Consider the following 57671-nt stretch of genomic DNA (forward strand, 5'->3'; position numbering starts at 1 on the left):
GGGGGCGGGTCCGCTATGCCCGGCACGTCGGTAGACATTGACGGCCAGCCGTGTCCCGTCCCGGACAGGCACGTAGAGCGACGTGCGCTCGATCGCACGCGGCGCAGGAACGGGCGCCTGTGCGACCGCTGCCACGGCGAAACCAGCCGCGACGCCCGCGAACGCGGATGCGAATCCTCTCCTCACGACGGCTCCTTCCCGTGGCCTGCCGGCCATCTTGGACAGGAGGATGATGCATTTACATCTGGTTTTCAACTATTTTTATATAGATCATCTGATTTGCTCGCCGACGCTTCGCCGTCGGTCCACGACCTCACTGGGCGGCAAGTTCTCGCGTCAGAAATGGATCTGCCCGACAGACATAGGACGTGGCCAAACGCCGATCGCCCGCGCGATAGACCGCGGACTTTGGCGCGGCGCACAAGGTGCGGGTCAGCGTCGGCTGGTCGACGCCATAGCGGGTGCCGATGATCCGTTCGGGCGCGTGCCCCCCTTCGACCCACCGGATGAGCGACCAGAGCATGTCGCGCGACGGGTCGGCGGGATAGCTTTCCTGCCCGGACGCACCGAAACTGTCGACGCCGGGGCCGCCACGGCAATGGTACATTCCCGGGACCATGAACAGCCGTACGGCATTGCTCAAGCGCATCAGTCCGCCATTGGCCCGCGCGAGCCGCCCATAATAATCGAGCGTCGGCCGGGCGATCACCGAGGGATCGGCCCACCCCTGATAGATGATCGCCTTGCCCCCGCGCGCGATGAACGGCGCTATCCGTGTACTGTCTGCCCGCAGGTCGGGCATGACGCGGTTGATCGCGGCGAGATCTGCGGAACGCCGGAACCCGTCCTCGTTCCAGTGCGGGTCGTTATAGACTGCGTCCGCCCACATCGCGCGCAACAGGGGCGACGGCGGACCCGGCCGGGTCCTGACGCCGGGCAGCAGTCCCTTGTCCATCGGCCGGCCCGCCTCGTCGGGCATCGGCGCAATGATGCGTTCGAGCATGGCAAGCTTGGGGGCCGAAAGGCATCCGTCCGTTTGTCCGGGCTTGCACAGCAGCACGGCCGGCTTGAAGCGACATGCGAGCGGGTTTTCGACGATTCCATCGGCAACGCCGTCCGCGCGGTCGCAGGCTTGGGTCGCGCGGCGTTCGTAAAGCGCCCAGTCGGCGTCGCTGAGTGCACCGTCCGGCGCCTGTTTCTGAAGCAGCGCGCTCCACATCATCCGCACCGAGACGAGCGGCATATAGGGTCCGGGCGCGCCGGCGATCACACCGTCATAGTCGCCCGGATAGTTCTGCATTTCCTTGAGCGCCTGTCGGCCACCGCCCGAGCATCCGGTGAAATAGCTGCGCCTGGCAGGCTGTCCGTAGAAGCGCGCGACGATCGCCTTCGCCGCTTGCGCGGTCAGATGAACCGCCCGATGTTCGTAATCCACCCGCGCCTGCGGATCCGCCATCCAGCGGGCCTGCGTCACCTTGTGACCGGTATCCGTCGTGACGGTGGCAAAGCCCTCCGCAACGCGGCGGCTCATGTCGACATAATTGTAGATGCCGGCATCGCCACCCACGCCCGCGCCGAGCAGACGGCCGTTCCAATCTCCGGGCAACCAAAGTTCGAACCCGATCCGGCCCGCGATCGAGGCTTCGACCCGACACAGCGGTTTGGATACCGGCACAGGTGCGTAAGCGCGCTGTTCGACGGGCGGAACCCAGCCGTTCGTGGCGGCAACCGCCGTCGCGCGCACGATCGTCGCCCCGCCCACCTGAGCGCCAGCGAGGCTCGCGCACGCGGCGGCGGCCGCCGCCAGCAGCATCAGAATTTCACCTGCGCAGTAATCGCAAACACCCGCGGGATCGGGTTCGATGCCTGCGGATCATAGCCGAAGTTCGTGTCGACGAAGGGCGGATCTTCGTTGAACAGGTTGCGGACATCGGCCCCGAGCGTGACGTTGCGGGTCAGCTCGAAGCCGACCGACAGATCGAACGTGTCGTAGTTCGAGATGCGCTGCCGCGGCGTGACGGTCGTATTGAAATAGCCGGCGAGATGATTCCAGGTCAGCCGGCTGCGCAGGCCACCGCGCTGCAGACCGATATCCGCCTGGCTGCGAAACTTCTGCGTGAAGCCGAACGTGTCGACGACGCTTTGCAGGCCGGCGCCCGGCACCGCTTCGAACAGATAATCGAGGATGTAGCTGCCCTGGATGCCGGCATCCATCTGCACATCGCCCAGCGACCAGTTGTAGTTCAGCGCAAAGTCGAGCCCGCGCAGCAACGACGTCCCCAGATTCTGGCGACGTCCATCGGCAATGAAGGTGACCTGGCTCTGATCGATGACCGCGTTGAGCGGCAGCCCGGAATTGACGAGGCTCGCGACCGTGGCAGCCGTGGGGTTGAACTGTACGAACTGCCGATAGATCGGATTGGTAAGCAATCCCGGCGTGCCGCGCAGTGCCTGGATCTGGTCGGTATAGTCGATGCGGAAATAGCTGACCGATGCGAGCAGGCCCGGAATCTCCGGCGGCGCGGCTTCGACGGTGAAGGACCAGGTTTTCGCCTTTTCGGGCTGGAGATTGGGATTGCCACCGGCGATGCCGATGCCGATCTGATTGCCGTTGGGCCCGGGCAGCGTGTCGAAATAGAGACCCGCACCGCCGCCGACGGTCGAGACTTCGGTGAACGTCGGCGCGCGGAACGACGTCCCATAGGTGCCCTTGAGCGACAGGCCACGGAACGGCTTGTAGGTGATGCCGATCTTGGGGTTGGTCGTGTTGCCGAAATCGCTGTAGTTCTCGTAGCGGAGCGCCGCACTGAGCGACAGCTGCTCCAGGCCCGGCGACGCGTTCGACGCGCCGACGATCGGCACGAAGAGCTCGCCGAACACAGCATCCACATTGCGCTCGCCAGCACTGCCCACCGCGACGGGGGCGGCGGCGGTTCCGGTCTGCAGATCGGTAAACGTATATTCGACGCGATGCTCGCCGCCGACCGCCAGACGGACGTTGCCACCAGGAATCGCGAAGAGCGTCCCGTCAGCCTGCGCATTATATACGTCGAGCCGCGTGCGCCCGGTGATGACGAACAGATTGTCGATCAGGCGCGCATAGGTCGCCGGATTGTTGCGTCCGCCAAAGACGTTGAGCGCGGTCGTCGGGTTGGTATCGCGCAGCGCTGCGGCAAGCGCGGCGGCATTGACCCCGTTCTGCCGACGATTGTCGACCTCTTCGCTTTCGCCGTGCGAATAATAGGCCGTGGCGCGGAAGTCGCCGAACAAGTCGACTTCCACCCCGCCGACGGCGTTCCACGTCTCGTTCCAGAAGCGCCGCTGGATCTGTCCGAATTCGGGATAGAGCGAATAGGCGACGGTTACGCAGCGCGTACCCGCCGGAACGCCCGCGCTGGCCGGACACAGGCCCGGCGTCACCCCCGGCGGCGCGACATAGAAGGGATTGGTACTCGGCACCGATGTGTTGATGTTGGCGACCAGCGGCAGCGTGCCTTCCCGGCGCGACCAGAACCCATCGGCGAAGACGCGGATGCGGTCGCCGATCTCCTGGCTGATCGCCCCGGTTACGCTGAAGCGTTCCTGATCGGGGATGACTTCCAGATCCCTGTCGTAGAAGCAGCGGTTGGCGGTACCCGCGACCAGGCTGCCGGCGTTCGCGGTGGTCACGCCGCCCGCAGGGATCGCATAGGTCACCCCATTCGCGGTGATCGTGCCGGGATTGCAGGTGAGAACGCGCAGATCACGCCCGCCGCGCGGACGATTATCGTTCTGATAGAAATCGAGATCGGTACCGAGCAGCGCGGAATTGTACGTCCATTCGCCCGCCAGCGTTGCATAGCCGCCCTTCCAGCGTTTGCCGACGATCGCCGCCGCCTGTCGCTCGTCGTAATTCCCGTCGGTGAAGCCATAGCGGGCGCGCGCCTCGACCCCGTCGAAATCGCGGCGCAGGATCAGGTTGACGACGCCTGCGACCGCATCGGAGCCATAGATCGCCGACGCGCCATCGGCGATCACCTCGACGCGGCTGAGGGCGATCGACGGCAGTACGGAAGGATCGGTGAACTGCCCCTGCGTACCCTGCGGCGGAAAACGACGGCCGTCGTACAGCAGCAGCGTGGCGTTTGTGGACAATCCGCGCAGGTTGATCCCTGCGCCACGCGTCGCGTTTGCCGCCCCGTTCTGGGCCGAGCCCCCGGCCCGGTTCGCGCCGAGCGACACGACCTGCGGCACGCGACGCAACAGATCGTTGGTGGACGTCACCGGTGTCTCGGCGATCTTCGTCTGATCGATCGCGATGACGCTCGACCCGACCGGCGCGATCCCGCGGATGCGCGAACCGGTGATGATGACGTCTTCCGGACTTACCGTTTCCTGCGCCGTGTCCCCGGCCGTGGCGGGGGTCGCAGGCTGATCCTGCACGACGGGCTGCGCAGTCTGCGCGCTGGCCGCGGTCGCGGTCGCAAGTGCGAGGGCGCCGGTCGCCGCACTCAGCAGCAGGCGGGTCGATGGTGCGATCATCCTCAGGTTCCTCTCCGTGGGCCCGCCCCGCTGATGCTTGCGGGTTCGAGCGGTGCGTTGGTGATCAATTGGTTTCGGCACGGGCCGCGGTTGCCGGCTTGGTCGCCAGCCGTGGGGCGACCGACAGCAATATGATCGCAGCGATCAGGATGCCGGCGCCGATCAGTTCGGCCGGTCGCGGGAACTTCAGCCCCCACACCCACGCCAGGATCAGGGCGGCGCCGACACCGGCGACCAGGCTCGCGGCGCGTTCCAGCGGCACGCAATAGGCGTTCTCGCGCGGATCGAGCAGGATGATGATCGCGAAGACCGAGACGATCGTCAGCGTCAGCCCGATGACGAACAGCGGCCAGATGACCGGATCGGTCCACACCGACAGGAAACCCCAGCTGAGTTCGCTCGACTGGCCGCCGATACCGCTCGCCGAGACGATCGCGAGGAACAGCACCGACAGTGGCAGCGCCAGCACCTTTTCCTCGACGAAATAGCGGCGCACGGACGCAGGATCGCCACTCTTCGACACCTTGGTCATCACGACCAGGCGCAGGAAATAGCCCGCGGTGTAGAGGACGACCGTCAGGATCGCGATCGGCGGAAGCTTCAGCCCGCCGCGATCGCCGAGCGTCAGGAGCAGCGCGCCCGCGACCATGACCAGTGCCGTCCAGCTCCACCACCGCACCCGCCGCCCGAAGGCGAGGTCGATCAGCGGCGCAATGATCAGGATGTCGCCGCGCATCAGCAGCTGGATGAAGGGGATGCTGACATTCGGGATGGTGAACGACAGCGGCACGGTGAACAGCACCAGCGCGGTCCCGAAGCCGGACAGCAAGGTATAACGGGTCGGTACCGGGACGCGCGTGCCTGCGATCGTCACGCCGTGCGCGTCGCGGTGCCAGCCGGACCACCAGATGAAGATGTAGGTGAGGACGGTGCTGATGATCAGCGACGCCGGCAGCGTCTCCAGCCCGGTCAGCGGACGGCCGAGCCCCGGATGCGGCGTCGACGACAGCAGCTTGAGCAGGATCGCGTTGGGCAGGTACGCGAGGAAATAGAGGAGGACATAGCCCTCGAGCGGGAAGCTGCGGCCACGCATCATGCCGCCTCCGCCAGTTCGACCATGTCGTCGGCTGCGACGTAGCGCGCGTTGAGCCCCGCTTCGCGGGTTACCGCGGTCATATAGTCGATCACCTCGGCGTGCGGCGGCGTGCCCGGCGTGCAGAACCGCGGCACCGCGTCGCGATCGATGAAGAGCGGCAGAAAGCCTGCCCGCACGATCCGACCGCCCGCAATCTCCAGCCGCGCGACGATCGACAGCCGCGACGCCGGCGGGAAATTGTACAGGCTGTCGAAATCGGGCTCCCAATCCTCCGCCAGAACCCGGATCTCGTTGAAGCTCTTCGACGCCGCGTGCGCGGCATCCATGCGAAGATCGGTGGCGAAGTTGCAGAGCGAGTGGAACACCGGCTTTCCGTCGATCAGCTCGCAGCCCTTCAGAATATGTGCGTGCCCGCCGAGGATCGCGTCCGCCCCCGCCGCGATCGTCGCACGCGCGACGCTGCGCTGATAGTCGGCGAGCGTCGCGCGGACGAAGTGGATGCCCCAGTGATGCGACACGATGACGACGTCGTGGGACGACTTGGCGGCACGGACATCCGCCTCCAATGCCGCGAGATCTTCGCCATGCGGCCAGCTGTGGATGCGGGCGGGCGTGCCCGGCTGGTCGTGCTCGATCTGCTCGTAATGGGTGAAGGCCCGCATCGGGGCGCACCCCGGACGTCGCTCGGTCGCCCAATAATCCTGGGGGAGGATCGAGGAATAGGCCAGGATGGCGACACGTGTGCCATCGCCGAGCGTGATGCTGACGGGGGCGCGCGCCTCCGCGATCGTCGCACCCGCCCCGACGACGCGCATCCCCGTACGCTCGATATTCGCCCGCGTTTCGAAGAACGCGTCGTTCCCCCAGTCGAGCACATGGTTGCCCGCCATCGAGATCACGTCGAAGCCCGCATCCGCCAGCGCATCCGCCCCATCGGGCCGCGCGAGCACCGCGTGGCGGGCCTGCGGCGCACGGACGCCGGAGGTGGCGAAGCTCGTCTCCAACTGGCCGAAGACGATGTCGGCCGACCGCAGCACGTCGCGGGTTGCGACAAAGCTTTCGGCGTACTCGTCCCGATCCATCGCCAGATCGCCGGTCGCGAGCAGGACATGCGTCATGCCGCGGCCTCGAAGCGGATCGGCACCGACAGGGCGCCGATCTCCGGAAAGCGGGTGGGCTGGGGCGCGCCGGCAAGCACAAAGCCGGGGGCGGCCGCGAGCAACTCCTCCAAAGCGACGATGAGCTCGAGCCGGGCAAGCGCTGCCCCGACGCACATATGGGGCCCGCGACCGAAGGCGACCGAATCCTTCATGTTCGGCCGATCGATCCGGAACCGGTCGGCATCCGCGAACACCTCTTCGTCGCGGTTGGCGCTAGCATAGACGAGCGCGATCGGTTCACCGGCGGGGATGGTGCGCCCGCGGATCGTCACGTCCTCGACCGCGGTGCGCGCAAACCCGCGATAAGGCGTGTAGAGGCGCAGGAACTCGTCCACCGCCGCCGGCACCAGCGCCGGATCGCTGCGCAATTGCGACTGGAGCGCCTGGTCGCGACCGAGATGGACCGCGATCGACCCGATCATCACGCTGGGCGCGATGATGCCGACGACCAGCACCTGCCGGATCGTGCCGACGATCATCTCCTCGGGCAGCGGCTCGCCCTCGACGCGGGTCGCGAGCAGCGCGCTCGTCGCGTCCTCGTCGATCGACATCGGGTTCGCCTTGCGATCGGCGACGATCGCGCGCGCCATGTCGTAGAGCCAGAGGCTCGATTCCTTCGTGGCAGCGATATCGTTCGACTGGACAGCGATATTATAGCGTTTGCCGACCGCGGTCAGCTCGCGAACCTGATCCGGCGTCAGGTTCATCCAGTGCGCGAAGGTCGCGATCGGCATGTGCGCGGAAAAATCCGCGACGACGTCGCCACCGCCTGCCGCCACCATATTGCCGAGCAGATCGCGACAGATGTCGCGAATCACCGGCCGCAACCGTTCGACACGACGCTCGCTCAGCAGCGGTGCCAGGGCCCGTCGATAGGGCGTGTGTTCGGGCGGATCGAGATGCAACGGCGGGCGGCGCCCGGTGAAGGCAACTTTCGGCACGACGTTCTGCTGCGACGTGATGAAGGTACGCCAATCGGCCGCTGCCGCGGCGACATCGTCATGCTTCATCAGTGCCCAGAAGCCGCCCCAGGCGTCGCTGTGCGCGACCGGACAGCTCGTCCGAAGCCGGGCATAATCGTCGTGCGGACTGTCGAAGCTTTCCGGGACGAGCGGATCGAAGTCATGACTCATAACAATCTACGTATCGGTTTATGAAAGCGCTTGCAACGATGATCTTTGCATGGGCCGCGATCTTGCGACTATCATCGATCATGACCTTGCCGCGCGTGCCCCGCCTCGACGACGTCGCGACCCTCGCCGGCGTATCCGCGGCGACGGTATCGCGCTTTCTCAACACCCCTCATATGGTGAAGTCGGCGACCGCGGAGCGGATCCGCGCGGCGATCGAAGCGACGGGCTATGTTCCGAACATGACCGCAGGCGCGCTTGCGACCAACCGTTCGCGGCTAATCGCGGCGCTCGTCCCCGACATCGCGCAATCGATCTTCAACGACACGGTCGAGGCGATGATCGACGAACTGTCCGCCGACGGGAACAGCGTCGTGCTGGCACTGACCGGCGCCGACAATCGACGGCTCGATCGAGAGATCAACGTCGCCCTGGCGCGCCGCGTCGACGCGATCATCCTCACCGGCATCGTCAGCGACCCCGATGTCCGCGCACGATTGCGGGCGCAGTCGGTCACCGTCATCGAGACATGGGGCCTGCCCGACGACCCGATCGACGTGTCGGTCGGCTTCTCGCACCGCCAGGCCGGCGAGGAACTGGCCAGGTTCCTGCGGGGGCGCGGTTATCGCCGGCCCCATCTCGTCGTGCCGCGCTCCACCCGATCGGAGCGGCGGGCAAGCGGCTTCATCGACCGCTGGATGCGCGAGGGCGGCCCCGAACCGACCCGGCTGGACGTCAATGTTCCCAGCCACTTCGGACAGGGCCGGCTGAGCTACCGCGCCTTGGCCGACCTGCCTGTCCAGCCCGATGTGGTCGTCTGCGGCTCCGACTGGATCGCGCAAGGGCTGATCGTCGAGGCGCAGGCCGCAGGAATACGCGTGCCGGATCAGATTGCGGTTACGGGCTTCGGCAACCTGCGCCTCGCCGGCGACATGCGCCCGACGATCACGTCGGTCGACGTGGATGGTGGCCGAATCGCCCGCGAGGTCATCCGCGTCCTGCGCGCCCGCGCCGCGGGCGAGACCGTCGACACCCGCATCGACGTCGGCTTTCGGATCATCGCGCGGGAGAGCGCATGAAAGGCCTTGCATAGCGATGGCGATTGCGTAGCTTTATCCCATAACAGTCTTGGGAGAGCGCCGTTGCGATCGTTGATCTTTGCCCTGTTGGCCGGTGTGGCAAGCCTCGCCGCAGCTCAGCAACCGCCCCGCACCCCCTCCCCCGCCGATACCGCACGCGAAGCGGCCATCCGCGCCGCGGCCGACAAATTGCCCGACGCAGCCGGAACCGGGCCGTACAAGGCGATCAAGGAAGTCGACCCGACGCTGCGCAACCACGTCGTCTATCGTCCGGCCATCGTGCCGCGCGATCGCAAACTGGGCGTGATCCTGTGGGGCAACGGCGGCTGCCGCGAGGACGGGGCAAGCGCACGCCAGCATCTGGGCGAGTTGGCCAGCCACGGCTATCTCGTCATCGCGCCCGGCGCGATCCTGAGCGGCCCCGGCGCCCCGCCCCCGGTCCAGGAACCACCCGGCCTGTATGTCCGCACCACCACCGCCGACGTGCTGGCCGGGCTCGATTGGGCTTTGAGGGAGAACACGCGTCGCGGCAGCCGCTATTTCGGGCGGATCGATCCCGCCCAGATCGGGGTCGCCGGACATAGCTGCGGCGGTCTGCAGGCGATTCAGGCCGCGGCCGATCCGCGCGTGAGGGCGGTGATCGTCCATAATAGCGGCGTTTTCGCCGACGGCAGCAATCCGATCCGCGGACTGACCGTCGACAAGTCGCTGCTGGCGAAATTCCACACGCCCGTGCTCTATATTCTCGGTGGGCCGAGCGACGTCGCCTATCCCAACGGGACCGACGATTTCCGCCGGATTTCGCATGTTCCGGCGATGCTGCTGAACCGCGACGTCGGCCACGGCGGCACCTTCCGCGAGCCGAACGGCGGTCCGGTCGCCCAGGTTTCCGCCCGGTGGTTCGACTGGCAGCTGCGCGGCGACCGGACCGCGGCCAAGACCTTCGTCGGTCCGAACTGCGGCGTTTGCATTGACCCGACATGGACGGTCGAGCGCAAGCGCATCGGCTAACGCGCGGCACCGGAGCGGCGTGCGAACGCTCTAGCGACAGCGCCCGCCCCGAACGCACGGCCGCAGCATCGGTGGTGGCCTATGGTCGATAAAGCCCGCCGGCCGCGCGGGCCAACGTCCTTGCGTCAGCCGCGCGTCGAGGTAGCGCAGGCTGGCAAGCACGGTTTGCGGCGTGAAGGTGCAATGCCCGGCGCTCCGCACCCACAGGCTGCGAACATCGCCGCGCGCCGTGTCGACATAGCCCTGTTGCAGCGACGGCGATGTCAGGCCGTCGCCGATTGCCTGCACCGCGACCAGCGGCACCGTGGGACGCCCATTCGGCGTGTAATGGGCCATCATGTAGCGGACCGCCTCCGGCGCTGCGGTGATGCGCGGGGCCGCCTGCAACCGTGCCAGATCGGCATCGAGATCGAGACCTGCGGCACGATACAGCGAAGCCACCATCGCCCGGCGCCCGGACAGCGCGAGCTGCCGACGGTAATCGACGCCGACATTCCAGGAAAAGACGCCGCCCGCCCGCGCCTCCTGATCGACACGCGGCAGGAAGACGCCACGCACTAAGCTTCGCGCGATCTCGTCGGCTTGCGCGATATGGTCGGTTTCCCGGGGCTCGGCCCGGTCCGGGCTCGTCCACCCCGGGATGCCAGCCAGCACGCCCGCCAACGCGATACGCGCCCGGCCCTCGGGTGTCCCCGAAACGGCGGCCAGCGCGCTCGCGGCGCGCTTTCCGTTCGCCATGTCATCATCGACATCGACGAGTCGGATACCGGCGTCAGGCGCGACCAGCGTACGGAACGCGCTTGCCCCATCGAGCGCCATGTTCATCATGCCCAAGGCGCCACCGATCGACGCGCACAGGGCGACGCCGCCGTCGATCGCCGCGGGCCGCTGCTCGGCAAGGGCCGTCGTCACCAGCCCGCCCATCGAATAACCCCAGGCGATCACCCGCCGTGGCTTGCCATAGCGCGCCGTGAAGGCCGCGATCGTCGCGCGCTGCGCAGGTACGGCCTCCGCCAGCGCCCAGCCACCACTGCCGTAATCGGATCCGGCGACGGCGTAGCCCTCTGCCAGCAGCGCGGCCTTCAAGGCCGGGGGCGCGCTCTCCGGTCGGCCGGCAACGGGCGAATAGCCGCGGCTCCAGAGCAGCAATGTCCCGTTCCAATTGGCGGGGCGCTCGCCCTCCCACTGCATCCCGCCGGGAGTGATGACCGGCGTGGACGTGGCCTGTCGCGCCCCGACCGGCGCGATCGCCGCGATCATGGCCACAGACATCAGAAGCCCCAATTGTCGCTTCATCGCAGACCGTTCGCTTTCCGCTTGCTTTCCCACGCCTAGAAATGAAAGCGTTTGCAGAATATGGAGATCGACGCAACCGCCCAACCCGTAACCCGTCGCATCGCAGCGCATTTTGCCGCGACCGGTTTCGACGATTTGCCTTCGGCGACCCGACACGCGACCCGCCGCGCGTTGCTCGACGCCATGGGGGTCATGCTTGCGGCGACGACTCTCGCACCCGATGCGCGGCCATTCAGGGACCAGGCCATCGCCGAGGGCGGCGCGCCGGACGCCCGGCTGTTGGGGCACGACGTGCGGGTGCCGATGCCGGCCGCGGCGTTTGCGAACGGCGCGCTCGCGCATGCACTCGATTTCGGCGACACGTTCGACGCCGGGCCCGCGCACCCCGGTGCGGCGCTGGTGCCCGCGCTGCTGGCCATCGCGGACGCCAATCCTGCGATCGATGGCCGGGCGTTCATGACCGCGATGGCGCTCGGCAGCGACCTCGCCTGTCGCATCTCTCTCGCCCCCGCCCGCCCCTTCGAGGATGGCGGCTGGTATCCGCCGCCGTTCTCCGGGATGATCGGCGCCGCGGCGGCATGCGCCAAGCTGCTCGGTCTCGACGCGGACGGCATCGTCCAGGCGATCGGCCTTGCCCTGTGCCAAGCGAGCTTTCCGGCCGAGATAAAGTTCGATGCAGATACACGTCTGCGCGGCGTGCGGGAGGGGTTCGCAGCCCGTGCGGCCGTCAGCGGCGCGTTGCTCGCGCAGCGCGGCGTCCGCGCTTTCTCAGCACCGCTAGAAGGACGCGGCGGCTTTTTCGCACTTCACGGCGGCGGTCTTCGCGCCGACGTGCTGCTGGCCGAACTGGGCGCCCGCTTCCTGGGCGACGACGTCAGCTTCAAGCCCTGGCCGGCCTGTCGCGGAACGCACGCCTATATCGAGGCGGCGCTTGCCCTTCGACCCCGGATTTCGCTCGCCGACATCGTGCAAGTGGAGGTCGAAATCGGCCCGGTTCAGGAGATGCTGATCGAGCCACGCGCCAAGAAAGTCGCGCCACCGAGCGCGATCGACGCCAAATTCTCCATTCCCTTCACCGTCGCTGCGGCGCTGGTCCACGGAACGGTGACGCTCGACACCTTTGCTCCGGCGGCCCTTGCCGATCGCGACCTGCGTGCCATCGCCGACACGGTGTCCCCGGTTCGAAACCCGGACTGGGGGCGCGCACAGGCGGCAAGCGGCAGCGTCACGATCCTGACGAAAGACGGTCAGCGGCTGCACGTCGCCATCCCGCAGGCCGCGGGCCATCTCGACCGGCCGATGTCGGACGACGATCTGCGCGCCAAATTCGTCGATTGCGCGATGCGGGGCGCGACACCCATGACCCGGACACAGGCCACGCGCCTCGCGGACGCGATCCTAGCGGGCGACCCGAGGGGAAATCTCCTGACGTGGTAAAGCTCGCCTGCCCACGCTCAGGGCGGGATTATCGTGGAAAAGCCGTCGGGATACGAGGGCGTCATGCAACACACCGGTCGGCGCGTCGGCGTGTGATCGAATAGGGCCGCTCGGCCGGCGCGTTCGTCCGGTTTCCCTCGGCCGCCGCGGCAGGCAACTGAGCCTCTCACTGTCCCCGCACATTGCCGCCCAGACAGCTTCCGATGCCAATCCCGGTCGCGCGGCGCCCCGGGGCCGGGATCGGATCAGGTCGCGGCGTTGGCGAGCACCGCGTCGAGCAGCCCCGGAAAGCGCCGATCGAAGTCGTCGCGGCGCAGCGTATTGATCATCTCGCGCCCGGACTGCGTGGTCTCGATCAGGCCCGCAGATCGCAGCAGCTTCAGGTGATTGGACAGCGTGCTCTTCGGAATGCTCTCGCACGGCGCCGCATCGGTGCAGCTCAGCCGCTCCGTCGCGGCGAGCCGCGCAACCATGCCCAGCCGATTGGGGTCGGCCAACGCGTGCAGCGCCAGATCGAGCGGCACGTCCTCCAGCCGGGGATGGGTGAAGCGAGGCATGACATCGATATAGGAGGCTCTACGGAATTTAATAGTTCGGGAATATTGAACTGTTGAACCGATGCCCCATCTTCCCGACTGCCGACAGCGCACGACGCCGTGATCGCGGGCGAGAATTTGGAGACCAGACATGTCACTTCAGGGTAAGAAAGCGCTCGTGACCGGCGGATCGCGGGGGATTGGCTCGGCGATCGCCAAGCGGCTGGCGGCGGATGGCGCGACGGTCGCAATCACCTATGCCGGCAATACCGCGGCGGCCGACGCGACGGTCGCAGCGATCCAGGACGCGGGCGGCACCGCCTTCGCGGTCCAGGCCGACGCTGCCGATCCGCTATCGCAGCGGGCCGGGATAGAACAGGCTGCGGCGGCGCTCGGCGGGATCGACATCCTGGTCCACAACGCCGGCGTGGCGGAATTCTCGACCGTCGCTGAGGATAGCGACGAGACCTACGACCGTCAGTTCGGCGTCAATGTGAAGGGCCTGCACGTCGGCACGCGTGCGGCGCTGCCGCACCTGAACGATGGCGGCCGGATCATCCTGATCGGCAGCATCTCCGGCGAGAAGGCGTTCCCCGCGACCTCGGTCTACAGTGCGACGAAGGCGGCGGTGGCAGCCCTGGCCCGCGGCTGGGCGAAGGACCTCGCGCCGCGCAACATCCTGGTCAACACGGTACAGCCCGGGCCGATCGACACCGACATGAACCCCGCCGACAGCGACTTCGCACAGCAGATGATCGGCGCGATTCCGCTCGGCCGCTACGGGCGGGTCGAGGAAATCGCGGGTGCCGTAGCGTTCCTCGCCGGACCGGACGCCAGCTACATCACCGGCACGACTCTCAACATCGATGGCGGTGCGGCAGCCTGACGCAAAGCGCGGTCACACACCCCAGCGGATGGGTGACCGCGCGCCCTCCTCGACCCTATCGAACATTTTCCAGAATGACGGCAAGTCGCGGGTGGACGCCCGGCGCCTGCCACGCGGCGCCGTATTCGGGACAAAGCGATTCCTGGCGGTGCGATAGACCGTGGGTCCCAGCGTGCGGCGACCGGCGCCAGTCGGGTCGGCATCCAGGCAGCACTCGAAGCCGATGCCGATAAGCGCGAAACCGGCTCGCTCACGTCACGGGTGGTGCAGTGAAGTACATTACGCACCGGCTGGGCAACGACTCGACGGTCATGGCGAAGGGCCCTTATGCTCCTATTATCAGATCAACGGCGTGCTGTCGGGCAGCGTGCCGCTGGGCGGCAGCGGGTTCCAAGATCGGGGCTGCGGTCGCGCTGCGGACCCGCAACGGATTCGGCGAAATCTGACCACGGGTCTAGAAAACTATACCAAGGACATCTGCGCGGCGCGCTATACGCTGCAGGTTGAACCGTCATCGCGACGTTGGCGGAGCGGCACTTACTACCGAATCGGTACCTCCCGGAGTGGACCGGAGCCCCCCGGCAGGGCAGGATGGCTGTACGAGGTGCTTATGAGTATGATGATTGCCGCCGCCTTGCTGGCACAGGCAGGGCAGACGCCGTCAACCCAAACCCCGACGCCCCCGCGCGGCGACGTGGTCGTGCAGGGCAAGCGCCTGGACGCCGAGGCGCTGAAGCAAACGATCGTGACAGGCTTCAGCGCGCCCGGCTATCGCCCCGACATCACGCACCGCGAATATGAAATGGCCGAACGCGCGGCGAAATGCGCGACCCGGGGCCGGATCTTCGGCCCGGCGTTGGTTCGCGAGGTCGTCGATGGCGTGTTCAACTCGTCGGAGCATGATCGCTGGCAGGACCGCCTCTTCCGTCAGACCGCCAGCTGCGGCATGGGTGCGGCGGTAAAATACGAAGGTGGCGCGCTCGCCAGCGGTTCGCCAGTCGGCTTCCTGTCGATCAGCCGCGTCACGCCGATCAGCGAGGCATCGACCAGCGACCGCGGCGTGCTGCTCCGCGGGGCGGTAACGGCGGAGGCGCTGCGCCGCTATGTGCCAGACCTGCAATTGACCCGCGAGGTGTTGCAGCACCCGGTGGTCGTCCACCGCTTTGTCGATCGTGAGGAAAAGCGTGCGAAGCTGCGCATCGCCAGCGACATGCGCTATTTCAAGGTGGCGACTTGCCTGGTCCAGCGCCAGCCGGAAACCGCGATCCGCATCGTCTACGAACGCCCCCTGCCAGACGGCCTGCAAATGACCATCGCGCAGATGATCGAGAACGACCGCCAATGCGTCGGTGGGGCGAAGACGGTTGCGTTCGATCCCACGCAATTCCGCCTGTATCTGGGTGACGCGCTCTACCGGTGGGCGGTGGCCGCGAAGGGCGTGGAGTCGTTGGTCCCGCAAGGGGATTGATAGGCCGGGTTGTAGGACGCACTCCCGCTTTTCGGCCGCGCCGCTCAACCAGGGCCGCTACGCGGCCTGGCTGCCTGACGTGGCGAATCCATGTTTGCGTGAGCAATTGCTGGCCGCACGCGACCTACTTCGGCAAATCGACCCTATCCCCCTCCGCGATCCCCAGTTCCGCCGCGCGGCCGCCGAGGATTTCGAGCACTGCACTGACCGGCTCGCCACTGGGGATCGGGGTCTTGTCGAACGGCACGGTATTCTCGGCAATGCGCGCGATCGTGCCGTCAGGGCGAATGAACAGGATGTCGAGCGGGGTCGGCGTATTTTCCATCCAGAAGCTCGCCTCGCGCGGCGGGCCGCCTTCGGGGGGATAGGGGGCGAACAACATGCCGCCGTCCTTCTGGATGTCGGTACGGTACATCAGCCCGCGCTGCTGTTCGGCCGCGGTGCGGGCGAGCTCGACCTGAAACGCGTGCGCGCCGTTCGCCGAGCGGACCGTCACGGTCTTGGTTGCGACGCCGTTCGCCGCCGCGGAGCCGCCCGACGAACACGCGGTCATCGCAGGCGTCAGGGCCAGCGCCGCCAGCGCGACGGCAAATCGACGAAGCAGCATCGTCAGTCGTTCCTTTCCACGGCCACCGCCAGCGGCCCCTTCTCACCCTCGACGATGCGCGCCTGCATACGGTCGTCGGGCTCGACCTCCTCAATGCCCGCACGGCGCAACGTTTCCATATGGACGAAGACGTCGCCGGGCTTCGCGTCGCGAATCAGGAAGCCATAGCCCTTCAGCCGATTGAACCATTTGACCGAGACGGGTTCGAACGGCCCTGCGTCGGCAATCGCCTTCAGCCGGTCGATCCGGTCACCGCCACTGCGCCCGCGCACCGGTTCGACCGCCTCGCTCAGGTCGATCGACAGGATGGCCGACGCCTGCAGGCCGCGGTCCCGGCGCACCGTTTCGCACACGACGCGCGCGCCTTCGGGCAGGCTGCGGCGGCCGTGGTCCTGCAGAACGGAAAAATGGACCAAAATGTCGCCGATCGCCGGGTCGTCGGCGACGACGAAGCCGAAGCCACGGGTCACGTCGAACCATTTGACGATGCCGGCGTGGACATCGGTGTCAGGGGACGCGACGCCCGGCGCGCGCGCAGGTGCGGCGCCACCATCCCCTTCGCTGAACCCGGACTGCCCCAAGGCGATACGCATCCTGTTCTACTTCCCCCGTTGCCGACTATTACAGAGCAACGCCGGCACGAAAAGGGTCAAACTCAGGTTAGATGCCCGTCGTCTGCATCGAAATCGGCCACATCGCCGGGATCATATGCCAGGATGCGGCGAATCCGTGCCGGATCATGTCCGGCGCGCAGCATCGCGGCAAATGCCTTGTCGCGCGCGCGCGGATCGTTGCCTGGCTCCGGTGCGAAGGGGCCCAGCCTGCGGCGGCGCGCGAAGGTCAGCGCGCTGGCGTCGGCCTGGGCATCGACGTCGTCACGCACCGCGGCGGCATCCACCGGCTCGATTCCCGCCGCGCGCAAGGCCAGGTCGATCCGCCGTGCGCCGAGCCCGCGCCGGCCGAGCGAACGCACGCGCGCCTCGGCAAAGGCGCGGTCATCGACATAGCGAAAGTCTGCCATCCGCTCGGCGATCGCCGCCGGATCGGGCGGTGCGTCACCGGCCCAGCCGCGCTCGCGCACCTTGCGTGTCAGATAGTCGCGCAACTTCGCTCTTGTCGTCGCGTACCGCTCGACATAGCGCAACGCGAGCCGGTCGAGCGCGTCGCCATCCAGTGGCGGCGGGGGGGATTTGCGGCGCATGGCCATGTTTGTGCCACAGTGACACCGGATTTTGAACGCCGGGCTGGCGCACCGCGCAGCTAGCAGGGATTTCAGCGACCGCGAATCCGCGGCGCAACAGATTTAGGGACGCGAGACTCTTGATGGATTCGGGTGACACGGCGATGACGGTTTCGGCGACGACGATCGCTCCCGCCCCCACGCCCACCGAAGACGGGCGGCCGCGCCGCTTCGCCGACTTTGCAACGCTGGGCGAGGCGCTGGACTATGCCGCTGCCGGGGAGCGCGGACTGAACTTCCACGACGCACGTGGCACGCTGACCCGCCCCTACCCCTTCGCCGAACTGCGCGCCGATGCACTGGCACAGGCGCGCCGCCTGATCGCGATGGGTATCCGCCCCGAGGACCGGATCGCGCTGATCGCGGAGACGGGGCCGGACTTTGCGGCGCTCTTTTTCGGTGCCGTCTATGCCGGCGCCTGGCCGGTGCCATTGCCGTTGCCGACCAGCTTCGGCGGCGCCCAGTCGTACATCGACCAGTTGCGCGTCCAGCTCGACAGCTGCGACCCCAAGCTGCTGATCTTCCCCGACGAACTGACCCAGATGGCAGGCGAAGCCGCACGGATCGCCGGGATCGACGGCCTGTCGTTCAGCGAGATCGCCGCGAAGGACGCGCCGGAGGCGACGTTGCCGACGCTCGACGGCGAGAGCATCGCCTATCTGCAATATTCGAGCGGATCGACCCGCTTCCCCCACGGCGTCGCGATCACCCATCATGCGCTGCTCAACAATCTGGCCGCCCACGGCCATGGCATGAAGCTGGAGCCGGCGGACCGCTGCGTGTCGTGGCTGCCCTGGTATCATGACATGGGGCTGGTCGGTTGCTTCCTGTCGCCGGTCGCCAACCAGGTATCGACCGATTATCTGAAGACCGAGGATTTCGCGCGCCGTCCGCTCGCGTGGCTCGACCTCATCAGCCGCAATACCGGCACGACGCTCAGCTATTCGCCGACCTTCGGCTACGACATCTGCGCACGTCGCATGTCGAGCCAGACCAAGGCGAGCGACCGTTTCGACCTGTCGCGCTGGCGGGTCGCGGGCAATGGCGCCGACATGATCCGCCCCGACGTGATGCAGAGCTTCGTCGACGCGTTCGGCGACGCAGGGTTCAAGGCGTCGGCCTTCCTGCCGAGCTATGGTCTTGCCGAAGCGACGCTGGCCGTGTCGATCATGCCGCCGGGTGAAGGCATCGTCGTCGAGCTGGTCGAGGAAACCCAGCTGTCGGGCGTGGCTGCAGGCGAGGATCGCCCCCAGCGGTTCCGCGCCATCGTCAATTGCGGCAAGCCGGTGCGCGACATGGAGGTCGAGGTTCGCGAGGAGGACGGCAGCCTGCTGCCCGAGCGCGCGGTCGGCAAGATCTGGTGTCGCGGTCCCAGTGTGATGGTCGGCTATTTCCGCGACCCCGAAGCGACCGACGCCTGCATGAAGGACGGTTGGCTCGACACGGGCGACATGGGGTACATGTCCGACGGCTACATCTACATCGTCGGTCGTGCCAAGGACATGATCATCGTTAACGGCCGCAACCACTGGCCGCAGGACATCGAGTGGGCCGTCGAGCAGCTGCCCGGCTTCAAGCAGGGGGACATTGCCGCCTTCGCGATCACCACGCCCGGCGGCGAGGAAACCCCGGCGGTCCTCGTCCAGTGCCGCACCAGCGATGGCGACGAGCGCAAACGGCTGCACGACGCGATCAAGGAACGCGTCCGCGCAGTGACCGGCATGAACTGCGTCGTCGAACTCGTGCCCCCGCGTACGCTGCCGCGCACCAGCTCGGGCAAGCTCAGCCGCGCCAAGGCGCGCAACCTGTATCTGACCGGCGAGATCAAGCCGTACGCGATCGCGGCGTAACAGACGCCTGACTTTGCGTCAGCAGAGTCAGGACTCGCTAGGCCCGGCCAGCGGGGCGGCGAAAGCCGGCCCGTCTGACGGATATGGCGTCAACGCGCGAAATACAGAGATGAACGGCGTTGCCCTCGTCACCGCGATCCTTCGCGCGGACGCGCTTCGCTGGCGCCTGCTTGAGATCGTCCGCGACCTGAACCTTCCCGACGGATGGATCGGCGCCGGCTTCATACGCAACGCCGTGTGGGATCATCTTCATGGTCGGGCACCTTCCCCACCGTCCGGCGACGTCGATGTCATCTGGTACGACCCGCATCGTAACGATGCGGCGCGAGATGCTCGTTACGAGGCCGCCTTGCGAACGGTCGATCCGAGCATTGCCTGGTCGGTCAAAAACCAGGCCAGGATGCATAGCCGCAATGGTGACAGACCCTATAAGTCGGCGACCGATGCGATGCGGTTCTGGCCGGAAACGGCAACGGCGATCGCCGTTCGTCGATCGGAAAACGACGACGTTATAGTCGCGGCGCCGTTCGGTTTCGACGACCTGTTGCAGCTCGTTCTGCAGCCCACTCCACGCTTTCGCGGCGAAAAGCGCGCCGTGTTCGAAGATCGGCTGCACTCGAAGGCCTGGGTCACGACGTGGCCGCTGTTACGGGCCGCAGATGCAACTGGATCCGACAACCCTCCATCGATGGAAACCCGGTCTTCAGATATGCCGTGCCAAAGCGGATAGCTTCGAGCCCAACGAGACGCGATGCAGATCACGCCACCCCGCCTCCCGACGCAAACGCCGCCGCCAGCCAAGCCTGATGCTAGCGTCCGCGCGACAGCGATGGCGCTTGCCGCTGCGTTGACCAGGACCGCCGGTGGGGACGAAGCGGAAATTTCCGCGGCCGCGCGAGCCGCCAGCGATCGACTGACAGCCGACCAAAACCCGGACGGGCAGAAGCGAGCGGGTGCGAGCGATGGGTCCTCGGCCCCGCCCCTGCCGCTGCAGATGTCGGGCGCCGAAGCGTCCGCCTCGACCGTCGTCCGCCCGTCCGACGGCCGGCCGCGCTGGGAACATCTGCCCTATGCGCCGCACCCACTGGCACCGCCGACGCCCCCGCCGCCCGCGATCGGCTGGTCCGCGCTGCCTGAACTCACGAAGATTTCGCTGGTGACCGCTGCATTTGCCGGCGCGATCCTGCTCGGTGCCTGGATCGGCTGATCATTCGCCCGTCATTACGATCAAATCGAAGCCTTTCACGCCCGCGACTAAACGATCCATCAACCCTCACCGCATAAAGTCCCCCGCGTGACGCGTACTTCGACCTCTCAATTCGCCGCGCCGCGCATCGACGCACGGGCGCTTCTCGGCCTCTATGATCCGGCCGACGCGACCGATTGGGCGCCGATCCGCGCCGCGCAGGTCAATGCGGGGTCACAACTCGCGCTGCTCATGCTTGCGGCGAACGTGATCGGCGCAGCGCTGGTCACGCTGGCATTCGCGCCGCATGTCCCGGCGTGGTGGCTGATCGCCTGGGACGCGCTGGTCGCGGCGGCATCGGTCGGGGTGACCTTTCGGCGTTTGAGTGCCCGAAACAGGACCGACAGTAGCGCAACGCTGTCCGATGTGCGGGGAACCTTCGTCGATGGTATCGCGCTCGGCACCGTCTGGGCCGTGGCGCCGCTGCTGTTCGGTTCGCACGCCGACGGGCTCGCGCTCCTCGCGCTCTATGGGGTCATCGTGGTGCTGATGGCATCGGCCTCGATCGCGATGGCTGCGCTCCCCCTCGCGACGCTCTTGTTCCTGGGTATTTTGGGCAGCGCGACGACCGCAAATTTCGTCCTGCACGACATGTCGAGCGTGGCCGGGACGACGGCGGTCTTCACCGCCCTGCTGGTCGTCGGCTGTTTTGCCCGGGGCCGGGCGCTGGTGGTGATGCGCGCGAATGAGATCGCGCTCGCCGAACGCGACGAGACGGTCAGCCTGCTGCTGCGCGAGACGGCGGAGGAGAGCAACGCCGACTGGCTCTGGGAAATCGACGCCCAGCGCCGCGTCGTGCGCGCCTCGCCGCGGTTCGCCCGCTCGATCGGCGTCGATCCGGCGACCATCAACGGCCGCAGCTTTCTGGAGGTGCTGGCCGGCCCGACCTGGGAAAACGGCAATTTCGCCGCCGGCCTGCGCGAGCTGGCCGACAAGCTGAAGGCGCGCGAGCCGTTCCGCGATCTGTTGCTGCCGGTCTATGTCGACGGGCACGAACGCTGGTGGGAAATGTCGGCCAGCCCGCGGATGCACGAGGACCGCGGCTTCATCGGCTTCCGCGGCGTCGGCTCCGACGTGACCGAGCAGCGCGCCTCGGCCGACAAGATCAACCGTATGGCACGGTATGACACGTTGACCGGGCTGCCCAACCGCCTGCTGATCAACGAGACTTTGGGCCAGGCGATGCAGGAGGCCGAGAAATGGGGCTCGCGCTGCGGCTTCATGATGATCGATCTCGATCGGTTCAAGGCGGTGAACGATACGCTGGGCCACCCGATCGGCGATCGCCTGCTCGGCCGGGTTTCGGACCGCTTGCGGACCCTCGTCACCACCAATGAGATCATCGGCCGGCTGGGCGGCGACGAGTTCGCGGTCGTCGTCCGCGATGCGACCGACACGGCTGCCGTCGAGCGTCTTGCCCACACCATCATCACGACGCTGTCGCAGCCTTACGAGGTCGATCAGCACACGCTCTTCATCGGTGCCTCGGTCGGTGTCGCGATCGGCCCGCGCGACGGGCGCACGCCGGAAATGCTGATCCGCTCGGCCGATCTTGCGCTCTATCGCTCGAAGGACGCCGGCGGTGGGGTATTCCACGCCTATGAGCCGCAGTTGCACCTGCAGGCCGAAGAGCGCCGCGTGCTCGAAATGGCGTTGCGCAGTGCGCTCGAGAAGAACGAGCTTCATCTGATGTACCAGCCGGTCGTCGATGCGCGGAGCGGATCGCTGACCGGGTTCGAGGCACTGCTGCGCTGGACGCATGCCGAACTGGGGCCGATCAGCCCGGCAAAATTCGTGCCGCTGGCCGAAGATGCGCGACTGATCGCGCCGATCGGCGAATGGGTCCTGCGCACCGCCTGCCACGAGGCTGCGCGATGGAACAGCTATGCCCGCGTCGCGGTCAACGTGTCGGCCGAACAGCTGCACAATCCCGGCTTCGTTGCGGTCGTCGCCAATGCGCTGGCGACGTCCGGACTGTCCGCCGACCGGCTCGAGCTCGAAGTGACCGAAAGCGTGTTCATGCGCGAAGGCACCGGCGCGACCCAGACGCTCGAGCGACTGCTCGACCTCGGCATCCGCCTCAGCCTCGACGATTTCGGTACCGGCTATTCCTCGCTCGGCTATCTCAGCCGAACCCGCTTCTCGACGATCAAGATCGATCGCAGCTTCGTCCAGGGCGCGTCGAAGGGGGTTAAGGAAGCCATCGCGATCATTCGCGCGGTCGTGGCGCTCGCCCAGTCGCTCGGCATGACGACGACAGCCGAGGGAGTCGAAACAGAAGAAGAACATTTCTTGACACAGGAGCTCGGATGCTCTAAGGTTCAAGGCTATTACTTCGGTCGACCGCTCCCTGTTGAAGAGGCGCGGGCGCTGACCGATCAGTGCAGCGAGCGAGTTCGCGCTGCATGATGATGCGATTTCGCATTGCGGCGCGCGCCCGGCGTCGCTAGACGGCGCCGGATACAGGGGCGTAGCTCAGCTGGTTAGAGCGTCGGTCTCCAAAACCGAAGGCCCTCGGTTCGAATCCGAGCGCCCCTGCCATTCGCCGCGATATCGATGGGCGTCTGGAAAAACCGGATCGCTTTGATCTGGCAATTAGACTGCGGTCTGATAGACTGTCGGCGGATAGAAGGAACTTGATAATGATTCGCAAGCTACTCATCGGCGCCACGGCGCTCAGCATGGTTGCCACGCCGGTTCTGGCGCAGTCGACCGTCAACCCGGCGGCCAAGCTGTCGCTCGCAAAGGCCGTTCCGGCAGACGCGCGCGTGTCGGCGAAGGCCGGCAAGTCGAAGGCGCTGGCCGGCACCGGCCTGATCATCGCACTGGTCGCGGGCGCCGCCGTCGTCGCCGGCATCATCGCCGTCGCTTCGGATTCGGACAGCAACTGATCCGACGCCTCTGGCGAACGAATTGGGGCCGGTCGGAAACGTCCGGCCCTTTTTCGTGTCTCTCTGCCGCGCGGGCTCGCTTGCGCGGTAGCCGGCACCAGGCGTGATCCGGCGACACGCATCGGGCAGGTGCATCCGTTGTGCGAGTGCTTGCGTCGCCGTGGCAGGCCGCACCGGGCGTTACCCGCGACACGCATCGGGCGAGCGCATCCGTTGCGCGAGTGCTTGCGTTGCGCGGACAAGGGCGGTATCGCCCCTATCAATCCGACAGTCTGGATAATCCGCACCGAGCCCCTTCACGGGACCGGGCAGAGAGCCCATGTCCGCCGGACAAGATGATTTCGAAGCGAGGCCGAACCGGTGGCGAAGACGACTCCCCTGGAATTCATGCGTCAGGTCGAAGCAGAGCGGAAGAAGATCGCTTGGCCGACGCCTAAGGAAACCTGGATGACGGGCGTCATGGTCATGATCATGACGACGATCCTCGCGCTGTTCTTCCTCGGCGTCGACAGCGTGTTCCGCACGATCGTCGACTTCCTGCTCAGCCTGGCGAAGTAAGGGGCATTCAGTACATGGCGCGCTGGTACATCATCCACGCCTATTCGGGTTTCGAGAACAAGGTTCGCGACCAGATCCTGGCCGACGCCGAGCGCATGGGCCTGGCCCAGCTGGTCGAGGCAGTCGAAGTGCCGACCGAGCAGGTGACCGAAGTCCGCCGCGGCAAGAAGGTCCAGTCGGAACGCAAGTTCTTCCCCGGCTACGTCCTCGCCAAGCTGGCGATGAACGACGACGTCTATCACCTCGTCAAGAACACGCCGAAGGTGACCGGCTTCCTGGGCAGCTCGGGCAAGCCGCAGCCGATCAGCGAGGCCGAGGCCGCGCGCATCCTGAACACCAAGGAAGAAGCCGCCGCCGCGCCCAAGCAGCAGGTCAAGGTCGACTACGAGATCGGCGATTCGGTCAAGGTGCTCGACGGCCCGTTCGCGACCTTCAACGGTCTGGTCGAGGAACTCGACTTCGACAAGGGCAAGGTCAAGGTCGCCGTGTCGATCTTCGGCCGCGCGACGCCGGTCGAACTGGAATTCGAGCAGGTCGAGCGCTCGAAGTAAGCAACGCTTGTGGCCGCATGCGGATGAACGCGCGCTAATCCACGAGGCGGTCGAGCGTCGGTCGGCGGGGGCAAAGCCCTCGACCGACGACGCGGGCTTCGCCCACAGCGCCGCGCTGACGATAATGGCGCACCACGGACCGATCCCGTGCTCCGGCACCAGGCCGACGCACGGGCGGCGTTGACAGACGAGGCTAGTCCGTGGCCTTTACCCGCCGTCGTACCGGCCAGGCCCAGGCACCGCGCGACACCCCGCGCAGTACCGCCTCCGCCGGCCCCATCTCGTACCGCGCGAGCCACCAGCGACAGAATATCGCGGTCGCGACCCAGATCGCCGCCGCCACCCCCCATAGGCCGGGAAGCGCGAAGCGACCGACCAGTCCCCCCGCATAGAAGATCAGCGAGCCGAGGATTGCCTGGAGCGCATAGACGCTAAGCGTCATCCGCCCCAGCGAACGCAGCGTTTCGACTTGCCCGAACCAGCCGGCACGCAGCATGGCGACGATCGCGCCGACATGACCGAGCGTCACCAGAAGTCGCGCAGGCTGGAACAGGGCATCGGACAGCGCCCACAGCGCGGGTGAAACAGCCGAAGATCCGATATCGAGCCCGCTCGTCGCCCCGCACCATACCGCCACTGCGCGCAACGGCAGGCCCAGACCATATCCGATGGCCATCAGACGCCACCAGGTCGGTGGCGGGGCGGTGCCGGTCAGGACGCCCAGGCGGAACACTATGATGCCGATCATCATGAAGGCGACGCTTTCCGCGACCTCCAGCCAACCGGTTCCGCTGATATTCTCGTCGAGCCAGAACCGTTCGCTCCAGCGCAGAAGCGACAGCCAATGGGTGCGCTGCTCAATCGCCGCTGCCCGGGCCTGTTCCGTCGGTCGAACGCGATCGCTGGCGATCCGTGCGGCCTGTGCGGCTTGCGTCTCCACGCGACCGGCGGCGAGGTCGGCGCGTCCCGCCTGCGCCTGCGCGACCACGCCCCAGGTGCGATAGCCTGCATTGACCGACAGCCCGGTCAGCAGCACGCCGGCAACGAGCGCGAGCACCATCGATCGCGCTCGACGAAAGGCGAGCAGCGCGAACCCGCTGATGCCGTAGGTCCACAGGATTTCGCCCGGCCACAGGAACACGAGCCATTCGACGATGCCAAACGCCATCAGCGCGAGACACCGCCGCGCCCACACGTCGATCACCCCCGCCCCCGCGGCGGATTCGTCCGCACCGCGCAGCATCAGCACCATGCTGGCGCCGAACAGGATGGTGAAGAGGCCGCGCATCGTGCCGTCGACAAGCAGGGTTTGCAGACCCCAGCCGATCCACTGCGCATCAAGCGCCGGGGGAAAACGATCGACCGGATACGCGGTCACACCGCCCATCTTGCAGATCGTCATCAGCAGGATGCCGCAGATGGCGACGCCCCGCAGCACGTCGAGCGCGGCAATTCGACTATCCTGGGGACGCATATACTCTCCGCGAAGTCGGTCGAATGCTCGGATCGGGCCGGACCAACTGCCGACGCGATTGTCCGAAAATCGAGCAACTTACTCGGGATATCGTCTACGCTAGCGAGAGTTAATCGACTGTGTCGCTAACAATTTCCCGTTTCCCGCACCGCAGGAAACGTGGCTTGCCATAGACGAAAAATACGTGTCGATTTGGTGGTAATTAACCCGGGGCAACGCACCCCGCGTAAATTTGGGTTTACTGGCATCATGGCCCATGACGTGCTCATCCACAAACTCCGCAGCCTGATCGAGCTGACGGCCGATGATGAGCGCGCAGTGCGGTCGCTGAGTGCGCAGCGCACGCAGGTATCGCGACACCGCGATATTCTGCCACGGCTGCGCGAACCTGATTTCGTCTATGTGATCGTATCGGGGTGGGCGGCACGATATGGCCTTCGCGCGGACGGTTCGCGTCGCATCACCGGCTTCATGTTGCGGGGCGATTTCTGCGGAATCCACGCCGTTGCGGGGGCGGCGATGGACCATGCCATCGTCGCGATCACCGATTGCGAGATGGCGGCAATTCCGATCGCCGAGATGGAGGCGCTGGTCGCGCGCGTGCCGCTGATCGGCAAGGCGCTGTGGCGCGCGAAGCTGATCGACGAGGCGATCCTGCGGCAGTGGCTGTTGTCGTCGGGGGACGCCCTGCAAGCGATCGCGCGAATGCTCTGCGAGCTCCACGCACGCGCGCGCGCCGCGGAACTCTACCACGACGGCGCGTGCGAGGTGCCGATTACCCAGGAACAGCTGGGCGATGCCGTGGGCCTGACCGGCGTCCACACCAATCGCACGCTGCAGAAACTGCGGTCCTTCGGCTATATCGAATTCGCAAACGGCCATCTCCGGATCCTGCAGCCACAGGAACTGACGACGCTGGCACAATGGAACGACCGCTATCTCGCGCCGTGGCAGTCAAAAGATGCGCGGCGGCTGGAACGAGAGGCGGCCAACGCCTTCTGAGCCTGATCGCCCCTTGTCAGTCTTCGTGCCGATCCCAACCGCCGGATTTGGCGGCGCGTAGCCGATCGTCGATCGCTCGGACATCGGGAACGGTCGTCCCGGACCGCGATGTGCTGCTGCTCCAGTCGGTCAACTGGGCGAGATCGGGCAGCCACGGCGGCGGCGGTTCGAAGCGCGAGGGCGGGCCCTGGAACGCCTCATAGGCGGCGCGAGCCACTTTTGCCTGATCGTCCTGTCGACGGCGTTCGGCGAGATAGTCGGCAGCGCGGCGATGACTCCACGCCTCGCTCGTCTCGCCCCGACGGCGCTTCATATAGGGCGCCTCCTCCCACAATTGCGTCGTGCGATAATGCATCTTCAACAGGCTGAGCGCCTGGTCCGCGGTCATTGGCGGGATCGGCGGCGGCGCATTTGACCGCCAGGCATCGTACTCCGCACTGTCCGGACAGCTTTCGGCAAGCAGCGCCATTTCCAGGCGTTCGTAGCCGAGTTCGAGCGCAAGCCGCATTTCACGCTTGAAGGCGGGGCAGGTCTTTGCCCGGTGATAGAAGGCGGAATGGGAAAATCCGGCCGCCGCCGCAGCAAGGCGAACGTTCGCGCAGGCGCTGAGCGCAAAGAGGAACGCCTGTTCGCCGGCGCGGGTCAGTCGCCCGGGGCGCTGCCGGCGCATCTGAAGTTGCCCCTTCGTGGTGCGCATCAGGCGGACCGGCCGGTCAGCCGTGGCCAAGGCGTCCATTGTCTGGGCCAGGCGGGCATGAGCAACGGCGAGTGCTGCATCCCACCGGGCGGCAAAGCCCGGATCGCGAGCCCGACGCTTCGTCATGGTGCCGCGGTGGATGTCCAGCCTGCGATAGGTTTCGCGAACATTGCCGGTCTGTTCGAGGTCGGCGAGGAAGGCGCGGTTCTGGAGCGCCTGATTGCGGGTGATCCATTTGGCCATGCGCAACATGTGATAGGAAATTTCCTACATTGCAAGCGCGCGCGAAGATAGCGACGCTATTTTCGAGACGTTCGCAGCACGGCCGGCGGGGCTAAGCCTCGATCGACGCCGCGGGCTTTGCCCACGGCGCTGCCAAAGTTTGCATCGCCGCCTACAGCCTTCGCGGCGCGGCAAACGGTGCTTCGACAGGTTCGGCACGAATGCGTGGGAAAGCTTTTATCAGCGGCGTGGCGGAGCCACGCCGTCGGCCGGTCGCTGCGCACCGCCGACCGAGCTCGCGCTTTTGGCGAACGTCGCGCGGGAATTGGCGCTGGCGCGTTAGTCTTCCGCTGCAATCCTTACTCTGAGACCATCCAGCGCTTCGCTGAACGGCAATTGGCACGACAGGCGCGACGTGTCGTCGCGCTCGCTCGCCGCGCCGAGCAGATCGTCCTCGTCCTCGCTCATCGGCGGCAGTTTGTCGGCAAAATCCGGGTCGACATGGACGTGGCACGTGGCACACGAACAGCAACCGCCGCACAGCGCCAGGAGCTCGTCGAACCCATTGTCACGAATGACTTCCATGACGGACAGGCCGGCCTGCCCCTCGACCGCGCGTTCGGTGCCGTCGCGGGTGGTGACGATCAATGTTGGCATCGTGTCGCGGTCCTTTTGCGTTACCCCCGCGCCATGCCGCGACCGCGCGGCCATTTCAAGGATTGCGACCCGATGGGCCTGAGTGAAGACCAGTTGAAGACGTCGCTCGATGCGCTGGCCGCGATCGAACCCGGCTTTGCCGCAGCGCTGAAGCGGGTGGGCTATCCACCGGTGCGCTCCAGCGATCGCGGCTATGCGACGCTGCTGCGCACGATCATCGGCCAGCAGGTGTCGGTCGCGGCGGCGCAGTCGGTATGGACCAAGCTGTCGGCGGCGCTTGGCGACCTGACCGACCCGACGACGATCGCAGGCGTGCCGGACGAGACCTTCCGCAGCGTCGGCTTTTCCCGGCAGAAGACGGGCTATGCCAAGAGCCTGGCCGAAGAGGTGACGAGCGGACGGCTGGATCTCGCCAACCTGCCCGCGGACGATGAGGAAGCGATCGCGCAATTGGTGCGGGTGAAGGGCATCGGGCGGTGGTCGGCCGAAATCTACCTGCTGTTCGCGGAGGGGCGGCCGGACATCTGGCCGGCGGGCGATCTGGCGGTGCAGATCGAGGTCGGGCGGATCCTGGGGCTCGACGCGCGGCCGTCCGAAAAGCTGACGCGCGACCTGGCGGAAAGCTGGCGGCCGCATCGCGGGGCGGCGGCGATCATGACGTGGCATCATTACCGGGCGGATATGCAGGTGATATAGGAGGGGGCGGCTTCGGATTGCGCTAGCAAACCGCCGACACGCCACGGCGGCCGGCGGTGCGGCGCAAGCCGCTTCGTCCGACGGCGTGGCGTCCCGAGAGGGAGTTTTTGCAGTCCGTTCCGGAAAGCGCGGGTCGCCACGCCGTCAGACGGGCCCGCTACGCGCCCCCGCTGCCCGACGGGACGAGTCCGCGGCTTGCTGGCGCAAGCCCCGGCCGTCCGCTATACGTTCTCGCCATGTCCTCCGACCTCTTCGCAGCCAAGTCCGCACCGCCAACCGACTACGACGCTTCCTCGATCGAGGTCCTCGAAGGCCTGGAGCCCGTGCGCCGTCGCCCAGGCATGTACATCGGCGGCACCGACGAGCGGGCGCTGCATCATCTGGCGGCCGAAGTGCTCGACAACGCGATGGACGAGGCGGTGGCGGGCCACGCCACGCGGATCGAAGTGACGCTGGGCGAGGGCAACCGCCTGACGATCAGCGACAACGGCCGCGGCATTCCGGTCGATCCGCATCCGAAGTTCCCGGACAAGTCGGCGCTGGAGGTGATCCTGTCGACGCTCCACTCCGGCGGCAAGTTCACCGGCAAGGCCTATGCCACGTCGGGCGGCCTGCACGGGGTCGGCATCAGCGTGGTCAATGCGCTGTCGAAGGATACGGTCGTCGAGGTCGCGCGCAACCGCGAGCTGTTCCGCCAGCGCTTCGCCAAGGGGCAGACGCTGGGGCCGCTCGAACATCTCGGCGGCACGCCCAATCGCCGGGGCACGACCGTCGCCTTCACGCCGGACGAGGAGATTTTTGGCGACCTGATGTTCAAGCCCGCGCGGCTGTACAAACTGGTGCGCTCGAAAGCGTATCTGTTCGCGGGCGTCGAGATCCGCTGGAAGTGCGCGCCCGAGGCCATCAGCGACGATACGCCGGCGGAGGCGACCTTCCAGTTTCCGGGGGGGCTCGCCGATCACCTGAAGGAGCAGCTGGGTACGCGCGAATGCGCGACCGCAGGGTTCTTTTCGGGATCGCAGGACTTTCCCGACGCGCAGGGTCGCGTAGAGTGGGCGGTCGCCTGGCCGCTCTGGTCGGACGGATCGTATAGCTGGTACTGCAACACCATCCCGACCCCCGACGGCGGCACCCACGAACAGGGTCTGCGCCAGGCGCTGACCCGCGGCATGCGCGCGTTCGGCGAGCTGGTCGGCAACAAGAAGGCCAAGGACCTGACCGCCGACGATGTCATGGTCGGCAGCGAGCTGATGCTCAGCGTCTTCATCCGCGAGCCACAGTTCCAGAGCCAGACCAAGGACCGGCTGACCTCGCCCGAAGCAACCGGCCTGGTCGAACGCGCCATGCGCGACCATTTCGACCATTTCCTCAGCGACAATATGGAGCGCGGCAAGGCGCTGCTCGGCTATGTGCTCGAGCGGATGGACGATCGCCTGCGCCGCAAGCAGGAACGCGAGGTCAAGCGCAAGACCGCGACATCGGGGCGGAAACTCCGCCTACCCGGCAAGCTGACCGACTGCGCCGCCGACAGCCCGGAGGGCACCGAGCTGTTCATCGTCGAGGGCGACTCCGCCGGCGGCTCGGCGAAGCAGGCGCGCGACCGCAAGACGCAGGCGATCCTGCCGATCCGCGGCAAGATCCTGAACGTGGCGAGCGCCACCAGCGCCAAGATCCTCGCGAACCAGGAAATCGCGGACCTAATTCAGGCCTTGGGCTGCGGCACGCGCAAGGACTGCCTGCCCGATAACCTGCGCTACGAACGCATCGTCATCATGACCGACGCCGACGTCGACGGCGCGCATATCGCGACTCTGCTGATGACCTTCTTCTTTCAGGAGATGCCCGAACTGGTGCGGCGCGGGCATCTCTACCTTGCGCAACCCCCGCTCTACCGCCTGACGGCCGGCGCCAAGTCGCTCTACGCCCGCGACGATGCCCATCGCGCGCAGATCGAAGCCAAGGAGTTCCGCGGCAAGAAGGTCGACGTCGCGCGCTTCAAGGGGCTGGGCGAGATGAACCCGGCGCAGCTGCGCGAAACGACGATGGACCCCAAGACCCGCAGCCTTATCCGCATCACCCTGCCCCAGGAATATGAGGAGCGCGCGGGCGTGAAGGATCTGGTCGACCGACTGATGGGCAATAATCCGGCCCACCGCTTCGCCTTCATCCAGGAAAATGCGGCACGGCTGGAGGAAGACGCGATCGACGCATGATGGGCATCATCGGATCGACCGGCATCCGGATATAAGGTCAGTCTGGACCTATCCGCTTGTGAACCTTCGAGCTTAGCGTACATTGATTTTCATCGGAAAGTGGGAGTCGATCGATGAACGTCTTCGTGATGCTTGCGGCCTTGAGCGTCTCCGCCGCGCAGGACATGCCGGATCAGGACACGAAGACCGTCGTCGTGACGGCCAAGCGGCTCGACGCGACGAAGAAGGCACTGGATGCCTGCATCGCACGAAACTGCCCGCCCGATGAGGAAGTGGCCGCCGCGCTTGCGCATGCCGAGAACCAGTTCGTCGAGGGCGACTACAAAGAGGCACGGCACACGCTGCATGGCACGATCGGTCGGGTCGACCGGCGGGCGAAGGAATATCCGGTCGCCGTCGCCAACATCTGGCGTGCCGATGCGCGCATTTCGGCGCATCTGGGGGAAGACCGCTGGATGAAAAGCGGTCAGCTGCAGGCGGTCGATGCGCTGAAGGCCGGCTTGGACCATGCCGACGATCGCGTGCTCCTCCAACGCCTGCAGATCGGCGACGCCTTCATGAAGCAAGGCAGGATCGACATGGGCCTCGCCCGGTACCGGCTTGTCGTCGATCAGGCCGACAAGCTGAAGCGCCCGGGCGTAAAGGGCACGGCAATGCTGCGCATTCTGCTAGTCGAAGCAGGGCTGGCCGGTTTGCCCGCGAACTCTCTACATCCAGCGACTCGTTATGGCGCGAGCGATGCGAACTTTCGTGAGGCCAAGAAGTCGGCTGCAGCGCTGCTGGCGACGACCGAACCCGAACTGTCCGGCTTTCGTGACGCGGCGCGGTTGATCGATGCTCGCCTGGATGCGCAGAAGGGCGACATGCGTGGGATCGACGCGATCGCGGCAGCTTACGCGAAGAACAAGCCTTCGCAGGCGGTGCTGCTTTATGCGCCGCTAATGAAAGATTTCGGGACCTTTTTCGACCCGTCTCGTGTCGGATCGCAGCCGGACGCATTCTTCGACGATCAGTGGATCGACGCTACCTTCCTGATCGCTGCCGATGGCCGAGTGAAGGATGTTGAAGTGCTGCGCGAGAGCGGCAAACTCAACCCCGTATGGGTCAAGCCGGTCTTGGAAACGATCGCACGCCGACGCTACGCCCCTTTGAACGTCCCTTCGGACATGAACGGGATGCGGCGGGTTGAACGGTATACGTTGACGTCCCCCTGGAGTGGCGCCGCATTGGGAAGCAACATTCGCCAGCGCAGCGGAGTGCCGCGCCTTGAGGTCCTGGATCTCACGGCCGATCCCAAGACCAGTGCCTCGACGGATACGTCGCCCAGGACTGGCGCGGCGGGGACCGAGCCCTCAGTTCCCGCTGATTAAGTCGCCGAACCCGCCCAGCACGCTCCCCTCGCCCCGGTTCTGCCCGCCGCGCGATCCGGCGGCGGCCAGCATGCGCCCGGCCAGGCGGCTGAAGGGGAGCGACTGGACCCAGACCTTGCCCGGCCCACGCAGGCGCGCGAAGAACGCGCCTTCGCCGCCAACGATCATGCTCTTCACACCGCCGACGCGGACCAGGTCAAAGTCAACGCTGGGGGTATAGGCCGCGAGACAGCCGGTATCGACGTGAAGTTCCTCGCCCGCGCGCAATTCGCGCTCGATGATCGCACCGCCGAACTGGACGAACACCCAGCCGTCGCCCGACAGCCGCTGCATGATGAAGCCTTCGCCGCCGAACAGGCCGGTCATGATGCGCTGCTGGAAATGCACGCCCATCGTCACGCCCTTGGCCGCGCACAGAAAGCTGTCCTTCTGGCAGATCAATGTGCCGCCGACCGTGTCGAGCTTCAGCGGCACGATCGCGCCGGGCGTGGGCGAGGCGAAGGCGACGCGCGCCTTGCCGCTGCCGTGATGGGTGAAGACCGTGGTGAACAGCGACTCACCGGTCACCAGCCGCTTGCCGGCGCCCAGCAGCTTCCCCATGAATCCACTGCCCTCGCCGCCCGAACCGTCGCCAAAGACGGTCGTCATCTCGACGGGCGCATCTTTCCAGACGAGCGACCCGGCCTCCGCCACGGCACTTTCGCCCGGATCGAGCTCGATCTCGACGAACTGAAGCTCCTGGCCCTTGATCTCGAAATCGATGTCGTCGGCAAGGCCTGCGCGCTTGTGGTGCGACCAGGGGCTGGGGGCGGTCATGAGGGCGGTGTCCTGTCAAATAGTGTATCAGGGAGATAGGACACGGCTAACTTCCGCGCAACCGGCACTACCCTATCCACCGTCATTCCTGCGAAGGCGAAAATACATAGACGTTGAAGCTGCTGGGTCTCATCTGGGCCAGCCAGAAGTGATTCCCGCCTTCGCGGGAATGACGATCGAGAGCTTAGTCTTGATCAGCGCTGGTTTCGCATGTGCCGCACCTGCATCGCGATGCGGCGGATCGTGCCGATCACCATCAGCCCCAGCGCCAGCGCAATGAACAGGACGGGCACAACGCGCGGGATGCCGGGCAGGACGGTGCCGCGGACGACGGCAATTACCACGCCCAGCGCGGCAAGGACCAGGCCCAGACGATGGGGGCCGAGGACCGCGTGGGCGAGCGCGACCTCATAGTCCTGCGACCGCGGGTCGGGTAGTTCGCTCATCGCGGCCATTCCGCGCGCAACAGGCCCCAGATGAAGCTGTCGCGGACGCCGATGTGCGTTTCCCATTCCGCGCGCAGCCGCCCTTCGCAGGTGAAGCCCAGCCGCGTGAGAAGCGCGTTGGACGCAGCGTTATCGGGATCGGTGTCGGCCATGATGCGGCGGTGGCCTTCGTCGAACAGGACCTCGATCAGCCGCGCGACGGCTTCGCGCGCATAGCCGGCGCCCCAGTGGCGGCGGACGAGCAGATAGCCGATTTCCGCAACCCCGGGCCGCCTCTCTCCGGCGGCGAGCGTCCCGATCGGCGTACCCGTCGCGCGATCGACCATCGCCCAGCCGCGCCAGTCGGATTTGGTGACCCGCGGCGCCAGATACGCGCGGGTTTCCTCGAGGGTAGTGTGCGGCGCGCTGGACCACCAGCGCATCAGATCGGCGTCGCCATAGCCCTCGAACAGCCAGTCCGCGTCATCGATCGCCAGCGGGCGCATGTCGAGCCGCGCGCTCGCGAACCGCGCGTTGCGGAACGGCGCCTCGGTCATGCGGCAAGCGCGTCGACCAGCGCTTTCACCTTCTTCTGTCGCCATTGCGGCAGCGGCGCGACGAGCCAATAGCCGTTGGCCGAGGCACGCGGTTCGCCGACCACCACGACGCGGCCGCTCGCGATATCGCCGCGCGCAAGCAATTCGGGCACGCAGGCCCGGCCAAGCCCGGCGGCAGCGGCGTCGATCGCGAGGCCGGCGTCACCGACGCGAACGAGCGCGGCGGCATCCTCCCCTTGGCAACCGGGCCAGGCGATGGCGGTATCGGCACCACCACCGGGTGCGGCCACGACGACCATGCCGTCGCTTTCCAGTGCCTCGCCTTCATGCTCACCCGGGCCGGTGCCCCAGCGGACGGCGAGGTCGAGGTTCGCCTGGGTGAAGTCGATCTCCTCATCCGCGACGATCGCGAAGCGCAAATCGGGGTCGGCGCCGGCGAGCGTGGCGAGCCGCGGCATCAGCCATTTGGCGGTCAGGTCGCGCGGGGCGGCGATGGTCAGCACCTTCGACGACTGGCCGGCCTGCATCGCGCGAACCGATTCCTCGAACTGAAGGAAGCCCGAGCGCAGCGCGGCGAGGCCGGCTTCGCCTTCGGGGGTCAGCTCCAGGCCTTTGGTCGTGCGGCGGAACAGGACGGTGCCGAGCGTTTCCTCCAGTGCGCGAATCTGCTGGCCGACCGCGGCGGGCGTCACGGCGAGCTCGTCGGCGGCGCGGGTGAACGACAAATGCCGCGCGGCGGCGTCGAGGACGCGCAGACCGTTGAGGGGAAGGTGGGTGCGTTTCATCTCAGTCAGCCTCACCCTTCCCACCCGGCTGCGCCGGGCGGGCCCCGACCCTCTCCCATTGGGAGAGGGAGGGAGGCGCGTAGCGCCGGAAGGGGGAGGGTGAGGTCATCACGCTCACGCCCCCACCGCCGGCGCGGCCAGCGCGAATTTCGGGATCGCCACGTCGAACGTCCGCCCCTCGTCATCGACCATCCGGTAACTGCCCTGCATCGCGCCCGTCGGCGTCGACAGCGGGCAGCCCGAGACATAATCATAGCTCGCCCCCGGCGCGATGACGGGTTGCTCGCCGACGACGCCCTCACCCTCCACCGAATGGCGCGCACCGCGGCCGTCGGTGATGATCCAATGGCGGGTCAGCAGCTGAATGGTGCGGTCGGAGCCGTTTTCGATACGGATATGATAGGCCCAGAACCAGCGGCCGCGGCCCGGCTCCGACTGGTCGGCGAGGTAGCTGACCGAGACGCGGACGCCCACGCCGTCGGTATCGGCGGCATGGGTGAACAGCGCGTCCATCATGCCGCCCTCGCTCACAGCCCGGCCGCCTTGAGCGCCTGGTCGAGGTCGTCGATCAGGTCGTCGGGATCTTCGAGGCCAACGTTCAGGCGAAGCATGCCTTCGGTCACGCCCATTTCGATGCGCTTGTCCTCGGCGACGCCCGAATGGGTGGTCGAGGCCGGATGCGTCATCAGCGAACGCGAATCGCCGATGTTGTTCGAGATATCGATCAACTGGAGCGCGTCGAGCAGCGCATGGGCCTGGGCGCGCCCGCCATCCAGTTTGATCGCGAAGATGCAGCCGGCCATCGCCATCTGGGACATGGCGAGATCATGCTGGGGGTGGCTCGGCAGCCCGGGGAAGAGGACCTGCGGTACGCGCCCTTCCAAGAACGCCGCGACCTTGAGCGCGGATTCGCTCTGACGACGGATGCGCAGGTCGAGCGTCTCCAGCCCCTTCAGCACCACCCAGGCATTGAAGGCGCTGAGCGTCGGGCCGGTGTTGCGGGTGAAGGGCAACAGCGTGTTGGTGATAAAATCCTCGGTCCCGCAGACCGCGCCTGCCAGCACGCGGCCCTGCCCGTCCATCATCTTGGTCGCGGAATAGGCGGTAACGTCGGCACCGAACGCCATCGGGCGCTGGAGCGCGGGCGTCGCAAACGCATTGTCGACGACCGTGGTGATGCCGCGATCACGCGCCAGGCCGCAGACGGCCGCCAAATCGACGACGTCCATCGTCGGGTTGGCCGGCGTTTCGAAGAACCAGACCTTGGTGTTGGGCTTGCTCGCGTCGACGAAGGCCTGTGTGTCGCGGGCGTCGACGATCGTCGTTTCGATCCCGAACTTCGGCAGCAGCGTATCGGTCAGCCAGCGGCACGATCCGAACGCCGCGCGCCCGCCGACCAGATGATCGCCCGCCGACAGCTGGCAGAGCAGCGCCGCGGTCATCGCCGCCATGCCGCTGGCCATCGTCCGGCACGCCTCGGCCCCCTCCAGCAGGGCGATGCGGTGTTCGAGCATTTCGACCGTCGGGTTCTGCAACCGCGAATAGGTCATACCCGCCTGCTCGCCGGCAAAGCGCGCCGCGGCGTCGCCCGCACAATCGTAAGCATAGCCCGACGTGAGGAACAGCGCCTCGCTCGTCTCGCCGAATTCGCTGCGCGCGGTGCCGCCGCGAACGGCCTGAGTCGCGGGGCGCCAGTGGCGCGTGATGCTGGGGTCCTGTCCGGTTCGCCGCTTCATGAAACCCGCTTTGGAGGCACAGACGCCCGAGCGTCAACACCGAGGGTTGTTCGGACCGGCGCGGTCGGGCAAGCCGGGGGCAGGCCGGGGGACCGACATGGATGTGAAGACACGCGCTCAACAGCCGATAATGGCTGCGCTGCTGATCGGAATCGCGGCGCAGCTGCTCTTCTCGATCGGCGTGACCCGTCCGTCCACTTTAGTGTTCGACGAGGTCCATTATGTCCCCGCCGCACGCGTACTGGCCGCCCGCGAGCGGCCGACGAACACCGAACACCCGCTGCTCGGCAAGACGATCATCGCGACCGGGATGGATCTGTTCGGCGACACGTCGCTTGGCTGGCGGGCGATGTCGACGGTCGCAGGCACGGCAACCGTCCTCGGCGTCTTCGCGATCCTGTTCCTGCTGTTCGGGTCGGTCGCAACGGCAAGCTATGGCGCCCTGTTCGCGGGGGTGAACATGACGCTGTTCGTCCACGCGCGGATCGCGATGCTGGAGCCGTTTCTGGGCGCGTTCGTCACCTTGGGAATCGCGGCGCTGCTGTGGGCGATGCGGGCTCCGCGCGAGACGGTGACGCGTCGATGGATACTCGGCGCCGTGCTGCTCGGTCTCGCGACCGGAGTAAAATGGACTGCTGCGCCCTACATCGCCTTCGCCGCCGTCGCCTTCCTCGCCGTCCGCGAAAAGATGCCGGCGGCGTGGCCGGGGCTCGGGCGGGTGCGGGCGCTCGCGCTGCTCGGCGGGGCGAGTGTCGCCGCCTATTTCGCGATCTTCTGGCCAGCCTTCCAGTATCGCGAGGGCGCGGTGACGCTGGCGCGGCTGATCCCGCTGCAGCGCGAGATGTACGCGCAGCAGACGCAGGTGCTGAGCCCCCATCCCTACCAATCGAGCTGGGTCAGCTGGCCGTTCGAGGTGCGGCCGATCTGGTATCTCTACGAACCGGTCGACGGGGCGGTGCGCGGCATCCTGTATCTTGGCAATCCGGCGATCATGTGGGGCGGGCTGGTCGCGGTGGCGTGGCTGGCGGTGCACTGGTTCCGCACCGGCACTCGCGCGGCGGCGGGCGTTGCACTGCTGTGGACCGCCAGCCTGGGCATTTGGGCGGTCATCCCCAAAAGCCTCGGCTTCTATTATTACTACCACCTCAGCGGCATCTTCGTCTGCTTGGCCCTGGCGGCGGCGTTCCACCTTGCGGGGCGACCGCGCGCGCGCTGGTGGTTCGCCGTGATCGCATGCACCCTGTTCATCTATTTCTATCCGATCATCGCCGCCTTGCCGCTGCCCGACGCCCAGGCATTCACCCGCTGGATGTGGTTCGACAGCTGGCGCTGACCCGGGTTGGCAAAGTCCCGATATCTGGGAATGAAATTCACAATGCGATATTTTCTGGACCTCTCCGCCGGAACCCTCTAATCGGATCGATAGAGGGGTAACGGTTATTCGCCCGCGAACGGGGACTTTCGCGTGGCTTGAGAGGATGTTGTGATGAAGGCGAGCGTAGCTGTCGTGGCGCGGGCAACCGTGTCGAGCGTGGCCCTGTCGATGATGCTGACTGCGGGGGCCGCGCTGGCCCAGACCCAGCCGGCGCCGGGCCAGCTGCCCGCGCCTGTCCAGGCCGACCGACCGCCGGCACAGACTCCGGTCACCAATCCCAGCCCGGCCGAGGCGACCGACGATACCGGCGCGAACGAAATCGTCGTCACCGGCATCCGCAATTCGTTGCAGAATGCGCTGAGCGCCAAGCGGGACGCGGCGCAGGTGCTCGATGCGATCTCGGCCGAGGACATCGGCCGCTTCCCCGACAAGAACATCGGCGAGGCGCTGCAGCGTGTCACCGGCGTCCAGCTGACCCGCACCAACGGCGAAGGCTCGGGCATCACCATCCGCGGCGCGGATGCCAATCTGAACCGCGTCGAAGTCAACGGCATCACCGCGCTGTCGACCACCGCCGGCCAGCGCGACGTCGATTTCCGCGACTTGCCGGTCGAGTTCGTCAACCGGCTGGAAGTCGTGAAGTCGGTGACGCCGGACATGACCGAAGGGGGTCTGGGCGGCACCGTGCGCGTCATCACGCGACGCCCGTTCGACAGCAAGGACAACAGCTTCCTCGCAGGGTCCGCGCAGGGCATCTACACCGAACTCGGCAAGACGCTGGACCCGAAGTTCGCGCTGATCGGATCGAAGAAGTTCTTCAACGACACGCTGGGCGTGCTGCTGTCGGGCACCTACGAACGGCGCCGCGTGGAAAGCCATGAGGCCCGCACCACCGGCTGGCGTCAGATCGACGGCAATCCGGCGCTTGCGGGGCTTCAGGCGCTCGACCTCGACAACAACGGGCGCGGCGACTTCTTCCCCGACATCCCGCGCTATATCGTCAATCGCCTCGACACGAAGCGCTACGCCTTCAACGGCGTCGTCGAATGGGGACCGCAGGATGGGCTGAAGGCGTTCGTCCAGGGCAACTACGCGCGCGGCGACCAGGACGTGAACTCGCAATTCCTGCAGGTCACCACCGCGGGCGCAACGCTCGACCGTGCCAATACACGGATCGGGCCGGACGACACGGTCAGCCACGTCGAGTTCGTCGACAATCCGGCCGCCACCCGGGCCAACCGCCTGCAGGTCGCGCACCGCAACATCCTGGGCCAGATCGATCGCACCCAGTGGAATGCCGCGGTCGGCGTCGATTACGAAGTCGGCGACTGGAAGATCAACACGCTGACGTCCTATACCCGCGCGAAGATCGACAATAATTACATCAACGCCACGGCCGACGCGATCGGCATCGGCCGCGTGATCGTCGATTATACCAACGGCCAGCAGGCGCCGAACATCACGCTGCCGATGGACCCGACGACGACCGTCGGCATCAACAGCGTGACCGCGCAATATCGCCCCGTCATCAACGTCCAGACCGAACTCGCGACGAAGGGCGATGTCGAATATCGCAACGCCACGCCCTGGCTGACATCGCTGAAGGCGGGCTACCAGGTCCGCAACGGCACCGCCGACAGCCGCGAGTTCAATGCGACCACGACGATCGACGCGTTCACCACCCCGTCGCTGCTCGGCCGGGTGCAGCAGGTCGCCGGGCTGATGACGCTGGACGACACGCCGTTCTTCAAGACCGGGACGCTCGGCTACGACGGCGGCATCCGCGGCTGGCTGCAGCCGGGCTACGCCTTCGTCGACGCGATCGGCCTGCCCAATCCGTTCGGTACGCCGACCCTGCTCAACACCTGGAAGGTCACCGAGCGGAATATCGCCGGATATGTCCAGGGATCGTTCAAGTTCGACCTGGGTGTGCCCGTCAGCGGCACGATCGGCGCGCGCGTCGTCAACACGCGTACCATCGCCGACGGCTATCGCACCCAGACGGGCGTGACCGCGCCGGTGCAGTTCCGCGGCGAAGGCACCGAATTCCTGCCATCGCTGAACGTCCGCGCCGACCTGATCCGCGACACGCTGCTGTTCCGCGGATCGGCGACCGAAGTCATCGCGCGCCCGACCCCGCAGCAGCTGGCACCGCGTTTCTCGATCGACGTCGTCGGCCTGACCGGTTCGCGCGGCAACCCGGAACTGCAGCCGTTCCGTGCACGCCAGTATGACGCCGGCTTCGAATATTACATCAACCGCACCAGCTTCCTGTCGGCCACCTATTTCCGCAAGGAAATCAGCTCGTTCATCGAAAACCGGACGCAGCCCGAAGTGGTCGACGGCGTGACCTACGCCATCACCCTGCCGGTCAACGGCGCGCAGCGCGTGACGATCAACGGTGCCGAAGTCGGTGCGCAGGTCGCGTTCGATTTCGTCAACGTGCCGGTGCTCCGGCATATGGGCGTCATCGCCAACTACACATATTCGAAGGACAGCGGATACGCCGGCCGCGATTTCTTCACCGGCGGGGCGCTGCCCTTCCCCGGCCTGTCGCGGCACAGCTACAATCTGTCGGCCTATTATGAAGACAGCGTGTTCAGCCTGCGCGGGTCGTACAACTGGCGGTCGAACTATCTGATCACCGCGATCGGCCGCGGCAATAATCCGGAATTCGGCGAAGCGTTCGGCCAGCTCGACGCGTCGGCCAGCGTCAACCTGACCGACAAGGTCTCGATCTTCGCGGAGGGCGTGAACCTGACCGACGCGACCCGCGCGGAGAATGCCAACAGCGTCTATCGCCGGACGTTGCTGGAGACGTATGGCCGGCGCTTCTACGGCGGCGTGCGGTTCCGGTTCTGATCTCTATTTCGTCATTCCCGCGACGGCGGATATAAATTCTGGCTGATCCCTCGGCTCTTTTCGACAGGTCAGCCAGAATTGATCCCCGCCTTTGCGGGAATGACGAATTCGGGGATTTACTTGTACCGTCCCCAGGTGAAGCGCGAACTGAGCGCGAAATTCCAGACCGCAGCGACGACGATGCCGGCGAGCGAAGATGCGGCCCAGCCGCCCTGCTGGACCTCGTGCAGGAACGACGCGACGCCGACGTTGGCGGCACCGCCGACCGAGCAGACGATACAGAAGCTGATCCAGCCGCCGAGCAGCGCCTTGGCCCCCGTCAGGCGACGGTCGCGGTAGGTCAGCGCATTGTTCAGGAAGAAGTTGAACGTCATCGCGACCAAGGTCGCCACGATCGTCGCTACGACGAAATTCACGCCCAGCGCCTGGAAGAAGAGCCACACGGTCGCCAGGTGCACCGCAGCCCCCAGCGCGCCGATGCCGGAAAACATCGCGAAGCGCACCGGAATGATCTTGCCGAACATCCGGTCGTAGAGCGCGATGAGATATTCCATCGCGACGACGTGATCGAGCTTGCTCTCGCCCGCCTCGCGCACGCGGAAGACGTAGGGAAGTTCGCGGAACCGCAGCGGCTGGGGGCTGGCGGTCATGATGTCGAGCAGGATCTTGAAGCCGATCCCCGACAGCTTCGGCGCGATCGCGCGCAGCCGATCGGCGCGAATCGCGAAGAAGCCCGACATCGGGTCGCTCAGATCCTGTGCCAGCACGCGGCGCGACAATTTGGTCGCCAGCGCCGACTTGGCCACGCGGTCGCTGTCCCAGTCGCCGGTCCCGCCGCCATCGACGAAACGCGATCCGACGACGACATCGAGGCTGGCGTCCTCGCCGAACGCCGCCAGCATCTTGGGCAACAGCGTCTCGTCATGCTGGAGGTCGCCGTCGATGACCGCGACGACCGGGGCGGCGGTCGCGCACATCCCCTCGATACAGGCCGACGACAGCCCGCGCCGGCCGATGCGCTGGATGACGCGCACCCGCGTGTCGAGCCGGGCGAGCTCGCGCGCGACGTCGGCCGTGCCGTCGGGCGAGTCATCGTCGACGAAGATCGCTTCCCAGCGATGGCCGACCAACGCCTGGTCGAGCCTGGCGACCAACGTCGCGACATTGTCGCGTTCGTTGAAAACCGGAACGACGACCGCGATTTCGAGCAGGTCGCTCACAGCTGGGCGAGCACCGCGTCGCCCATGGCGGAGGTGGTCAACGTACCGCCAATATCCGGCGTGCGCGCGCCCGACACGAGCGCCGCGGTCACCGCCGCCTCGATCCGGTCGGCCGCGTCCGGCGCCTTCAGCGAGTGCCGGAGCAGCATCGCCGCCGACAGGATCGTCGCGCAGGGGTTCGCCTTGCCCTGGCCGGCGATGTCGGGGGCGGAGCCGTGGATCGGCTCGTACATTCCCTTGCCGCTGCCATCGAGCGAGGCCGACGGCAGCATGCCGATCGAGCCGGCGCACATGCTCGCCTGGTCGGACAGGATGTCGCCGAACAGATTGCCGGTGACGATCGTATCGAACTGGCCGGGATTGCGCACCAGCTGCATCGCGGCGTTGTCGACGTACATGTGCGTCAGGTCGACGTCGGGATACGCGTCCGCGACTTCGTTCACAACGTCGCGCCACAGTTGCGAGGTTTCCAGCACGTTCGCCTTGTCGACCGAGCAGAGCTTGCCGGTGCGGCCGCGCGCGGTCTGGAAGCCGACATGGGCGATGCGGCGCACCTGGTCCTCGTCATAGGACATGATGTCATAGCCTTCGCGCCGCCCTTCGGCAGTCGTGCGCTGGCCCTTCTCGCCGAAATAGACGTCGCCGTTCAGTTCGCGGACGATGACCAGGTCGATCGCGCCCGCCACATCGGGTTTCAGCGCAGAGGCGTCCTCCAGCCCCGCGAACAGCTTCGCCGGGCGCAGATTGGCGAACAGGCCGAGCGCCTTGCGCAGCCCCAGGATCGCCTGTTCGGGACGGAACGCCCGTTCCAGGCTGTCGTAGCGGGCATCGCCGACCGCGCCGAACAACACTGCATCGGCCTGCTGCGCGAGATCGAGCGTCGAGACCGGCAGCGGATGGCCGAGCGCTTCATAGGCCGCACCACCGACCGGCGCACTTTCGAACGACAGGCCAAGGTCGAGCGCCTCGAGCACACGCCGCGCCTCGGCAACGACTTCGGGTCCGATCCCGTCTCCGGGCAGCAGGGCGATCAGCGGCATCAGTGTAAACCCTCGTTAAGCGGGCACGCCCTCCCTTCCGAGGCGCGCAGTGTCAAGAGAGAGCGCGTTTCATCCGCGCAACCAATCGCTCGCGCGCGGCCAGGGCTTCGGCAGCGCGGCCGTGGAGCAGGTCACGTTCGAGGAAGCGGCCGGTGAGCGCCAGCCCGTCGAGGATGTCGTTCCAATCGGCCGCACCGCCGCCCCGCAGGAACGGCGGACAGCGCAGCAGTCGCGCTTCGTACCCAACCGCGGCCGCACGACTGACCGCGCCCCCGCTTTTTGGACTGACATAGGCCAGATCGTCGGTTGCGCCGGTCGCCACGCATTCGGACAGGTCGAGCCCGAAGCCCATCTCGGCGAGCAGCAACAGCTCGAAGCGCACCAGCGCAACCGCCCAGCCGCGCGCGCCGGGCGCGGCCTCCACGGCATGGATCACGCCCGACAGCGCGGCATGGACCTGGGGATAGGGTTGCGCTTCCGGCAACGCGGCGGCGGTCAGCGCGGTGACCCAGTCGAGCGCGGCGGCGGCGAGCGGCTCGGCATAGAGGGGCGCGCGGCTGGCGATCAGCTCGACGGTCAGGCTGGCGAGCGCCTCCTCCGTCCGTGCGCGCCATTCGCCGAGGATGGTGTTGGCGGGTTGCAGCACGGGCCGCAGCGTCCGGCCATGACCGCCGCGGACGTAGCCGGGCTGAACGCCGTCGTCGGGGGTCAGCGCGCGCACGATCGCACCATGCTCGCCGTGGGGGCGGACGGCGAGGACGATGGCGGCGCTGCGAAGGTGCATGGGCCCTCTTACCCTTCTCCGGAGGGAGAAGGATACGGAGACTTGGCAGCGTGCTGCCTAGTCGAAGTTGGATGAGGCCGATGAACGCTCTCGTCCAGCCCTGCCCTCACCCTTCCGCCGACTGCGTCGGCTCCCTCCCTCTCCCACGGGGAGAGGGAAGTTCAGCCGCGTCGTACGCGCTTCGCCAACGCCTCCAGCCCCGCCCGCGCCACCACGCGCTTCGCCAGCGCCACACTGCCGTCGAACGCGCCCAGCGCCGCGACCGCCGCGCGGTTGGCCAGCGTGCGCCGGAGCAGCAGCAGGTCGACGCACGCCACGCCGCCGGTCGACAGCGTCCGCTTGTGCTGCCCTTCCCCTTCCGTGAAGTCGAACCGCGCGAAGCGACCTTCGGCCAGCAGGTCGCGGAGCGCCTCGACCTGGAGCAGGGTCCCGACCGACAGCGCACCGAACGCCGGGTCGTGCCCAACATATTCGTAGATCAGGTCGCGTCCGCGCGCCGGGCAGTAGAGATACGCCGCCGGCGCCCCGTCCACGTCGAGCGTCCACGCCCGGACGTCATCCGCCGCGGCCAGAGCGGTCATCGCCCTGACGAAGGCCGGCGTATCGGGCAGCGCGGCGCCGAGCAGGCGCTCCTGATAGGTCTTGGCTGCGATACCGCGCGCGATCGCGTGGAAGGCCGCCATCTCATTGGGCGTGCGATAGCTGTGAACGGTCAGCGCGCCGGCCTTCTTCGCCTTGCGCTTGAGCGTCGAGCGGGTCGAGGCCGACAGGCCGGTCCACCAGCCCTCCCCCACCGACAGGTCGACATAATAGCGGGTGTAACGCTGGCGAAGAACCGCGATCATCCCCTGCCCGACCGCCGCGACCGCCGCCGCCTGGGGTTCGGGGAGCGACGTGACGAGATAGCCGTCGGCACCCGACAGCGGCGGCAGCGCCGGCCGGCGATCGGCCAGCGCATCGTCGAGCGACAATGGCACGCGCACCAACTGCCGGTCGAGGCTGAAGACCGTCCGCGCGCCGACCTGAAATTTGAGCGGTATCCGCGCTGCGACACTCACGCCGCGCGTTCCGATACCAGGTTCGACCAGAGCTGCTCCGCCTGTCGCCAGCGCGTGCGCCAGGCGTTGGGGCCGAGCGGCACGTCCTCAGCGGTCAGCCGCAGCGCCGGGCGGTCGGCGAAATGCGCGGTCGGCAACCGGTCCGCCCGCGCCTCCAGCAGCGCACACAGGGCATCGAAGCGGCGGACGTGGACGCCGTTGACGTGGGTGCCGGCGCGGTTGGCGAGTTCGAAGCCGTGGCTGACGATGGTCACCGCGGCATGGGTATGGGCGGCGGCATGGTCGAGCGCAGCGCGCATCTCCCCCACCGACAGGGCGCAGAGCTGGAAGTGGCGCAGGGCGCCCGCGCGATCCTCGATCACCGTTACCGGTACTTCGATCAGCCCGCCGCGCACGACCGGCGCGATCTGGCGCACCGGCAGCTGGATCGCGCTGGGCCACGGATGATGCGCGCCGTTGTGGCTGCTGTCGTACGCGAAACCGAGCGAGGTCAGCGCCGCGAGCGTGTCGTCGTTCGCGGCATAGCTGCCCGCGCGGAACGCGATCGGCACCGGCGCGCCGGCAGCGACGAGCAGATCGCGCGCCTGTTCGAGCAGCGCGCGCTGTTCGGTCGGCGAATATTCGATCAGCTCGAACCGGGCGTGGGCGCTGCGGTCGGCGGCATCGGCGGCGGTCCAATTGGGGTGGAGGTGGAGCTGCACCTCTTGGCCACCGGCCAGGATCGCATCGACCACCCGCGCGACATGATCGCGGCCGTGGACCAGCGCGGGCATCGGATCGACGAAGAAAGTCGCCTTCAGCCCATGACGCCGCAGCATTTCGAGCTGATAGGCGACGCCGACCCCGGCGGGTTCGAGCGAGCGGCGGACGATCTCCGCGGTCGGCAGCCCGGCGGCGTGGTGGCGCCACATGAGTTCGGTGTCGATGGTCAGGAAGACGGGGGTCATGCGCAATAGCGTAGCGCGCAGGGCGTGAAGAAATGACGAAGCCAGCGCGCGTGCGCGCGGCGAAGGTCACGAAGTTCACGCCAAGACGCGGTTTTTCGCATCCGGAAGCCGTCGGGTTGGGAACCTGTCAAAGAGCGTGGCGGCAGGGCCGCGGCGATGGCGCCAGCCGAGCAGACGAAATCTAACATTGCAAGCGGGTATACGCAAAGCGAACCCATCCCCGCTTGCCGCCCCCGCGCGCTTCGCCCATCGTCGAGCGTGACGAAAGGACCCTGCGTGAGCCGCCAACTGATCAACGAATATCGTGCCGAGCTGGACCGGCTGCGCGCCATTTCGGGCAGCCAGCGCGAGAGCGTGCTGCGCGAAGCGTTCAAGGACCTGCTGAAGCGTTGGGGCAAGGCGCACGACCTGCAATTCGTCGCCGAACACGACCTGCTGACCAACCGGATGACGCGCATCTATGTCGACGGCGCGCTGCTCCACAGTTTGCGCGTGCCCTTCGGCTATTGGGAAGCGAAGGACGCGGCCGACGACCTGGAGGCGGAAATTCAAGCCAAGTTCCGCAAGGGTTACCCGCGCGACAACATCGTCTTCACCGACGATCGCACCGCGGTGCTGTGGCAGGACGGTGCCGAAGTGCTGCGCGCCGGCATGCAGGCGGACGACGACAGCCTGCTGCTGCTGCTGACCCGCTTCTTCGCGCACGAACGCCGCGAGATCGCCGATTTCAACCGCGCGGTGAAGAAGTTCGCCGCCGACCTGCCCCACATCCTGGTCGCGCTGCGCGAACGGATCGCGGAGAAGCATGCGGCGTCCCAGGACTTCGCCGATGCGGTCGCCGCGTTCCTGAAACACGCCCGCGACGCGATCAATCCGGCGGTCAGCGACGACAATGTGCGCGAGATGCTGATCCAGCACGTTCTGACCGAGGACATCTTCGCCAAGGTGTTCAACGACCCCGATTTTCACCGCAAGAACAATGTCGCCGCCGAGCTGTACAAGCTGGAGGACAAATTGTTCGACCGCGGGGAGAAACGCACCCTGCTCGGCGCGCTGGCGCCCTATTACGCCGGGATCGAGGCGACCGCCGCGCTGATCGAGAGCCATTCGGAAAAGCAGGGATTCCTGAAGGCGCTCTACGAGGATTTCTACAAGGCGTACAACCGCAAGGCCGCCGACCGGCTGGGCGTCGTCTATACCCCGGGCGAAATCGTGCGGTTCATGATCCGCAGCGCTGACTGGCTGTGCGAGAAGCATTTCGGCAAGAACCTGATCGACCGCGGCGTCGAGATCCTGGACCCCGCGACCGGCACCGGCACCTTCATCGTCGAACTGCTGGAGCATTTCCGCGGCAACCACGACAAGCTGCGCCACAAATACAAGGAGGAACTGCACGCGAACGAGGTCGCGATCCTGCCGTACTACGTCGCCAACCTGAACATCGAGGCGACGTACCAGGCGATCACCGGGCAATTCGCGGAATATGAGAATCTGTGCTTCGTCGATACGCTGGACAACGTCGCGGCGCTGGGCATCTATTCAGGCCACCAGTTCGACCTGCTCGGTGGCCTGGCCGACGAGAATATGGAGCGGGTGAAGCGCCAGAACCGTCGCAAAATCAGCGTCATCATCGGCAACCCGCCCTACAATGCGTGGCAGGAAAACTATAACCAGAACAACGCCAACCGCCCCTACGAACGCGTCGACCAGCGCATCAAGCAGACGTACGTCAGGGAAGGCACGGCGCAGAACATGAACAGCGTGTACGACATGTACACGCGCTTCGTTCGCTGGGCGTCCGACAGGATCGGCGACGAAGGCATCATCGCCTTCGTCATCGGGCGCAAGCCGATCGCCAAGGCGGCCTATGACGGGTTCCGCAAGGTCGCCGAGCGAGAGTTCAGCGACATCTGGCTGCTGGATCTGGGTGGCGACGTGCGCGACAATCCCAAGCTGTCGGGCACGACGCATAATGTGTTCGGTATCCAGACCGGCGTGATGGTGGCGCTGCTGGTCAAGCGGAAGGGCAAGGGCGGTGCGGTGATCCGCTACGCACGGCGGCCGGAGATGGAGACGGCGGCCGACAAGCTGGCGTGGGTCGGCAATGCGCGGTCGTTCGAAGGATTGCCGGTCGAGACGATCTTGCCGGACAAGCGGCATGATTGGGTGGATCAGGCGACACACGGTTGGACGGCATTTCTGCCGTTGGTTGATCCCAAATCTAAGAATGATGCTCGATCAACAAGCACACGCGCTATTTTTAAGTTAATTACCAATGGTGCCAAGACACAGCGTGATGAATGGGTTTATGATCGAAGCGCTGACGACCTCTCAGACAAAGTGCGTTTTCTTATAAATGCATACGAAGAAACAAGAAGTGATTCTCAAAGCCAGCTTCGATCTGCTATCAAGTGGGATCGAGAGCTCGATAAATATCGACAAAAGGGCATTCAGAAAGATTTCTAGCTCAACCTGATTCAAGTATCACAATTCCGGCCATTTTTTCGCCAGCATTTGTATTTTGACCAACATCTCATCGGGCAGCCTTACCGAACGGGTCAATTCTACGGGAAAAGCAGCCATAATTTGACGATCGCTTTTCGTAGCGTAGCATCGTCAAACCATCTTACTGCAATGGCGACTTCGGGCGTTTTCGATTTAAACCTGCTTAAGACCGGGAACGCCGGTACGCAGGGCGTCGCCCGCTACCGCTACCTCAAATCCGGCGAGCGGGTCGACAACATCACCGACTGGGCGCTCAACAAGTTCGTCGCGCGCTACGGCAAGAAGGGCGTCAGCAAAGATACGATCTTCACCTATGTCTATGCCGTGCTCCACGATCCGGTCTATCGCGAAACCTACGCGCTGAACCTGAAGCGCGAGTTTCCGCGCATCCCCCTGTATCCCGACTTCGCGCGCTGGTCGGCGTGGGGGCAGGCGCTGATGGACATGCACATCGGCTATGAGGACGTCGCCCCCTGGCCGGTCGAGCGGGTCGAGACGCCGAACCCGAAGCGCGCCGAAGTAACCAGTCCGAAGCCGATCCTGAAATCGGTGCCCGACCAGGGCATCGTGCGGGTCGACGAGGATACGCAGATCACCGGCATTCCGCCGGAGGCGTGGGACTATCGGCTGGGCAACCGGTCGGCAATCGACTGGGTGCTCGACCAGCACAAGGAAAAGACCCCGCGCGATCCCACGATCCGCGAGAAATTCAACACCTATCGCTTCGCCGATTACAAGGAGAGCATGATCGCGCTGCTGGCGAAGGTCGTGCGGGTGAGTGTCGATACGGTGGCAATCACGCAGGCGATGCGGGGGCTGGATCGGAGTGGGTGGGACGCGGATGCCTAAAACAAAACGCCCGCGAACGATCGAGCGCGATCATGCCTTTTGGTTTGCGCTGCCCTACGCCGCGAAGCTTCTGGCGATGGCGCCACGCAAGGTGGAAATGCTCGCAATCGCTGGGCGCCTCTCGGCTAGAGAAGAAAACGGCATTCTATGGATCGCCGAGGCCGATGTGACTGGCCTGCGGCGCGATCAAGCGGCCTTGGCAGCGGCGAAACAGTTCGTTCGCGAAGATCTTACCGACGTCAAACGCGCGACACCTGAAAAAATCGTACGGTATCATGCCCGCGGGCCGGATCAGGACGTCCTGCCAATCGCCGATTATCGGCACAAGATGCCGGGACGGGACTGCTGATCCTAAGGGTGGTGGCTAGAAGCGCGCCGCGGCAAAGCCGCGTCGTCGGACGGGGCCGGGGCGGCCCCGCCGGCCGCCCTTGCGCGAGGGGCGATTAGCTCGGGCTAATCGCTGCCCGCGCTAGCGGGCGTGATAAAAATCATACACCTGCTGCGCCACTGCCGCACTCACCCCCGGCGCCTTCTGCAGATCCGCCAACGACGCGTTGCGCACCGCGCGCCCCGTGCCGAAGTGCATCAGCAATGCCTTCTTCCGCGCCGGACCGATGCCGGGGACTTCATCCAACGGACTCGCCCCGATCGCCTTCGCGCGCTTCGCCCGATGCGCGCCGATCGCGAAGCGGTGGACTTCGTCGCGCAGGCGCTGGAGGTAGAAGAGCAAGGGCGAGTTGACCGGCAGGGTCAGTTCGCGGCCGTCCATCAGGTGGAAGACCTCGCGCCCCTCGCGGCCGTGGTGCGGGCCCTTGGCGACACCGACGAGCACCACATCCTCGATCCCCAGATCCTCCAGCACCGCCTTCGCTGCATTCAGCTGGCCACGGCCGCCGTCGAGCAGCACCAGATCGGGCCATTCGCCGCTGTCGCGGTCGGGGTTTTCCTCCAGCGCGCGGGCGAAGCGGCGGGTCAGCACTTCGCGCATCATCGCGTAATCGTCGTCGGTCGCCGCCTGCTTGATGTTGAACTTGCGATACTGGCCCTTGCGGAAACCCTCCGGCCCCGCGACGACCATCGCACCCAGCGCATTGGTGCCCTGGATGTGGCTGTTGTCGTAGACCTCGATCCGGTCGGGCGGCTCGGGCAGTTCGAACAGTTCGGCGAGCTCGCGGTTGAGCCGGGCCTGGGTGGTGCTTTCGGCCAGACGCCGTTCGAGCGCTTCGCGGGCGTTGCGCTGCGCCTGCTCCATCAGCCGCTTGCGCGTGCCGCGCTGGGGCACCGACAGCGCGACCTTGTAGCCCGCCGCCTCGCCCAGCGCCTGGGCGAGCAGCTCGCCCTCGGGCAACTCGCGGTCGAGCAGGATCGTTCGCGCCGGTGGCACGTCTTCGTAGAATTGGGCGAGGAACTGGGTCAGCACCTCGTCCTCCGCAACCTCGCCGGTGTGCGCGGGGAAGAAGCTGCGGTGGCCCCAATTCTGGCCGCCGCGGATGAAGAAGGCCTGGATGCCCATCACCCCTTCGTGGCAGGCGAGCGCGAAGATGTCGGCATCGCCGACGCCTTCGGCATTGATGAACTGCGTGCCCTGGATGAAGGTCAGCGCCTTCAGCCGGTCGCGCAGCACCGCGGCCAGTTCGAAGTCCATATTCTCCGCCGCAGCGGTCATCTGCGCGCCGAGCTTCGCCTGGACGTCGGTCGCCTTGCCGGCGAGGAATTTCTTCGAATCCTCGACGAGGTCGGCATAGCCCGCCTTGTCGATCCGCCCGACGCACGGCGCCGAGCAGCGCTTGATCTGATAAAGCAGGCACGGCCGGTCGCGGGTCTTGAAGAAGCCGTCGGTGCACGACCGCAGCAGGAACAGCTTCTGCAGCGCATTCAACGTGTTGTTGACACTGCCGGCACTGGCGAAGGGGCCGTAGTAATTGCCCTTCGCCCGCCGGGCGCCGCGATGCTTCTGGATGCGCGGGAAGTCGTGATCGGCGCGCAGCAGGATGAAGGGGAAGCTTTTGTCGTCGCGCAGCAGGACGTTGTAGGGCGGGCGATAGCGTTTGATCAGCTGCGCCTCGAGCAGCAGCGCCTCGGCCTCGTTGTTGGTGGTGACGATCGTCATCGACCGCGTCTGCGCAACCATGCGCTGCAACCGCTTCGTCAGGCGGGTGACCTGGGTATAGTTGGTCACGCGGTTCTTCAGCGCACGCGCCTTCCCGACGTACAGCACATCGCCCTTGGCGTCGTGCATCCGGTACACGCCGGGGCGCACCGGCAGCGTCTGGACGACGTTGCGGATCGCCGCCACCCCCGCCTCCAGGTCGGGCGCGTCGCTGCCGCGGACGGTATAGGTGGCGGCTTCCTCGTTGAATCGGTTGGGGGAGGCGGGATCGATCACGCGTGCCGACTTAGGAATCCGCAAGGGCGAGGGCAATGCGGCATGTTCGCGCACCGAATGGTACGCCCTTGCAGCCAATCGGTTGCCCAGCAGTTCGACCTGGACGAGGAACAGAACCGACTGGCGATCGACGAAGCATCGCTCCCGACTGGCTGACGGCGGCGACGGCTGGGACATATGCGCCGCGGCGCCGGTTCTTTTGTACCATATCGCATCGACCGGCCGGCCCCTACCCTTCCGCTTCCTTCACGAGTCGGGAGACGGTCATGGTCACGGCATCGGCAGACGAGCACGCCTATCTGCTCAAGCGGAGCGCCGATCACCGCGCACTCGCCGACCGGGCGACACTGGCGGCATCGCGCGTCGCACATGAGCAGTTCGCCGCCGCTTATGCCCGGCGCGCCGCGGATTTGGGGTAGAAGAGGACTAATAGCTTACCCCAAAGATACCAGGAACACTCCAGCCTAACAAAAGTTAATCCCGCCTGACCGGCCGCATGGTGCCGCCGGTCGACGGAGATGTCGGGTGAGAACCATCGTAATCGCCTGTGTCGCCGGGCTAGCCGTTACTGCCTGTGCCGCCCCGTCGCGGCGGATCGCCACGGGCCTGGAACGCTATGGCCTGGACGCGGAGCGGTCGGCTTGCGTCGGCACGCGGTTGGAAAGCGACCTGTCGCTCGGCCAGCTGCAACAGCTGGGACGCGCCGCGGCCGCCTATCGGAAGGGCGATACCGATCCGACCCGGCTGACCCCCAGCGATCTGGTGCGCGTCGCCGGCGAAATCCGCGATCCCGAAATCGCGATCGCGGTCGGCAAGGCGGCTGCCGCGTGCAGCGTCCTGCCCTGACGCGCGCCCAGCCTCTCCCGAAAATTCAGCAATTGGAGGTTCGTCATGAACAAGCATGAAGTGCGCGGTGGCGCCCGCTATGTCGGTGGCAAGATCGAGAAAGCGGTCGGCGACGCGGTCGACCGCCGCGACTGGCAGGTGGCCGGGGTCGTCGACCAGGTCGCAGGCGCCGGCGAGAACATGTTCGGCCGCGCCCAGTCGGTCGCCGAAGACGTCGCCGACGCGACGCCAGGCCTGATCGACCATGCCCGCGAAAAGCTCGACGCCGCCGCCGACCGCGCGACCGACGCCGCGCGCCGCGGCGCCAGGTCGGCCGCCGACCTCGCCAGGCAGGGCGACGACCGCCTGTTGTGGGCGGCCGGCGCGCTGATCGGCGGCTATGCGCTGGGCTGGCTGGTTCACGGGCGTCGCGACTGAGCCTTCCCTCCATGTCGACCGCCCCTTCCTTGCCGTCGCTGAAGACCCTTCGCGAGACCACGGACCTGCGGCATCTGCAGCAGATCGTCGCCGGTCTGGACGAAGGCGTTGTGCTGATCGACCCGGACGAGAGCCTGCTCTGGGCCAATCCGGCCGCGCTCGCCATGCATGGCGTCGAGCGGCTGGAGCAGCTGGGGCAGACGGTCGACGATTATCGTGCGCGCTTCCAGCTGCGCTATCGCAACAATCACCGGCTGGACGCCGACGATTATCCGATCGGCCGCGTCGTGGCGGGCGAGGCGTTTTCCGAAGTCGTGGTCGAAGTGACCGTGGCGGGCGAAGACGCGCCGCGCTGGGTCCATCAGGTCCGCAGCCTGGTGCTGAACGACGAAGATGACGGCGATCCCGCCTGCGTCGTGATGATCGTCCAGGACGTCACCGCGCGCTACGAGGCGGAGGATCGGTTCGAACAATCGTTCAACGCCAATCCGGCACCCGCCGTCATCTGCCGCCTGTCCGACCTGCGTTTCGTGAAGGTCAACCAGGGGTTTCTGGACATGACCGGTCACGCGCGCGACCAGGTGCTGTGCAAGACCGTCTACGACATCGACGTGTTGCGCAGCGCCGAGCAGCGCGACCTGGCGAAGGAGCGATTGGCCGAGGGCCGCACCATTCCGCAGATGGAGGCCGAGCTCGAGCTGCCGGGCGGCGGCACCAAGCTGGTCATCGTCGCAGGACAGCCGATCGACATGGGCGACGAGCCCTGCATCCTCTTCACCTTCGCCGATCTGGAGCCGCGGCGAAAGGCCGAGGCGGCGCTGCGCCATAGCGAGGAGCGGTTCACCCGCACCTTCCAGATGGCACCGATCCCGATGGCGATCGGGGCGCGCGACGGACATCTGCTGTGCGAAGTCAATGCCAGCTTCACCGAGCTGACCGGCTATGCCTCGCCCGAGATCATCGGCCGCTCGCTTGCCGACGTCGGCCTGTGGTCGAGCGACGCGACGCGCACCGAAATCGAAGCCGCGATTGAGGCCGGCCGCGACCTGCGCGGGCACGAGGCTGGCATCCTGGCCAGGGATGGCGGCCGGATCGAAAGCCTGGTGTCGACCGAGGTCATCCACCTGGGTGACGATGCCTGCGTGCTGTGGGCGTTCCAGGACATCACCCAGCGCAAGGCAACCGAGCTGGAGCTGGTCGAGGCGATCGAGGCGGTGATGAAGGACGCCAGCTGGTTCAGCCGATCGATCATGGACAAGCTCGCCCGGCTGCGCGCGCCGCAGCCCGACGAAACGGGCGTCGGTTTGAACGACCTGACGGCGCGCGAACGCGAGGTGCTGGCGCTGATCTGCCGCGGGTTGGACGACAAGAGCATCGCGCGAACGCTGGGCGTGTCGGGCAACACCGTGCGCAATCACGTCGCCCGCATCTACGGCAAGATCGGCGTGCATCGCCGCACCGCCGCGGCCGCCTGGGCACGGGCGCGCGGGTTCGACAGCGACGCGGTCGCGATCGGCCAGCGGGAGCGCAGCGAATGACCGACGACGCCAAGCCTTCCAAGCCTTCCAAGACTTCCTCGCGATCGGGATCGCCGACGACGCGGCACGCCAAGGGCGCGGCCCGCGTAACGATCGGCAAGCTGATCGGCGACGATGCCGCGGTCCGCACGGGCCGCGCGGAACAACGCCGCGCCAGCTACACGCGGGGCGGCAAAACGAACCAACAGGAACAGGAGTAAAGCTAAAGTGGCAACTCAGCTAGCAGGCGGGGCTGTACCGTATGAAACGGCAGTCGCACGTCCCGGACGCCGCGTCTCGTGGGGCGCGATCTTCGCCGGCGTGGTGATCGCGGTGGCGGTGCAGCTGCTGCTCGGCATTCTGGGCACCGGCATCGGCCTGTCGATGGTCGACCCGACCGACGGCACAACGCCCGGCGCGACCGGATTCGGCATCGGCGCGGGGCTGTACTGGCTGGTAACGACGGTCGTGGCGCTGGGCGCGGGCGGCTATGCCGCGGCGCGCGTGTCGGGCGTGACCGAGAAGTTCGACGCGCTGGTACACGGCCTGGTCGTGTGGGGCGTCACGCTGATCCTGACGCTCTATCTGCTGACCTCCGCGGTCGGCGGGATCATCGGCGGCGCGTTCCGCACCGTCGGCACGGTCGCGACCGCAGCCGGCGCGACGGTGGGTGCCGCCGCACCCCAGGTCGCACAGGCATCGGGCGTGAGTGCGACCGATGTTCGCCAGGAAGCGGCCAAATATCTGTCGGACGCACCGTCCGACCCGGCGCAGATGTCGTCGGAACAGGCGCAGGCCGAAATCGCGCGTGAACTGCCGGCTCTCGCCCGTGGTGGTACGGACGGCCAGCGTGCCGAGAGCCGCATCGTCGACATCGTCGCCGCCCAGCGCAAGATCAGCCGCCCGGAGGCTCAGGCGCAGGTCACCCGCGCCAAGGCCGACTTCGTCCAGACGAAGAACGAGACGATCGAGGGTGCGAAGAAAGCGACCGATGCGGTTGCCGGCGCGGCCGCCAGCACCTCGTTCCTTCTGGTCCTCGCGTTGCTCGCCGGCGCCGGTGCTGCCGCTTTCGGCGCAACGACGGCCGCACGCCGCCGCCTTTGCTGAGTGTTCGTGGCGGGCCGGCGTACCAGGCCCGCCGCACCCCGTTTTAACGACGAAGGAGATACGTCATGACCCGCAAGATCGCCGTGGCGACCAGCCTGGCCATTCTGTTCGGCGTGAGCGCCTGCAACACCGTCAACGGCGCCGGTAAGGACCTAAAGTCCGCCGGCGACGCCATCTCGGGCGCGTCGGGCGAGAACGGGAAGTAAGCCGATCGGATGCGCTGGCTGGGGCGGGACTTCCGCCCCGGCCCCGGCGACGGCCGGGATGCAGCCGGGCTACGTTACGAGCTTCACCGAATTCGCTGATCCAACTGGGCCCCGACCTCCGCCGGGGCCCAGTGACGTTGGTGGCTCGGAGCCACGTCGGCGCCGGGTCGCTCAGACCTCGTCCGGCCAGTAGAGGCGCATCGGATTGTCGACGAGCAGCTTGCGCTGCAATGCGTCGGTCGGCGCGATCTGCGGGATGACGTCCACCAGAGCGCCGTCGTCGGGCAGCACCGTTTCCATGTTCGGATGCGGCCAATCGGTGCCCCACAGCACGCGATCGGGATACGCCTCCACCAGCGGCCGCACCGCACGGACAAAATCGGCATAGGGCGGTCCCGCCGGATCGAGCCGGTCGGGGCACGTCACCTTCGTCCAGATATCCGCCCGGCTGTCGAGCAGTGCGCGAAACGCGGTCATGTCCGCACCGTCGGGGCCTTGGCGTACGTCGGGGCGGCCCATGTGGTCGACGACGATCGGTACCGGGATCGCATCCAGGAAGGGCCGCATCTCGTCCAATATATCGGCTTCGAAATAGACGACGACGTGCCAGCCGAGCCGCGCGATCCGGTGGGCGACGTCGAGGAACTTGTCCTTGGGCGCGTCATCGACCAGGCGTTTCAGGAAATTGAACCTGACCCCGCGGATGCCGCCCACATGCAGCGCATCGAGCTCGTCGTCGCCGATCGCCGGATCGACCACCGCGACACCGCGGCATGTGCCGTCCGACACCGCGATCGCATGGAGCGTCGCGCGGTTGTCGGTGCCGTGGCAACTCGCCTGGACGATCACGTTGCGGCTGAACCCCAGCTGCCGGCGCAGCGCGAACAGCGCGGGCGCGTCGGCGTCCTGCGGCAGGTATTTCGCCTTGGCGCTGAACGGAAAGTCCGCCTGCGGGCCGAAGACGTGGCAATGCGCATCGACCGCACCCGGCGGGGGGACGAAGTTCGGGCGCGAAGGGGTCAGCGTCCAGCTGCGAATCCGGCCATCGGCATCCTTCACGCAAAAACCTCCCCATCCATCAATTTGCGCGCGGTGCGCAGCATGCCGGCTTCGACCGGCTGGCCGTCGTCGTCCAGCGTCACGACGCATTCGGTGACGCCGGTCGGATGCTCGACGCCGAGCGTCAGTCGCTTGCCCTGCGGCACCTGCGCGACGGCGGCGGCAGGAGAGCCGTCGATCAGGCAGGCGGTGGCGACGCTGACGGCGCCGAGCACCCCGATCGAGGCATGGACGCGATGCGGGATCAGCGAACGTACCGCGATCGCGCCACCCTGCTGCG

56 protein-coding genes and 1 tRNA gene (2 of these 57 only partly in view) are annotated in these 57671 nt (G+C 66.6%); 29 read left to right on the forward strand and 28 right to left on the reverse strand.

Features of this window, described 5'->3' with window-relative positions; genetic code table 11:
• The 6 genes from JW805_11890 to JW805_11915 form a co-directional block, all read right to left on the reverse strand.
• Positions 1-186: the 5' end (the start) of a CocE/NonD family hydrolase gene (locus JW805_11890; protein MBN2972718.1), read on the reverse strand. 1524 nt of this gene lie to the left of the window's left edge; the window shows 186 of its 1710 coding nt (coding positions 1-186); the start codon lies at positions 184-186; its stop codon lies off the left edge, out of view.
• Positions 187-313: 127 nt separating this feature from the next.
• On the reverse strand, positions 314-1813 hold the full coding sequence (locus JW805_11895) for a tannase/feruloyl esterase family alpha/beta hydrolase (GenBank protein MBN2972719.1): 1500 nt from the start codon (positions 1811-1813) through the stop codon (positions 314-316).
• The gene (locus JW805_11900) at positions 1813-4521 is read right to left on the reverse strand and encodes a TonB-dependent receptor (protein ID MBN2972720.1); all 2709 of its coding nucleotides are present in this window, start codon (positions 4519-4521) and stop codon (positions 1813-1815) included. The genes JW805_11895 and JW805_11900 overlap by 1 nt, the downstream gene beginning before the upstream one ends.
• A 64-nt stretch (positions 4522-4585) precedes the next feature.
• Positions 4586-5617: a hypothetical protein gene (locus JW805_11905; GenBank protein MBN2972721.1), complete on the reverse strand. Its 1032-nt coding sequence runs from the start codon at positions 5615-5617 to the stop codon at positions 4586-4588.
• Positions 5614-6735 carry a CapA family protein gene (locus JW805_11910; GenBank protein MBN2972722.1) on the reverse strand — a complete coding sequence of 374 codons (1122 nt, stop codon included), beginning with the start codon at positions 6733-6735 and terminating at the stop codon, positions 5614-5616. The genes JW805_11905 and JW805_11910 overlap by 4 nt, the downstream gene beginning before the upstream one ends.
• Entirely contained in the window at positions 6732-7910 is a 1179-nt protein-coding gene (locus JW805_11915) for a cytochrome P450 (protein ID MBN2972723.1), read from the reverse strand. The genes JW805_11910 and JW805_11915 overlap by 4 nt, the downstream gene beginning before the upstream one ends.
• 80 nt (positions 7911-7990) lie before the next feature.
• On the opposite strand from JW805_11915, the gene JW805_11920 reads away from it, so the two are divergent.
• Both JW805_11920 and JW805_11925 read left to right on the forward strand, forming a co-directional pair.
• Positions 7991-8986, forward strand: coding sequence for a LacI family DNA-binding transcriptional regulator (locus JW805_11920; protein MBN2972724.1), 996 nt, complete (start codon positions 7991-7993; stop codon positions 8984-8986).
• Positions 8987-9049: 63 nt separating this feature from the next.
• The gene (locus JW805_11925) at positions 9050-9997 is read left to right on the forward strand and encodes a hypothetical protein (protein ID MBN2972725.1); all 948 of its coding nucleotides are present in this window, start codon (positions 9050-9052) and stop codon (positions 9995-9997) included.
• Between the two features lie 30 nt (positions 9998-10027).
• Here JW805_11925 and JW805_11930 read toward each other — a convergent pair whose 3' ends face one another.
• Complete coding sequence (locus JW805_11930) at positions 10028-11269, reverse strand: hypothetical protein (GenBank protein MBN2972726.1); 1242 nt, start codon at positions 11267-11269, stop codon at positions 10028-10030.
• A gap of 84 nt (positions 11270-11353) precedes the next feature.
• On the opposite strand from JW805_11930, the gene JW805_11935 reads away from it, so the two are divergent.
• A complete protein-coding gene (locus tag JW805_11935; protein ID MBN2972727.1) occupies positions 11354-12730 on the forward strand; it encodes an MmgE/PrpD family protein in 1377 nt (458 codons plus the stop codon).
• Positions 12731-12975: 245 nt separating this feature from the next.
• On the opposite strand, the gene JW805_11940 is transcribed toward JW805_11935, so the two are convergent.
• Positions 12976-13287 (reverse strand): helix-turn-helix transcriptional regulator, encoded by a 312-nt coding sequence (locus tag JW805_11940; GenBank protein MBN2972728.1) that lies wholly within the window; start codon positions 13285-13287, stop codon positions 12976-12978.
• A 130-nt stretch (positions 13288-13417) separates the two neighbouring features.
• Here JW805_11940 and JW805_11945 point away from each other — a divergent pair, with 130 nt between their 5' ends.
• Entirely contained in the window at positions 13418-14152 is a 735-nt protein-coding gene (locus JW805_11945; GenBank protein ID MBN2972729.1) for an SDR family oxidoreductase, read from the forward strand.
• Between the two features lie 610 nt (positions 14153-14762).
• The gene (locus JW805_11950; protein ID MBN2972730.1) at positions 14763-15620 is read left to right on the forward strand and encodes a hypothetical protein; all 858 of its coding nucleotides are present in this window, start codon (positions 14763-14765) and stop codon (positions 15618-15620) included.
• A gap of 124 nt (positions 15621-15744) precedes the next feature.
• Here the strand turns inward: JW805_11950 and JW805_11955 are convergent, their stop codons facing one another.
• From JW805_11955 to JW805_11965, 3 genes are all read right to left on the reverse strand, one after another.
• Positions 15745-16227 (reverse strand): DUF192 domain-containing protein, encoded by a 483-nt coding sequence (locus JW805_11955; protein MBN2972731.1) that lies wholly within the window; start codon positions 16225-16227, stop codon positions 15745-15747.
• Positions 16228-16229: 2 nt separating this feature from the next.
• Positions 16230-16820, reverse strand: a complete 591-nt coding sequence (locus JW805_11960) for a cold shock domain-containing protein (GenBank protein ID MBN2972732.1) — start codon at positions 16818-16820, stop codon at positions 16230-16232.
• A 62-nt stretch (positions 16821-16882) separates the two neighbouring features.
• The gene (locus JW805_11965) at positions 16883-17428 is read right to left on the reverse strand and encodes a RecX family transcriptional regulator (GenBank protein ID MBN2972733.1); all 546 of its coding nucleotides are present in this window, start codon (positions 17426-17428) and stop codon (positions 16883-16885) included.
• 143 nt (positions 17429-17571) lie between these two features.
• Between JW805_11965 and JW805_11970 the strand changes: the two genes are divergently transcribed.
• The 8 genes from JW805_11970 to nusG all read left to right on the forward strand — a co-directional run bounded on the left by JW805_11970 (position 17572) and on the right by nusG (position 24563).
• Complete coding sequence (locus tag JW805_11970) at positions 17572-19317, forward strand: fatty acyl-AMP ligase (protein MBN2972734.1); 1746 nt, start codon at positions 17572-17574, stop codon at positions 19315-19317.
• Positions 19318-19426: 109 nt separating this feature from the next.
• A complete protein-coding gene (locus JW805_11975) occupies positions 19427-20047 on the forward strand; it encodes a nucleotidyltransferase family protein (GenBank protein ID MBN2972735.1) in 621 nt (206 codons plus the stop codon).
• 99 nt (positions 20048-20146) lie between these two features.
• Positions 20147-20524 carry a hypothetical protein gene (locus tag JW805_11980; protein MBN2972736.1) on the forward strand — a complete coding sequence of 126 codons (378 nt, stop codon included), beginning with the start codon at positions 20147-20149 and terminating at the stop codon, positions 20522-20524.
• 87 nt (positions 20525-20611) lie between these two features.
• Positions 20612-22972, forward strand: coding sequence for an EAL domain-containing protein (locus tag JW805_11985; GenBank protein ID MBN2972737.1), 2361 nt, complete (start codon positions 20612-20614; stop codon positions 22970-22972).
• 55 nt (positions 22973-23027) lie between these two features.
• Positions 23028-23104, forward strand: a tRNA-Trp gene (locus tag JW805_11990).
• Positions 23105-23205: 101 nt separating this feature from the next.
• Positions 23206-23454 (forward strand): hypothetical protein, encoded by a 249-nt coding sequence (locus JW805_11995; protein MBN2972738.1) that lies wholly within the window; start codon positions 23206-23208, stop codon positions 23452-23454.
• 360 nt (positions 23455-23814) lie between these two features.
• On the forward strand, positions 23815-24012 hold the full coding sequence (gene secE / locus JW805_12000; protein MBN2972739.1) for a preprotein translocase subunit SecE: 198 nt from the start codon (positions 23815-23817) through the stop codon (positions 24010-24012).
• A gap of 14 nt (positions 24013-24026) precedes the next feature.
• Positions 24027-24563 (forward strand): transcription termination/antitermination factor NusG, encoded by a 537-nt coding sequence (nusG, locus tag JW805_12005; GenBank protein MBN2972740.1) that lies wholly within the window; start codon positions 24027-24029, stop codon positions 24561-24563.
• 193 nt (positions 24564-24756) lie between these two features.
• Here nusG and JW805_12010 read toward each other — a convergent pair whose 3' ends face one another.
• Positions 24757-26037, reverse strand: a complete 1281-nt coding sequence (locus tag JW805_12010; protein MBN2972741.1) for a DUF418 domain-containing protein — start codon at positions 26035-26037, stop codon at positions 24757-24759.
• A gap of 249 nt (positions 26038-26286) precedes the next feature.
• On the opposite strand from JW805_12010, the gene JW805_12015 reads away from it, so the two are divergent.
• On the forward strand, positions 26287-27039 hold the full coding sequence (locus JW805_12015; protein ID MBN2972742.1) for a Crp/Fnr family transcriptional regulator: 753 nt from the start codon (positions 26287-26289) through the stop codon (positions 27037-27039).
• A 16-nt stretch (positions 27040-27055) separates the two neighbouring features.
• On the opposite strand, the gene JW805_12020 is transcribed toward JW805_12015, so the two are convergent.
• Complete coding sequence (locus tag JW805_12020) at positions 27056-27988, reverse strand: hypothetical protein (protein ID MBN2972743.1); 933 nt, start codon at positions 27986-27988, stop codon at positions 27056-27058.
• A gap of 309 nt (positions 27989-28297) precedes the next feature.
• Positions 28298-28615 carry a 2Fe-2S iron-sulfur cluster binding domain-containing protein gene (locus JW805_12025; GenBank protein MBN2972744.1) on the reverse strand — a complete coding sequence of 106 codons (318 nt, stop codon included), beginning with the start codon at positions 28613-28615 and terminating at the stop codon, positions 28298-28300.
• Between the two features lie 72 nt (positions 28616-28687).
• Between JW805_12025 and JW805_12030 the strand changes: the two genes are divergently transcribed.
• From JW805_12030 to JW805_12040, 3 genes are all read left to right on the forward strand, one after another.
• Entirely contained in the window at positions 28688-29311 is a 624-nt protein-coding gene (locus JW805_12030; GenBank protein ID MBN2972745.1) for a DNA-3-methyladenine glycosylase 2 family protein, read from the forward strand.
• Between the two features lie 236 nt (positions 29312-29547).
• Positions 29548-31524, forward strand: coding sequence for a DNA topoisomerase IV subunit B (gene parE / locus JW805_12035; protein MBN2972746.1), 1977 nt, complete (start codon positions 29548-29550; stop codon positions 31522-31524).
• A 194-nt stretch (positions 31525-31718) separates the two neighbouring features.
• Complete coding sequence (locus tag JW805_12040; GenBank protein ID MBN2972747.1) at positions 31719-32894, forward strand: hypothetical protein; 1176 nt, start codon at positions 31719-31721, stop codon at positions 32892-32894.
• Here JW805_12040 and JW805_12045 read toward each other — a convergent pair.
• The 6 genes from JW805_12045 to JW805_12070 form a co-directional block, all read right to left on the reverse strand.
• Positions 32877-33710, reverse strand: coding sequence for a TIGR00266 family protein (locus JW805_12045; protein ID MBN2972748.1), 834 nt, complete (start codon positions 33708-33710; stop codon positions 32877-32879). The genes JW805_12040 and JW805_12045 overlap by 18 nt on opposite strands.
• A gap of 194 nt (positions 33711-33904) precedes the next feature.
• The gene (locus tag JW805_12050; GenBank protein MBN2972749.1) at positions 33905-34156 is read right to left on the reverse strand and encodes a hypothetical protein; all 252 of its coding nucleotides are present in this window, start codon (positions 34154-34156) and stop codon (positions 33905-33907) included.
• Positions 34153-34692: a GNAT family N-acetyltransferase gene (locus tag JW805_12055; GenBank protein MBN2972750.1), complete on the reverse strand. Its 540-nt coding sequence runs from the start codon at positions 34690-34692 to the stop codon at positions 34153-34155. Before JW805_12055 ends, JW805_12050 begins: the two co-directional genes overlap by 4 nt.
• A complete protein-coding gene (locus JW805_12060; GenBank protein ID MBN2972751.1) occupies positions 34689-35477 on the reverse strand; it encodes a LysR family transcriptional regulator in 789 nt (262 codons plus the stop codon). The genes JW805_12055 and JW805_12060 overlap by 4 nt, the downstream gene beginning before the upstream one ends.
• A 114-nt stretch (positions 35478-35591) precedes the next feature.
• A complete protein-coding gene (gene apaG / locus JW805_12065; GenBank protein MBN2972752.1) occupies positions 35592-35990 on the reverse strand; it encodes a Co2+/Mg2+ efflux protein ApaG in 399 nt (132 codons plus the stop codon).
• A gap of 14 nt (positions 35991-36004) precedes the next feature.
• Positions 36005-37213: a PLP-dependent transferase gene (locus JW805_12070; protein ID MBN2972753.1), complete on the reverse strand. Its 1209-nt coding sequence runs from the start codon at positions 37211-37213 to the stop codon at positions 36005-36007.
• Positions 37214-37343: 130 nt separating this feature from the next.
• Between JW805_12070 and JW805_12075 the strand changes: the two genes are divergently transcribed.
• Entirely contained in the window at positions 37344-38546 is a 1203-nt protein-coding gene (locus JW805_12075; protein MBN2972754.1) for a glycosyltransferase family 39 protein, read from the forward strand.
• Positions 38547-38699: 153 nt separating this feature from the next.
• Entirely contained in the window at positions 38700-41450 is a 2751-nt protein-coding gene (locus tag JW805_12080) for a TonB-dependent receptor (protein MBN2972755.1), read from the forward strand.
• A 116-nt stretch (positions 41451-41566) separates the two neighbouring features.
• Here JW805_12080 and JW805_12085 read toward each other — a convergent pair whose 3' ends face one another.
• The 5 genes from JW805_12085 to JW805_12105 all read right to left on the reverse strand — a co-directional run bounded on the left by JW805_12085 (position 41567) and on the right by JW805_12105 (position 46499).
• Positions 41567-42670 (reverse strand): glycosyltransferase family 2 protein, encoded by a 1104-nt coding sequence (locus tag JW805_12085; protein ID MBN2972756.1) that lies wholly within the window; start codon positions 42668-42670, stop codon positions 41567-41569.
• Positions 42667-43713, reverse strand: coding sequence for a 3-isopropylmalate dehydrogenase (gene leuB / locus JW805_12090; GenBank protein MBN2972757.1), 1047 nt, complete (start codon positions 43711-43713; stop codon positions 42667-42669). The genes JW805_12085 and leuB overlap by 4 nt, the downstream gene beginning before the upstream one ends.
• Before the next feature lie 49 nt (positions 43714-43762).
• Positions 43763-44494, reverse strand: coding sequence for a DNA repair protein RecO (recO, locus tag JW805_12095; protein ID MBN2972758.1), 732 nt, complete (start codon positions 44492-44494; stop codon positions 43763-43765).
• Positions 44495-44655: 161 nt separating this feature from the next.
• Positions 44656-45552 (reverse strand): GNAT family N-acetyltransferase, encoded by an 897-nt coding sequence (locus JW805_12100; protein MBN2972759.1) that lies wholly within the window; start codon positions 45550-45552, stop codon positions 44656-44658.
• Positions 45549-46499 carry a polysaccharide deacetylase family protein gene (locus JW805_12105; protein ID MBN2972760.1) on the reverse strand — a complete coding sequence of 317 codons (951 nt, stop codon included), beginning with the start codon at positions 46497-46499 and terminating at the stop codon, positions 45549-45551. The genes JW805_12100 and JW805_12105 overlap by 4 nt, the downstream gene beginning before the upstream one ends.
• A gap of 276 nt (positions 46500-46775) precedes the next feature.
• Here JW805_12105 and JW805_12110 point away from each other — a divergent pair, with 276 nt between their 5' ends.
• From JW805_12110 to JW805_12120, 3 genes are read left to right on the forward strand one after another with little or no spacing between them, the layout of a single operon-like run.
• On the forward strand, positions 46776-48965 hold the full coding sequence (locus JW805_12110; protein MBN2972761.1) for an N-6 DNA methylase: 2190 nt from the start codon (positions 46776-46778) through the stop codon (positions 48963-48965).
• Between the two features lie 48 nt (positions 48966-49013).
• Positions 49014-49853 (forward strand): hypothetical protein, encoded by an 840-nt coding sequence (locus JW805_12115; protein ID MBN2972762.1) that lies wholly within the window; start codon positions 49014-49016, stop codon positions 49851-49853.
• Positions 49831-50202, forward strand: a complete 372-nt coding sequence (locus JW805_12120) for a hypothetical protein (protein MBN2972763.1) — start codon at positions 49831-49833, stop codon at positions 50200-50202. Before JW805_12115 ends, JW805_12120 begins: the two co-directional genes overlap by 23 nt.
• 120 nt (positions 50203-50322) lie before the next feature.
• Here the strand turns inward: JW805_12120 and uvrC are convergent, their stop codons facing one another.
• Entirely contained in the window at positions 50323-52416 is a 2094-nt protein-coding gene (gene uvrC, locus JW805_12125; protein ID MBN2972764.1) for an excinuclease ABC subunit UvrC, read from the reverse strand.
• 89 nt (positions 52417-52505) lie between these two features.
• Here uvrC and JW805_12130 point away from each other — a divergent pair, with 89 nt between their 5' ends.
• The 7 genes from JW805_12130 to JW805_12160 all read left to right on the forward strand — a co-directional run bounded on the left by JW805_12130 (position 52506) and on the right by JW805_12160 (position 56332).
• Positions 52506-52658, forward strand: a complete 153-nt coding sequence (locus JW805_12130) for a hypothetical protein (GenBank protein ID MBN2972765.1) — start codon at positions 52506-52508, stop codon at positions 52656-52658.
• 106 nt (positions 52659-52764) lie between these two features.
• On the forward strand, positions 52765-53085 hold the full coding sequence (locus tag JW805_12135; protein ID MBN2972766.1) for a hypothetical protein: 321 nt from the start codon (positions 52765-52767) through the stop codon (positions 53083-53085).
• 45 nt (positions 53086-53130) lie between these two features.
• Positions 53131-53502, forward strand: a complete 372-nt coding sequence (locus JW805_12140) for a CsbD family protein (GenBank protein MBN2972767.1) — start codon at positions 53131-53133, stop codon at positions 53500-53502.
• Positions 53503-53513: 11 nt separating this feature from the next.
• On the forward strand, positions 53514-55040 hold the full coding sequence (locus tag JW805_12145) for a PAS domain S-box protein (protein ID MBN2972768.1): 1527 nt from the start codon (positions 53514-53516) through the stop codon (positions 55038-55040).
• Positions 55037-55240: a hypothetical protein gene (locus tag JW805_12150; GenBank protein MBN2972769.1), complete on the forward strand. Its 204-nt coding sequence runs from the start codon at positions 55037-55039 to the stop codon at positions 55238-55240. Before JW805_12145 ends, JW805_12150 begins: the two co-directional genes overlap by 4 nt.
• A gap of 7 nt (positions 55241-55247) precedes the next feature.
• Positions 55248-56126 carry a hypothetical protein gene (locus tag JW805_12155; GenBank protein MBN2972770.1) on the forward strand — a complete coding sequence of 293 codons (879 nt, stop codon included), beginning with the start codon at positions 55248-55250 and terminating at the stop codon, positions 56124-56126.
• Between the two features lie 65 nt (positions 56127-56191).
• Positions 56192-56332, forward strand: coding sequence for an entericidin A/B family lipoprotein (locus tag JW805_12160; protein ID MBN2972771.1), 141 nt, complete (start codon positions 56192-56194; stop codon positions 56330-56332).
• 171 nt (positions 56333-56503) lie between these two features.
• Here JW805_12160 and JW805_12165 read toward each other — a convergent pair whose 3' ends face one another.
• A complete protein-coding gene (locus JW805_12165) occupies positions 56504-57481 on the reverse strand; it encodes an amidohydrolase family protein (protein ID MBN2972772.1) in 978 nt (325 codons plus the stop codon).
• Positions 57388-57671 carry the end of a 4-oxalomesaconate tautomerase gene (locus tag JW805_12170; protein ID MBN2972773.1) on the reverse strand. It continues 751 nt past the right edge of the window, so the window shows 284 of its 1035 coding nt (coding positions 752-1035); its start codon lies off the right edge, out of view; it ends in the stop codon at positions 57388-57390. The genes JW805_12165 and JW805_12170 overlap by 94 nt, the downstream gene beginning before the upstream one ends.

The sequence above is a fragment of the Roseomonas aeriglobus genome, assembly GCA_016937575.1.
In the GTDB taxonomy this organism is placed as follows: domain Bacteria; phylum Pseudomonadota; class Alphaproteobacteria; order Sphingomonadales; family Sphingomonadaceae; genus Sphingomonas; species Sphingomonas aerigloba.

Coding starts and splice junctions, on each gene's coding strand:
- JW805_11975 (MBN2972735.1), top strand. CDS start 19,427: ATGAACGGCGTTGCCCTCGTCACCGCGATCCTTCGCGCGGACGCGCTT.
- JW805_12025 (MBN2972744.1), bottom strand. CDS start 28,615: ATGCCAACATTGATCGTCACCACCCGCGACGGCACCGAACGCGCGGTC.
- JW805_12020 (MBN2972743.1), bottom strand. CDS start 27,988: ATGTTGCGCATGGCCAAATGGATCACCCGCAATCAGGCGCTCCAGAAC.
- JW805_11905 (MBN2972721.1), bottom strand. CDS start 5,617: ATGATGCGTGGCCGCAGCTTCCCGCTCGAGGGCTATGTCCTCCTCTAT.
- JW805_12145 (MBN2972768.1), top strand. CDS start 53,514: ATGTCGACCGCCCCTTCCTTGCCGTCGCTGAAGACCCTTCGCGAGACC.
- JW805_12165 (MBN2972772.1), bottom strand. CDS start 57,481: ATGCGTCGTGACGCTGGACGACGACGGCCAGCCGGTCGAAGCCGGCAT.
- JW805_11970 (MBN2972734.1), top strand. CDS start 17,572: ATGACGGTTTCGGCGACGACGATCGCTCCCGCCCCCACGCCCACCGAA.
- uvrC (MBN2972764.1), bottom strand. CDS start 52,416: ATGTCCCAGCCGTCGCCGCCGTCAGCCAGTCGGGAGCGATGCTTCGTC.
- JW805_11915 (MBN2972723.1), bottom strand. CDS start 7,910: ATGAGTCATGACTTCGATCCGCTCGTCCCGGAAAGCTTCGACAGTCCG.
- JW805_12105 (MBN2972760.1), bottom strand. CDS start 46,499: ATGACCCCCGTCTTCCTGACCATCGACACCGAACTCATGTGGCGCCAC.
- JW805_12130 (MBN2972765.1), top strand. CDS start 52,506: ATGGTCACGGCATCGGCAGACGAGCACGCCTATCTGCTCAAGCGGAGC.
- JW805_11950 (MBN2972730.1), top strand. CDS start 14,763: ATGAGTATGATGATTGCCGCCGCCTTGCTGGCACAGGCAGGGCAGACG.
- JW805_12080 (MBN2972755.1), top strand. CDS start 38,700: ATGAAGGCGAGCGTAGCTGTCGTGGCGCGGGCAACCGTGTCGAGCGTG.
- JW805_11930 (MBN2972726.1), bottom strand. CDS start 11,269: ATGTCTGTGGCCATGATCGCGGCGATCGCGCCGGTCGGGGCGCGACAG.
- nusG (MBN2972740.1), top strand. CDS start 24,027: ATGGCGCGCTGGTACATCATCCACGCCTATTCGGGTTTCGAGAACAAG.
- JW805_11955 (MBN2972731.1), bottom strand. CDS start 16,227: ATGCTGCTTCGTCGATTTGCCGTCGCGCTGGCGGCGCTGGCCCTGACG.
- JW805_12160 (MBN2972771.1), top strand. CDS start 56,192: ATGACCCGCAAGATCGCCGTGGCGACCAGCCTGGCCATTCTGTTCGGC.
- JW805_12150 (MBN2972769.1), top strand. CDS start 55,037: ATGACCGACGACGCCAAGCCTTCCAAGCCTTCCAAGACTTCCTCGCGA.
- JW805_11940 (MBN2972728.1), bottom strand. CDS start 13,287: ATGCCTCGCTTCACCCATCCCCGGCTGGAGGACGTGCCGCTCGATCTG.
- parE (MBN2972746.1), top strand. CDS start 29,548: ATGTCCTCCGACCTCTTCGCAGCCAAGTCCGCACCGCCAACCGACTAC.
- JW805_11980 (MBN2972736.1), top strand. CDS start 20,147: ATGGCGCTTGCCGCTGCGTTGACCAGGACCGCCGGTGGGGACGAAGCG.
- JW805_11960 (MBN2972732.1), bottom strand. CDS start 16,820: ATGCGTATCGCCTTGGGGCAGTCCGGGTTCAGCGAAGGGGATGGTGGC.
- JW805_12140 (MBN2972767.1), top strand. CDS start 53,131: ATGAACAAGCATGAAGTGCGCGGTGGCGCCCGCTATGTCGGTGGCAAG.
- JW805_11895 (MBN2972719.1), bottom strand. CDS start 1,813: ATGCTGCTGGCGGCGGCCGCCGCCGCGTGCGCGAGCCTCGCTGGCGCT.
- JW805_11995 (MBN2972738.1), top strand. CDS start 23,206: ATGATTCGCAAGCTACTCATCGGCGCCACGGCGCTCAGCATGGTTGCC.
- JW805_12015 (MBN2972742.1), top strand. CDS start 26,287: ATGGCCCATGACGTGCTCATCCACAAACTCCGCAGCCTGATCGAGCTG.
- JW805_12075 (MBN2972754.1), top strand. CDS start 37,344: ATGGCTGCGCTGCTGATCGGAATCGCGGCGCAGCTGCTCTTCTCGATC.
- JW805_12060 (MBN2972751.1), bottom strand. CDS start 35,477: ATGAAACGCACCCACCTTCCCCTCAACGGTCTGCGCGTCCTCGACGCC.
- JW805_12045 (MBN2972748.1), bottom strand. CDS start 33,710: ATGACCGCCCCCAGCCCCTGGTCGCACCACAAGCGCGCAGGCCTTGCC.
- JW805_12070 (MBN2972753.1), bottom strand. CDS start 37,213: ATGAAGCGGCGAACCGGACAGGACCCCAGCATCACGCGCCACTGGCGC.
- recO (MBN2972758.1), bottom strand. CDS start 44,494: ATGCACCTTCGCAGCGCCGCCATCGTCCTCGCCGTCCGCCCCCACGGC.
- JW805_11920 (MBN2972724.1), top strand. CDS start 7,991: ATGACCTTGCCGCGCGTGCCCCGCCTCGACGACGTCGCGACCCTCGCC.
- JW805_12010 (MBN2972741.1), bottom strand. CDS start 26,037: ATGCGTCCCCAGGATAGTCGAATTGCCGCGCTCGACGTGCTGCGGGGC.
- JW805_11935 (MBN2972727.1), top strand. CDS start 11,354: ATGGAGATCGACGCAACCGCCCAACCCGTAACCCGTCGCATCGCAGCG.
- JW805_11900 (MBN2972720.1), bottom strand. CDS start 4,521: ATGATCGCACCATCGACCCGCCTGCTGCTGAGTGCGGCGACCGGCGCC.
- JW805_12050 (MBN2972749.1), bottom strand. CDS start 34,156: ATGAGCGAACTACCCGACCCGCGGTCGCAGGACTATGAGGTCGCGCTC.
- JW805_11910 (MBN2972722.1), bottom strand. CDS start 6,735: ATGACGCATGTCCTGCTCGCGACCGGCGATCTGGCGATGGATCGGGAC.
- JW805_12055 (MBN2972750.1), bottom strand. CDS start 34,692: ATGACCGAGGCGCCGTTCCGCAACGCGCGGTTCGCGAGCGCGCGGCTC.
- JW805_11965 (MBN2972733.1), bottom strand. CDS start 17,428: ATGCGCCGCAAATCCCCCCCGCCGCCACTGGATGGCGACGCGCTCGAC.
- JW805_11945 (MBN2972729.1), top strand. CDS start 13,418: ATGTCACTTCAGGGTAAGAAAGCGCTCGTGACCGGCGGATCGCGGGGG.
- JW805_12030 (MBN2972745.1), top strand. CDS start 28,688: ATGGGCCTGAGTGAAGACCAGTTGAAGACGTCGCTCGATGCGCTGGCC.
- apaG (MBN2972752.1), bottom strand. CDS start 35,990: ATGGACGCGCTGTTCACCCATGCCGCCGATACCGACGGCGTGGGCGTC.